This is a genomic window from Pseudoalteromonas sp. D15MCD-2 (genome assembly GCF_038562745.1).
Taxonomy (GTDB): Bacteria; Pseudomonadota; Gammaproteobacteria; order Enterobacterales; family Alteromonadaceae; genus Pseudoalteromonas.
The window spans coordinates 844,610-902,280 of record NZ_JBCFQE010000001.1; the positions used below are offsets into that span (position 1 = coordinate 844,610).

Below are 57,671 nucleotides of genomic sequence, written 5' to 3' on the forward strand. Positions count from 1 at the left end.
CTGAGGGTGAAATTCCACTGCCTGATTTTTGGGGAGGCTACTGTGTTGAGCCTACTAAAATCGAATTTTGGCAAGGCGGAGCACACCGCTTACACGACCGCTTTATGTATCAACGCCAAGCCGACGGTAGTTGGCAGTTTGGTCGTTTAAATCCGTAAATGCGTTTTATCGATTCCCACTGCCACCTTGATTTTGGCGAATTTGATGAGACTCGCACAGAGGTCATCAAGGCATGCAAGCAAGTAGGGATCGAGCATTTTATTGTGCCGGGTGTGAGCTTGGCACAATCTACAAAACTATTCTCTTTTGCTAAATCAGAGCCAAGTATTTCAGTTGCTTTAGGCTTACATCCTTATTTTTTATCTGACCACCAAGCTCATCACCTCGCTGAACTAGAGCAATTAGCGAAAACCCATACTGGGCAGTTTATTGCCATCGGTGAGTGCGGACTTGATCGCAGTATCGACAACCTCGATAAACAAACGCAGCTTTTTGAAGGGCAGATAGAGCTTGCCAACCAACTCGCTTTACCACTGATTGTACATCACAGACAAAGCCATGACTTAATTGTTCGCTCATTTAAGCGCTGCAAGCCAAAGTATGGAGGTGTTATTCATGCCTTTTCAGGTTCAGAGCAACAAGCTCATAGTTATATTAAACAAGGGTTTAAGCTTGGTGTTGGTGGCGTGATTAGTTACCCGCGCGCTGCTAAAACTCGTAAAGTTATAAGCACTATTGAACCGCAGTATTTAGTGCTTGAAACCGACTCGCCATCAATGCCGCTAGCTGGTTTTCAAGGGCAGATTAATACACCACTTAAGGTGCGCGATGTGTTTGCTCATCTATGTGAGCTTAAAGGCGTTACAGGCGATACAAAGCAGAAATTGGCTGCTGAACTTTATGATTCTTGCTCTGCACTTTTTTTGATGTAACGGTTGATTTGCCAGTGTTTTAAGCCGCGCCCTAGCTGCCAAGTAAAAATACAGGTGATCACTAACATTAATAACACTTGGCGACCTAAATCATGAAAACTACTGTGGCTGGTTGCAATAGAAGCCTGCGTTAAATAGGTTATCGACACAAAGCCAATTGGCCTTTCATCATCACTTATCACCGGCTCTACAAATGGGGTTTTAAGTTTGCTGATACCCGGCGTTGAATCAGGTAATAAACCAAAAGTGTGGTGACTTTGCCAATTATCGCTGGCCGCAATTTGAATACCTTGTTGATCGTAAATCGTTGCCGCTAAAACATACTCATCTTCAGCAATATGATTACACAAAGCATTTAACTCTGGTTTGTTTTTTTCTTGCAGTGGGGTTTTTGCATTTAATGCCATAAACTTGGTTAGGCTTATCGCGGTGCTGTCAGCACTATCATAAAGTAATTGGTGGCTTTGAAAGCTACTATTCATGGCAACCCAACTTAACAGCACAAAACAGGCTGCAGCCAAGCTCAAGCGCACAACACGTTGGCGATAAGTGGCTGAAAAGGGAATTTTAAGTTGGTTATTTTTCATAGTCACCGTATACGTTACTGACAGCTTTTAAATTTGATGGTACAACATGATAACTTTAACAGCCCCTTGAGTGCGAGTGCCAAATGCACGACCAAGGACAGACATAAGTCTAATGTGGAGCCACTATGTCACAGCTTAGCTTAGCTGCTACACCTTCAGCAAATTTAGCAGAACAAATCAGCCTAAATTGCTGGTATAAAATTGAAAACGAAAACCTTATTACAACAGACTTTACGCCAAAAGCAAATCAAGGCGTGTTCAGTGTTGCCTTTGGTAATGAGCTTAATGCTGAGCAATTACTTGCGATTAGCGATTTTTTAGCGGCGCAAGGGTTTAGCAATTTATCGCTTTGTTGTTATCAGCCAATCGCAGACATGCCAGTAGCGTGGAGCTTTCATAGCGATACAACAACAGCACTAAGCCCTTTGGTATTAGTTGAGTTTGCTAAGCAATTGGGTATTCAATTGGTGCAATTAACTAATCCACCAACAGTGAATGAACCAGGTTTATTGCTGATGGATATGGACTCAACAGCCATTACTATCGAGTGCATCGACGAAATAGCGCGCCTTGCCGATGTTTATGACGAAGTTGCCGCTGTAACCTCACAAGCAATGGCCGGTCAGCTGGATTTTGCAGAAAGCTTAAAGCAACGTGTCGCTAAGCTTGAAGGTATCGATGTAGACTTAATTGATGGCTTAAAAGCGCGTTTACCTCTAATGCCGGGCGTGAGTGAATTATGCCAATACCTAAAAGCGCATAACTGGCATTTAGCAATAGCATCAGGTGGTTTTGTGCCATTTGCTGAGCAAGTACAGTCACTGCTTGATTTAGATGAAGTGCATGCCAATACCCTTGAATTTAAAGATAACTGTTTAACAGGCAAGGTCATAGGCACGATTGTTGATGCTGAGGAAAAAGCCCGTGTACTTAAACGAATCGAACAAAAGCTTACCTTAAACAACCGCCAAACTGTTGCTATGGGTGATGGTGCGAACGATTTGAAAATGATGGCTGCGGCAGGGCTTGGTGTTGCTGTGCATGGTAAACCTAAAGTAGTTGAGCAAGCACAAACTGCAATTAATGAAGGCTCATTACTGCAAGTTGCTTACTTACTCTCTCTACCGTTAGATTACTCGCTTTAACCAAGTCGCTTTGCGTTTGCTCATTTCATTGATCAGCCTTTGGTCAATATCAAAATGGGTAAGCGCTTCTTCGGTTATATCAATTAAATCACCCACACCAGCTACTGCCCATAGTGCTTCTTCTAAGTCTTTTGCTTTATGTAATGCGTACTGACTAATATATTTGAGTTCATTCGCTAAGTAATCAATATCAGGGCGACCAGTTCGTGATACATATAAACGAAATACAAAGACTAAATCGTTTTTCAACGCTTTTTTCACAAACAAAGTTTGTGGTTTGTAATCATCTTCACTAATACAGCGGCTGGTAATTGCATCGCTTATTTCGGCTTGGCGCGGATCAAAGCGAACAAATAGGGTAAATGGCAGAGGTGGATCTTGGCGACTACGGTCTTTGATCAACGGGGTGATCACTTCTGTAATTTGATCCGTTGATAAGAATCCGTCGATGCTGGTTGTTTCGTTCAATAACGCAAAATTTTGTAGTAGTACATGAAGAGGGCTTGGATATAAGCCTTGGCCAATAGCGCCAGCTTTAAAGTGGGCAGCTTCTTTATGTAAATAAAACGGGAATTGGCATACGCTTTTGGTCACCATATTTCTGAGTGCAGTTGATAGCCCCGGAATTTTAGGGGTTTCTTCACAAACACGTAATTTGTCTTTGTTGTTATCGATTAATACGGTGAAAAACTTAATCGCCATATGCGGTAAGTCACCAACTTTATGCACTTTTAAATTTACTGTTGTCAGTGATTTACTTATAGCCATTACTTCATAAGCCAGATTTGTTAAATCGTGCTTTTTGGTAATTTTTTGCAAATCAGGCAAGTTTAGTTTGATGATATCGCCTTTTTTGAACTCAACCGGTTGGTCGCATTCAATTTGCAAGCCCATCACAGACAAATCACGAGTATGGCCTGTAATTGTTTGCTCATGATGTTCAATGCTGATAGCTGTTTTGTATAAATAGCGTTTATGAGCACGAAGGTTCACATACTCAAGCGCCACAGGCTCTAAATGAGGAGGCGTTTTATGCTTACTGTGACCAAACTGTTTAAGTTGGTTTACCGCATCTTTATTATAATCAAGCTGTTGGTATGTTTGTTGTTCAAACTTAGTACCCACCGAGGTCAAAATCAGTAGATATTTAACATCTTTAATCAACCCCTGCACCCGTGGTGTCGGTGGCTTATTTAGTTTTTCGATGTTTTTACCAGCACTGCTTGGTAGCGACAGCGGAATATACGAATCTTCCGGATGGCTTGGCATCAACTGAAGCTTAAAGCATTGCCAACTGTCTTTTTGGCTACCAAAGCCGAAAAATAAATCTCTCAGTTGTGGTTGGCTATCAAGCTCAGTTCGTGTAGCTGAGTAGTAATAAATTTTGCCAGCAACGGTATGAGTGAAGGTGTACAGGTATTCTTCTTTTACCGCATCTGGTGAACTGAGCAAGTGACCTAAACGTTGCTGATTTATAATGCTATATAAGCATGACAACTTACGCTCATCACAAAAATAGCGCTGAATAAAAATGTTATTTTCTGTGGTTAACGCAAGGCTAGGATAAAGCTTGTCGCCTTGTAAGCTCAAAAAAGTATAAAGCGAGGTAACACGTGGAATGTAGTATTGCTCGTAGCCTTTCGATACAACCGCATCTAAGGTATTGTCTAAGTTCACTTTATAGCGACGTTTATTACCGTGAATAAAGCTTTCTAAGAACTCATCAAACTTATCATTATTTTCAATAAAGGTGCGCTTTAAGCGTACATGGTTGTATTCACGGGATACTTTTTCTACCGCAACCACTTCGTATTGAATTCCGTTTTTTAAGCCCAGTTCAAAATCTTGCTCTAGGCCAACTAAGCGCAGACCAATTAATTGGCCTTTTTTAACTTTATACCGTGGTGCTAACTTGATTTTTGCGCCACTTAAAGAGATATCAGAGGTGGAAGCTGCAACCTTATTGTCTTTATCTAGTTCAACGGTAATTTTAATTGAGTAGTTCATCCGCTCTTCGCGGCGACTTTCATAGGATGCAAACTTAATGACCTTGGCTGACTGCTCTGTCGTGGTACTATCGTCAGTTAAAGCTTGTTCAGCGGCTTTTTTTTGCATTACGCGGTGATTGTTTTCGGTATTCATTACCGCTTCGTAAACGGCAAGGGTGTAACCACCGTGGCGCTTTATAGCATCTTCAAACACTTCAATGGCTGTATCGTCCATAAAGTGTTGCTTACCATCATATTCGTAGGGTTTGACTTGGCCGGTTACCTGGCCACGTAAATCAATAAAGCGTGCTACAGGCTGAGATAAGCGCGACATTTCCATTTTGATCAGAAACTGCTCTGGCTTAGTTAAGCTAGCTGTCTTTGATTTAAACAGTTTGTCGAACTGGGGAGTGCCTAAATGTGCCTTTAGTTCTTCAACTAGGCTTTCATATTTAAGCAGTATGTCTTCAGCCATTTATAAAACCATCACCGTCTATATAAAAAAGTAGGTATACTAGCGGGCTATTGAAAGCCAAAGCAGTGTAACTAGTTTTTTATTTTATTAGTTATTGTTATATGTATTCGCCAATTAAATGGCAAGCACTGTAAAGTTTTATTTGTAAGCAAAAACTGTGCCCTTAACCATTTCTTAATTAAGCACTTAGCATGATTAAGCGTTTTTCATGGGGCAAGTTACAGCATATTATCTTTTGTGACTACAAAAGTGACTCTAGTTTAATTACCTGAGTCATATGTTTTACTTTAGCTATTATATGCTTGAAAATACAGAAATAGTCACAAAACAGCGACCAAAATAGGTAAGGCCGAATGGCAAAATCAGCAAAAATCGAATTTGTCTGCACTGAGTGCGGCATGAACTATCAACGCTGGCAAGGTCAGTGTAAGTGTGGAGCGTGGAATACGCTGGCAGAATTTAAGCCTTCAGCGGGGCAATCGAAGCAAGCGGCAAGCCGTGCGGCAGTGGCAGGCTATGCCGGTATCGCTAGCGGTGGCTCAAAGAAAATCAATGAAGTTGCGACCACTGAGGCCGAAAAACGCCTCACGGAAATAGGTGAGCTAGACAGAGTACTAAGTGGTGGCGTAACCACTGGCTCTGTTAACATTATTTCTGGCGACCCAGGTGCCGGTAAAACCACCTTGCTGTCAGATTTAGTCGCACGTATGTCAAAGCTAATGCCTTCTTTATACTGCACAGCCGAAGAATCTTTATCGCAGTTTAAAAACCGTGTGAATCGCTTACGTTTAGATTACAACGAAGATGAGCTTTACTTGCTGTCTGAAACCAGTGTTGAAGCCATCATTGAAGAGCTTGATAAAAACAAAATTAAGTTCGCGGTGATTGACTCAATTCAGGCCGTGGTAACAGAAACGGCAAATGGTAGCCCTGGTTCACCCTCACAGGTAAAAAGTGCAGCTCAGGCACTAACACAATACTGTAAGCAAAATGATGTAACTATGTTCATCATTGCTCATGTAAACAAAAATAACGAAATTGCTGGGCCGCAAACACTTGTACACATAGTCGATGCTTTATTACATATCGATACTAACGATGGCCAAGTCAGAACACTGCGTGCTAATAAAAACCGTTTTGGCGATATCGATACCGTGGGTATTTTCAGAATGTGCGAGCGCGGAATGCTCAGCGTTGATAACCCAAGCGAAATCTTTTTATCTGGTTCTAGTACAGAGTCTCCGGGCTCTGCTATCACTTGTATCCGTAAAGGTAACCGTAACTTACTACTCGAAATACAATGTTTAACCACAGAAACCGAAGCCGAATTCCCGCAGCGGGTGTGTGTTGGCTTGAATATGAATCGTATCAAGATGCTAACAGGTATTTTACGTAAGCACACAAAAACAAAAATCTTCCACGATACTTTTTTCAACATTGTTGGTGGTTTAAAAATCGATGAGTCAGAGACTTGTATCGATTTAGCATTGGTAGCAGCACTTTTAAGCAGCTTGAACGAATTTGTTGTACCGCGTACCACTTGTATTATGGGTGAGCTAAGTTTAAATGGTGATGTAAGACCAATCGACAGCGGCGTACCTCGAGTTAAAGAAGCTGCGCAACACGGTTTTACTGAGATCTTTATTCCATATCGTAATTACCATAAATCAATGGAAGGCCTTGGTGCTAAGATCACCCCAGTAAAAACCGTGCATGAGCTATTGTCGTTAATAAACTAAATACAATTTGATACACTGATAAAAAATTTACACCAATTAAAGGAAATAAAATGAAGAAGTTAATTATTGCAGCGGTTGTTGCTGCGGCTGTCGGTGGCGTAGCTTACGCAAATTACGCAGCTACACAGGAAGTGAAAAAGGTAGTTGATAAGCAAATTAGTGCTCTATCAATCCAAAGCGGTGTAGAAATTAAATACAGCGATATCTCAGCCAGTATTTTTGATAGCAGCATGCAGTTATCTGATATCACTGTTTCTAATAGCATAAGCAATGAGCCTGTTGCAACAATCGATAGCATTGATGTGTCGGGTTACGAAGTAGATGCGGTGCCGCCTCACACTGGCTTTGTTATGAAAAACTTTCGTTTTAGCGATGAGTTTTTAACACAGCTGCCAGAAAACTCTAATAACAAGCTAGCATCAACAAGCTATAACGTTGACTCATCGCTTGATTATAATAAAGCTTCAGGCGACAGCGACTTTGCTCTTAAAGTGACTGCAAATGAGGTGGCTGACGTTAACTTTAATCTTGGTTTAGCTAAAACCACAGCGCTGATGGAAGCATCACTCGCTGTGAGCCAGATGCAAAATGAAGCAGCTGATGGTCAGCTTACTTTAGAGCAGCAGTTACAACAGCAATCAAAGATGATGGCAGCACTCACGCAGTTAGAGCCACGTAGCATCAATATGTCAATTGCTGATGAAGGTGAGCTTAAAGCGGTCGTTGATAGCTTCTTAACTGCGCAAGGCATGACTCATGAGCAATTTAAGCAAGTCGTTGCTATGCAATTACAGCAAGTGCCAGTAAGCGAAGAACTTGCAACAGCGATTAGTAACTTTGTGAATGGTTTATCGTCTTTTTCTGTGTCAGCTAAATTACCAGAAGGTAAGACTATGATGGAGATTAATCAGCAAATTCAAATGCTGATGGGTCAACCAGAAGAGCTTGCAAAATTTATCAACCTACAAGCAAGTGGCGAATAAGTTCAAGCCCCACCTGTAAACCTAGCCTTAAAGTGATGTGTGATTAAGCTTACTCACTTTAAGGTTGTTTTTTATCTGCATCACACCTTGGCTGTGCTCTAAAAACTTCTGTGCTAAAGCACGTTGAAAGCCCGTTTCTGCAATGCCTTTTAGTTCAACAGTCTCACCTTCAACAATCACTTGTAGGTTTTCAATTCGAAAGTTCGGATTACTAGTTAACTTCTGCAAAGCCATTTGCTGTAGGCGTGGTTGAGCCGATGTGCTAGTTGTTAGCACGCTGGTGTTAGCGCTTACGTTCGTTGCGCATGCAAGTAAAAAAATACAGCTTAATGATGTAAGTACTACGGTTAATTTGAAGCGGCTCATACAATTCCCTCGTTAATCTAGTCTGCTGTGAACTATTGCTGAACCAGTTACAATTATTATTCCAATATTTAAGTTTATGATTTTAATTGGTTTTATTTTTTTGACGGGATGGGTGAGTAATAAAGTGTGAACTAATTACACACTCGTTAGGTAAAATTGGGTAGGGTACAAAAATGCCGAGGCAAGCTCGGCATTTTCACAGTTATGATGTTAAAGTTAAAACTACTTTTTCTTCTTCGTTTTAGCTTTGGCTTTTTTCTTTGCCTTCATTTTTACTGGATCTTTTTTCTTCTTAGAGGGGATCTTCGCTTCTTTGTGCTGTGGCTCAAGCCCTTTAATTACTCGGCGTTTAAGTTTTTGCTCAATGTAGCGCTCAACCTTACCAACAATTGCCACGTCATGAGCTTCAATAAATGAAATCGCAATGCCTTTTTTACCTGCACGACCAGTACGTCCAATACGGTGTACGTATACGTCTGCGGTGCGTGGCATATCAAAGTTGATAACATGGCTGATATCAGCAACATCAATACCACGAGCAGCAACATCCGTTGCAACTAAGATATTGTTGCGACCAGAGTGAAAGTTCTCCATGGCTTTCATGCGCTTGTCTTGTGGCATTTCGCCGCGTAACCAAGCTACACGAAGACCTTCATTGTTTAATTCACCAACTAATGTCTCTAAGCGCTCACGGGTTTTAACAAACACAATTGCTTTATGAATGTCGTCACCATTTAACGTTTCAACCAACATTTTTAGTTTATGGTCGTAGTCATCCGCAAGGTGAACCCATTGGTGGATTTTGCCTTTCTCTTTACGTGAAGATTCGGCTTCAAGCAGTGCAGGGTCGTTTAAGATACGCTCTGCAAATAACTCAACGCTGTCACCTTCAAGGGTCGCTGAGAATAAGAAACATTGGCGACGGTTACGTGCTTCATCACAAATACGTAGCATTTCTTTACGAAAGCCCATGTCTAGCATGCGGTCAGCTTCATCAAGAATAAGCATTTCAACGTTTTCAGCATGGAAGTTCTCTGTTTCGAGATACTCCATTAAACGCCCTGGTGTGGCAATGAGAATATCGTTATTGCTTTCGAAAATTTCTCTGTGTGTCCCGTAGTTTATACCACCTGTTACAACCCCAATTTTAAGATGAGTTTGTGCGGCGAGTAATTCACATTGCTCATGAATTTGATAAGCAAGCTCACGGGTTGGTGTCATGATCAATACGCGCGCAAAGCCAGGATCGCGACGTGGGAAATCAAGCAAGTATTGAATTGCAGGGATCAAAAACGCGGCTGTTTTACCCGTACCAGTAGGGGCTGATGCCAAAATATCACGACCTTGAAGAGCTTCAGGGATCGCTTGTTGTTGAATACTGGTTGGCGTATCAAAACCCATTTTATTAATGGCATTTAACAGCTTGTTATCGATATCAAATTCAGAAAATTGCATAGAGTGACATAAATAGAGGACAATTGAGCCTAATTATACGCGTTAACGCGGCTGTGGTGAATGAAAAGGTGAAAAAATGTCAGGCTTTGTGTTTAAACAATTTACAGTAACGCAAACACGCACTGCGATGAAAGTGTCGACCGACGGTATTTTGTTAGGGGCGTGGGCTGATGTGAGTGGTGCTAAGGGCATTTTAGATATTGGCACAGGCACAGGGCTGTTGGCGCTAATGGCAAAACAAAGAGCGCCTGAAGCAAAAGTAAGTGCCATAGAAATTGACGCGGGTGCCTGTAATGATGCTCGAGAAAACTTTGCGGCTAGCCCATGGCCTGATATAAACCTTTTCGAAGGAGCTGTACAGTCGTTTAGCGCAGCAGAGCCTTTTGATGCGATCATCACCAACCCACCGTATTTTAATGCGAGCCTAAAAGGTGAAAATGATGCTCGAAATACTGCCCGCCATACTGACGGCCTTAGCTTCAGCGAATTGATAGAAGCGTGTACTAGGCTTAGCCACGGCAAAACGCTTTTGAATGTGATTTTGCCTTGCGTAGAAGCAAAACAATTCATTGCGGTAGCTGAGCAGGCAGGCTGGTACTTAAATCGCCATTGCTTGGTACGTACAACCGAGAAAAAACAACCAAGTCGCAGCTTGTTGTTACTCAGCCAAAACAACGGCGAATGTGATACATCATCGTTAACCATACATGCAGCTGATGGCAGCTATAGCCAAGATTATAAAGAGCTCTGTAAAGCTTTTTACCTAAAGATGTAATCGTTATTCAGCAATGCTTGCTTCAAGGCCATCTTCACTTAAAAGTAAAGTGTATGACTGCCCATATGATGCGTTGCAGATTGAGACAGGTTCATAAACTCGCTTATCTTCATCATTGAGCTTTGATACTTTTAAATCATCAGCGCAGTCATCAATGTGGTACCAGTAACTTAATTGATTTTGATATAAATTGACGATTTGATTTTCGATTTTTAAGCGAAGGTTTTCAGTTGCGAGAATACGTATAGCAAAAAAGTCATCTTTATCATCATTAGCTTTTTTTACTAGAGTTAAACGAAGCTTTTCTTCATTTTGCCAAGCCACAAAATGATAAGGTTGATTTTGCTCTACCTGATACATCTGTGTGGCTGAGTTACTTATGTCGCTGTGATCGACTACATAAAATGAAATACGGCTACGTTCATTGTGAGCATGTGTTACATCAACGGGAAGTGATTGCGATGCAAGCGTGTCAACATAGTATTGAGAGTCTTTAACTTCTTGAGCATCACCAAACAGGTCAGTGTTTGCCATGTAATAGTCCACTTCTAAATCAGTGGTATTTACGAGTGTGTAATTGTTCTCATACATTTCATCGCCAAAGTTATGAGTTTCTTCAACTTCTAATTCATCACAACCAGTTAGCAAAATACTTGCGGCAATCATTATAGGTAGCGCACTTTTCATTGTTATTCCTTTTACAAATGAAGGAGCTGATTAGCATACTTATAAGTTATTGTACCTTTATTGGTTTTTAAATTGTACCGGTGGCTGTAATTGCATTACTTCATCAAGCTGAATTTGTTGCACATATTCAAGCTCTAATAGGGCGTCTAACACGGCTTTACTGTGCGACTTTTCTATTTCGGCACTGCAAAAGTCAATAATGCTAAAGCGGCGTTTTATCAGCAGGCCGTTGATTTCAGGTAAAGGATGTGTGGTTTCAATTAGCACGCGGGTCGTAGGGCAAGGGTCGGCATAGCCTGAACGTAATAACTTTTTTAAATTAAACAAGTTATCATCAAGCCGACCCAGCTCAATGGCGGCTTTAGCGCTATCAGGAATAAATAATGGCTCAGCAAAGCGATTTATTTTTATTTCGCCCGTGGCGTTAATTGTAGCTACCTGATTACTGTCGTAACTGACAATGTCACCGGTAATTAATGTGAATTGACTCATTGTGTTCCCTCGCAATGTTGTGTCGATTTCGGAGCTTAGCAAAATGGTGTGTTTGGTTAAGCCCTGATATAGTGCCAAAGTCTTAAGTTTTATACGAGTTTTTTATGTTCCGTTTATCAATTGTTTTATCTGCCTTATTATTTTCTCAGTTGAGTTTTGCTGCATTGACGCCTGTGGGTCTTTGGAAAACTATTGACGAAGAAACGAATGAAGCGAAATCTTTAGTACGTATTAGTGAGCAAGATGGTGTATTGGTTGGTAGTGTTGAAAAAATCCTTAACCCAGCCAAGCAAGACGCAATCTGCGAAGAGTGTAAAGGTGATAAGAAAAATCAGCCTATTTTAGGGTTACAAATTATAGAAGGCGCTACAGATGCTGGCGATGGTAGCTGGCAAGAGGGTGAAATTCTAGACCCAAACAATGGTAAAACCTATACCCTTAAACTGACCCCACAAGAACAAGGTAAGGTGCTTGAAGTACGCGGATATATTGCATTCTTCTATCGTAATCAATATTGGCAACGTGTTGAATAACCATTAAAAAAGCCAAGCGATGCTTGGCTTTTTTATTCATGACTTACAAGCTTTCGCTGTACTCAGTCATGATTTGTTCAACCCAGCTTGCGATACGTTCATCACTAAGCTCGTATTGACTGTCTTCATCAAGGGCTAAGCCAACAAATTGTTTGCCATCTTCAGTGAGTGCTTTTGAAGCCTCAAATTCATAACTTGCATCGTTAGGCCATTTGCCTAACAAGGTAATGCTTTGATCACAAATTTCATCGTGTAACATGCCAAGCGCATCTTGGAACCACTGACCATAACCTTGTTGATCGCCCATACCAAACAGAGCCACGGTTTTGCCGTTTAGGTTAACATCTCTAATGTCGTCCCAGATTGATTCCCAATCTTCTTGCAACTCACCAAAATCCCAAGTTGAAATGCCGAAGATCACGAAATCAAATTGCTCTGCATTTTTTAATGGCTCATCTTTGATATTGTGAAGGCTCACTATGTCGTGACCAATAATATCGCGAATTTTCTCTGCCGCTATTTCTGTGTAGCAGGTTGTAGAACCATAAAATAAACCAATCTGCATCGTATTTATCACTGTGTATTTGCCTGATATGATAGGCGTAAGTTTACCGTAAGGTATAATCAATTGATACCTTGATAAGGATGAGAGTACGCGTGGCTGATAATAATTCACAAGCCCAAAAAGGTGTAATAACAGCAAATAACGCCGAACATTTAGAGTTATTTTTAGATACGCTGTATCTTGAGCAGGGGGTCAGCGAAAATACACTCGCTGCTTATCGCAGTGACCTTGAAAAGTTTTGCCAATTTTTAAAAGATAAAGACCTACTAGCTGTTCGCTCTGATGACATTGAAGCGTATTTAGCATACCGTGTTGATTTAGGGCTAAAGTCGCGCAGCACAGCGCGAAGCATCAGTGCGCTTAAGCGTTTTTATCAGTATTTTGTACGCGAAAAAGCCATTGCCGATTCGCCGATGGTCAATATTGCTCAACCAAAAGCTGGGCAGTCATTACCAAAAACGCTGTCAGAAGCCGAAGTCGAAGCTCTGCTTGCAGCCCCAGACATAGAAGATCCTATGGGGCTTCGTGATAAAGCTATGCTGGAGCTGTTATATGCCACAGGGCTTCGTGTTACAGAGCTGGTGGGACTCAGAATGGAGCAAATTAATTTGCGTCAGGCTGTGGTTTTTGTAAAAGGTAAGGGTAATAAAGAGCGTTTAGTTCCCCTAGGCGAAGAAGCAATGTATTGGCTTGAGCAGTTTTTAAAAGTGGGCCGTTCGCAAATGATTAAACATGCCACTGACTTTGTGTTCCCATCTAAGCGCGGGATTGGCATGACACGACAAACTTTTTGGCATCGCATCAAACACTATGCTATTTTGGCATCAGTTGAATCGCCGTTATCACCGCATACGCTCAGACACGCGTTTGCAACGCATTTGCTTAATCATGGGGCGGACCTTAGAGTCGTGCAAATGATGTTAGGTCACAGTGACTTATCAACAACACAAATATATACCCATGTAGCGAATGAAAGATTGAAGTCGGTACACGAGCAACATCATCCACGTGCTTAGTGCAAGATTTTTAAAGATGTACCGGTCTATATAAAAAATGATCAGGATATAGGATATTTATGAAAAAGTTAGTTTTAGCCACAGCACTACTAGGCACAAGCTTAAATGTGTTTGCCAATGGCGTATCAACAACAGACGCTGCTGATGCCCCTATTATTGCTAAGTTTGCTGAATTAGGCGTAACCGTTAAGCAAATTAACCCAAGCCCAGTGGCAGGCCTTAAAGAACTAATTACTGATAAGGGTGTACTTTACGCAAGCCCAGACGGTCAATTTCTAATGCAAGGAACACTGATTGACCTTAATAACCGAGTTAACCTAACAGAGCATGCACTGAGCGATGTACGTAAAGAAGGCATTGCTGAATACGAAGACTCAATGATCGTTTACAAAGCGAAAAACGAAAAGCATTCAATCACAGTCTTTACCGATATTACCTGTGGTTACTGCCGTAAGTTACACCGTGAACTTGATGATTTCTTAGATGCGGGTATCACGGTTAAATACCTTGCTTTCCCACGTGGTGGTTTACGTGGTAAAGGTTACCAAGATCTAATGAATGTATGGTGTGCTAAAGACCCTGCTGAAGCGTTAACAGAAGCAAAAGCGGGTGCAGAAGTTGCAGATGTGCCTGGTTGTAACGCACCAATTGCTGAGCATTACCAACTAGGTCAAAGCTTTGGTATGTCGGGTACTCCAGCAATTATTTTAGAAGATGGCACCATGATCCCAGGTTATCAATCAGCTGCGCAAATTAGCCAAGCGCTTGATGCCTTACCAAAAACATCTTCATAACTGATTTTTTAAACGAAAAGGCCTATTTGTCGTAGGCCTTTTTTATTTGTATTAAGCAAAGAAGTACCATTTCCGACATGGAAAAAATAATTCAAGCTCGTCCTCATGTTGATGATTCGCATCTACCACACCATTTACACCCTGTAATTAAGCAAATATATGCGACTCGACAGGTGCAAAGTGCCACCGAACTCGATAATAGCGCTGCGACATTACATGACTTTAAGTTGTTTAAAGATATCGACAAAGCTGTGGTGCTATTGCAACAAGCGCTCGCGGCTCAAAGTCGCGTGTTAATCGTCGGTGACTTTGATGCCGATGGTGCAACCAGCACAGCAACCTTAATGCAAGGTCTTGCGATGTTTGGCTTAAAGAATCTTGATTACTTGGTACCTGACAGATTCAGCCTAGGTTATGGCTTAAGTCCTGCGCTTGCTGAGCAAATAGTGACTATGCAACCCGAGCTTGTGATCACTGTTGATAACGGTATTTCATGTATTGATGGCATTGCCATTGTAAAGCAAGCAGGAATTAAGGTGCTGGTAACTGATCACCATTTACAAGGTGAAGCCCTGCCAGATGCCGATGCCATCGTGAATCCGAATCGCCATGATTGTCAGTTTCCATCGAAATCGATAGCAGGCGTTGGGGTTGCATTCTATCTGCTCATTGCTTTACGTAGCCACTTACGTGAACAAGGGTATTTTCAGCATAATCCAATGCCAAATTTGGCTGAGTTACTTGATATTGTAGCCCTTGGTACCGTTGCCGATGTGGTCGCTCTTGATGCCAATAACCGAACCTTAGTGCATCAAGGTTTAGCACGTATTCGCAGTGGTAAAACACGCCCAGGTATCAGTGCCCTAATCGAAGTGGCAAATCGTAATGCTGCCCGTTTAAGTGCCAGTGACTTTGGCTTTTCATTGGCACCACGCTTAAATGCAGCAGGGCGTCTTGATGATATGAGTTTAGGTATAGCCTGTTTGTTATCAAACGATATAAATCAAGCACGTCGAATTGCCGGTGAGCTCGACAGCCTCAATCACGAGCGCCGAGAAATAGAGCAGGGCATGCAAACTGAAGCACAGGCGGTGCTTGACCGTTTAGCATTTAAAACTGAGTCAGTGCCTGATGCCATTTGTTTATACCAAGCTGATTGGCACCAAGGTGTGATTGGTATTTTGGCTGGTCGCTTAAAAGAAAAGTATCACCGCCCGACGATTATTTTCGCAGCGGGCGATAACGGCGAAATAAAAGGCTCTTGCCGCTCTATTGAAGGGCTGCATATGCGTGATTTACTCGAGCGAGTAAATACACTCTATCCGCATTTGATCAGTAAATTTGGTGGCCATGCTATGGCGGCCGGGCTGAGTATCAATGAGCAAAGTTTTACTGAGTTTAAATCCGTGTTTGAGCAAATGGTGACAGACACACTCACTGAAGAGCATAAGCAAAGTATTTTACTTACCGACGGTGAATTACCTAATGAGTGCTTTTCGATGGAGTTTGCCAACTTACTAAAAAATGCCGGCCCCTGGGGACAGCAATTTCCAGAGCCAGTGTTTGAGCATGTGTTTGAGGTAATACAGCAGCGCATTGTCGGTGAAAAACACTTAAAACTGGTTTTAAAACATCAATCAGGACGATTAGTTGACGGTATTGCATTTGGTGTTGATGTGCGTGCATGGCCAGATACCGAAGTGCGTTATGTGAAAGCTGCTTATCAACTCGATATAAATGAATTCCGTGGTAAATTCTCGTTACAGCTGATTATTAGAGAGCTACAAAAAGCGACATAAAAATATCGTTATAATCGACATAAAAGGCTAATAAAACGCTCGGTTTTTTGTTAAAATCGGGCGTTTTTAATATTTGTAGATAATTTACCGTATTTATTGTCGATATCGGTGCGCGGTAAATCAGCCATTTTGGAGTAATGTACATGTTTGAAGTGAATCCTGTGATTAATCAAATCAAGGAAATTCGCGAACGTACTGAACTGCTTCGGGGGTACCTTTGACTACCCTCTTAAGAAAGAGCGGTTAGAAGAAGTTAACGCAGAACTTGAAGATTCAGCAGTGTGGAATGAGCCAGAGCGAGCTCAAGCACTTGGCCGTGAAAAGTCGGCACTCGAAGCTATCGTTGAGACCATCGATAATCTAGTGTCAGGTACCGAAGATGTTGAAGGTTTAGTCGAGCTTGCTGTTGAAGCAGAAGATGAAGAAACCTTTGCTGAAGCCGAAGCTGAATTAGGCGATTTAAACGCACAGCTTGAAAAGCTAGAGTTCCGTCGTATGTTCTCAGGCGATCATGACCAAAACGATGCTTACCTTGATTTACAATCAGGTTCTGGCGGTACCGAAGCCCAAGACTGGTGCAACATGCTACTGCGTATGTATTTACGTTGGGGTGAAGCAAAAGGCTTTAAAGTTGAACTGGTTGAAGCAACTGATGGTGATGTGGCTGGTATCAAAGGCGCAACAGTGCGCTTTGTTGGCGAATATGCTTACGGTTGGTTACGTACAGAAACAGGTGTTCACCGTTTAGTGCGTAAGAGCCCGTTCGACTCAAGTGGTCGTCGTCATACCTCGTTTGCATCGGCATTCGTTTACCCAGAAATCGACGATAATATCGAAATTGATATTAATCCGGCAGACTTACGTATTGACGTTTACCGCGCATCAGGCGCCGGTGGTCAGCACGTAAATACAACAGAATCTGCGGTTCGTATTACTCATATACCAACTAACACTGTTGTACAGTGCCAAAATGAGCGTTCACAGCACAAGAATAAAGACCAAGCAATGAAGCAGTTAAAAGCGAAATTGTTTGAGCTTGAAATTCAAAAGCAAAATGCTGAGAAACAAAGCCAAGAAGATGCTAAATCTGATATTGGCTGGGGTAGTCAAATTCGTTCATACGTACTTGATGACTCGCGCATTAAAGACTTACGTACAGGCGTTGAAAACCGTAATACACAAGCGGTTCTTGACGGCGACTTAGATAAATTTATTGAAGCCAGCCTTAAATCTGGCCTATAACCACCAAGCTAAAAAAGAGCTAAAAAATGACTGATCAAATCCAAGACGAAAATAAGTTAATCGCTGAGCGTCGTGGCAAATTAGACGCAATCCGCGAAAATTGCCCAGCCAACGGTCATCCAAACCAATTCCGTCGTGAACATTACACGGCTGATTTGCAAGCTGAGTTTGGTGATAAATCGAAAGAAGAATTAGTTGCTGAGCAACATGTTGTATCAGTTGCAGGTCGTATTCTTGCAAAACGTGGTCCTTTCCTTGCGTTACAAGACATGAAAGGTCAAATTCAAGCGTACGCATCAAAAGACGTACAAAAAGAATTAAAAGCAAAATATGGTCAACTTGATATCGGTGACATCATCGGTGTTAAAGGCGCACTTAATAAGTCAGGTAAAGGTGACCTATACGTAGAAATGACAGAGTACGAGTTACTGACAAAGTCATTACGTCCGTTACCTGAAAAATTCCATGGTTTATCTGATCAAGAAACTAAATATCGTCAACGTTATGTTGATTTAATTACTAATGAAGCGACACGTGAAACCTTCCGTATTCGCTCAAAAGTTGTTGAAGGTATCCGTCGTTTCTTAGCTGATCGTGACTTCATGGAAGTTGAAACGCCGATGCTACAAGTGATCCCGGGTGGTGCGTCTGCACGTCCATTCGTAACACACCACAATGCACTTGATATCGACATGTACTTACGTATTGCACCTGAGCTTTACCTAAAACGTTTAGTTGTGGGTGGCTTTGAGCGTGTATTCGAAATCAACCGTAACTTCCGTAACGAAGGTTTATCAACACGTCATAACCCTGAATTCACAATGATTGAATTCTACCAAGCATACGCTGATTACATTGACCTGATGAACATTACTGAAGACATGTTACGTACTGTTGCGACAGACGTACTTGGTTCACCTATTGTTGTAAACACAACGAAAGATGAAAATGGTGAAGTGGTTGATTCAGTAGAGTACGATTTTGGTCAACCGTTTACTCGTTTAACAATGAGCGAAGCAATCCTTAAGTACAACCCAGACTTTGATGCTGCGGTATTTAATGACCCTGAAAACCATTTTGAAGAACTTAAAGCGTACGCGAAGCAAGTACACGTTAAGATCCCAGAAAACTGCGTATGGGGCCCAGGTAAATTCTTATGTGAAATCTTCGAAGAGACGGCTGAGCATAAGCTAATTCAACCGACTTTCATCACCGCTTACCCGTGGGAAGTGTCACCCCTTGCACGTCGTAATGATGAAAACCCATTTGTAACTGACCGCTTCGAATTCTTCGTTGGCGGCCGTGAACTAGCAAATGGTTTCTCTGAGCTTAACGATGCACAAGACCAAGCAGAGCGCTTTACTCGTCAAGTTGAAGAGAAAGACGCAGGTGATGATGAAGCGATGCACTACGATGATGACTATATCCGTGCATTAGAATACGGCTTACCACCAACAGCGGGTGAGGGTATTGGTATCGATCGTCTAGTGATGTTATTTACTGACTCACCAACAATTAAAGACGTGATCCTATTTCCACACATGCGTCCTCAAGCTGATTAATCAGCTAAAAGTCTTGAAAGCGCCGCTTTTTAGCGGCGTTTTTGTTATCAGAAATTTCTGATTTTTATTGCTCTCAATTTTAATACTCAATTGTAATTAGCTGATCTAAAAAGAAATGCTGAATTAGTCTTCCAACAAAGTTACTAAGTTGTAAAATTTTTCTACAAATACAAAGGCCGATAGTATTATTTTTAGCCAAGATATGACATCATTGCGCAATTCTCGTTCAATGTATAAATGGACTTAATAATAATGACTAAAAAGCCTTCGCCGTTGCCTACAGATACGAACAAAAGCGAGCATCAACGTGAAGATTTTTATCGTGCTTGCATAGCCGAATTTCAACAATTGGGTTATCAAGATCAATACCTCGCAGAGTTAACTGATGAACTGATCCCATTGACGGGTCTTGAGCCGTTGAGTGATAAAGAAAAAACGGCGAAAGGATAAACAAAAACAAGCTGTTTTGGCTCGTTATGGACAATCTATAACCATCTATGCGATTTTCCTTGAAAAGTGTTTGACATATTTCCTGAAATCTTTATTATACGCCCCACAAGACGGAGAGGTGGCCGAGTGGCCGAAGGCGCTCCCCTGCTAAGGGAGTATAGGGTTTGTAGCTCTATCGAGGGTTCGAATCCCTCCTTCTCCACCATTTTTCCTAAAATGGCATGTCTTGAAAGTAATATGTGTGGACGCGTAGCTCAGCTGGATAGAGTACCTGGCTACGAACCAGGCGGTCGGAGGTTCGAATCCTCCCGCGTCCGCCACTTTTTACTTTGACTCTACATCGAGTATAAGATGTTAGTAAATTTGGTCGGAGGTTCACTCTTTCAAGAGACGTCCCGCAACCGCCCTTTTTACTTTAACTCTGCATCGAGTATAAACTTGAGTCTCTTGCTAAGAGAATAAATTAGTAATGTTCAAATGTGCGTGTGGACGCGTAGCTCAGCTGGATAGAGTACCTGGCTACGAACCAGGCGGTCGGAGGTTCGAATCCTCCCGCGTCCGCCATATTTGAAAAATCATCGCAAGATTATAAAATGCAACTGCGGACGCGTAGCTCAGCTGGATAGAGTACCTGGCTACGAACCAGGCGGTCGGAGGTTCGAATCCTCCCGCGTCCGCCACTTTCTCTTAGAAAGTGACATAAGCCGACAAGCTGTCGGTTTTTTTGTGTCTTTAAGATACAGTCAATGCAAGACTTAAACATGCAGAACATAATGCGGACGCGTAGCTCAGCTGGATAGAGTACCTGGCTACGAACCAGGCGGTCGGAGGTTCGAATCCTCCCGCGTCCGCCACTTTCTCTTTGAAAGTGACATAAACCGACGAAAGTCGGTTTTTTTGTGCCTGAAATTCGCGTAGGTGTGGTTGTAGGAGCGACTTCAGTCGTGAATAAACATACCGTTTTATTGCACCTCATTATTCTTTGGGCGACTTTGAACCACGCAGCCGGAGGTTCACTGTTTCAAAATACGTCCCGCGTCCGCCACTTTCTTCTTGAAAGTGGCATAAACCGACGAAAGTCGGTTTTTTTGTGCCTAAAATTCGCGAACCACACACTTTCTTCACCACAAATTAAACCCTCAACTCAAAATATAAAAAATGCTCCCGTAGGCGTGATACTTGTTTCGCGCGTATCAAGGTGCTGTTGCTCCAGACGATTAACGCCTCATCGAGACGATAGATTTTATACAGTAAATTAATTTATAAGCCTGCATCTTATTGGCAATAAAACAGAGTTAATTTGCATCGAGATAAATTTGTGTTAATTTTAATAAAATATTCCAAAAAATATAGCAGTGTGGAATTAATTTTATATATGTGAAAGATACAAACAAAAGGCTGGATGTACTTAATAGTCTGCCAGAGGAGGGGAAAGTTGCCCGCACACCGATCAATAACACTTTGAGCAGGTTAGGTTAGCATCCATTATTTTGCTATAGGGATTAACAAATTAAGGTTGTTTAGGATTTGATTACGAAAATAAGCAGCAAAGCTGTAAATCAACCATTGAGCTTAATTATCAATTTGTTAAAACTTACCTATGAGAAGGTACGTGATTGCAAGTCAGAAATATGCGTGGTTTGCGCATTATTAAATGTTATGAACACCTCTCACACCTTTGGAGGTTATATGAAACAGACTTTGATTTTTATTTTGACCCTATTTTATTCTATTGCTTCGATAGCTGAGGACGCCCAACTGGCAGCAATATTTGATCGATACGAAACTGAAGGGACGATATTGATTTCTTCAATTGGTGGTGAGAAAGAGTTTATATATAACGAAAGTCGTGCGGGTCAGCGTTTTGCTGTTGCTTCTACATTTAAAATACTAAATTCATTGATCGCCCTAGAGGAAAAAATAGTTTTAAAGAAAGAATCGATTATCAAGTGGGATGGAACGGAATATGGTATTCGCTCTTGGAATGGAGATCAGACGTTGGCCAGTGCATATAAAGTGTCATGCGTTTGGTGCTATCAACGAATAGCTGAAAGAATTGGCGCTGAAAAATATCGTTTTTATATTGATGCACTGGGTTATGGCCAAATTAGTGAAGTTTTTAATGAAACTACGTTCTGGTTAGATGGCAGTTTAAAGAATAGCGCTAATGAACAAGTGGACTTTTTAAAAGAAGTTTATAGGCGATCATTGCCATTCAGTTTGTCCTCTTATGAAACCTTGAAAGATATTATGACTGAAGAAGAGTCTAGTTTATATGTGATTAGGGCAAAGACAGGCTGGGCAAAGCGCGTTGAACCCCAGGTTGGTTGGTATGTTGGGTATATTGAAACTAAAAACGATACTTGGTTTTTTGCAACAAATATAACAATTAATAGCATAGCTGACTTATCCCTGCGGAAGAAAATCACTCTAGAGGCTTTGAGAACAAAGGGTATTATATAAAATTAGATAACAAGGTAAATCTGCCAGCTCGGACTTTAATCAGTGAAGCAACGGAGTCATCTATAGGTTTAAGGTGTAACTCCATTTTTTGAACTTCATTTAAGATTGAGTTGATGGGTATCTAAATATTTATTGGTATGACGATTTTATGTTAAAGACTAACAGGAGTGTACTGATGGGACATAGTTTAGAGACACGGATACTAAAAATTCTAAAAATACTTCCGGTTAGTCAAATCGTACTTTTTTTATGGCTACCCGCCAACTGTTTTGCTACAGATTTTCGATCACACCCTTTTCTTGAATTTGACATTGAGGGTCGACTTTCAGCGCACAGTGAACTAGTAGACATTGATAGAGATGGCGACTTGGACATTGTTGTTGCAAATGGTCGGCATTGGCCGCAGGCAAATATGATCTACTTGAATGATGGACGAGGTCGCATGATTGAGTCATTTCGTCTGGGTGCTAAAAACAAAGCCTCTTATATCGTGCGCTCAGGTGATCTAGATGGAGACGGTGATTCAGATTTAGTTGTTATTGGGGACAACTTGCCGATTGAAGTCTATACAAATAATGATGGCTCATTCGATGAACCTAAATACCTTCTTAAGAGCAGATCTTATGCCAGAGGAGCAGTACTAACTGACCTAAATGGTGATAAAAAAGTTGACTTGGTAGTGGTTCCTAGACGGGGAAAGAGTAGGCTGTATTTTGGCAATGGGATAGGTTCGTTTTCAGACTCTAATGAATTACCTATACCGGTAATTGGGGCTACTGGAGTTGTAGCGGGCGATATAGATTACGATGGTGATGTTGACCTAGTTGCGGCACTTAGGGATGATCAGTCAAGTGTTTTATTAATTAACGATGGAAAAGGTTCATTTGTTTGTAAGCCACTGCTTGGAAGCGAAGGAGATCATCGCCAGGCGTTGATAGGTGAGTTCACGAATGATGATTATCAAGATATAATTTTAGGCGATTTAAATGGCAACATAAAACTAATCGTAGGTATACCAAATGGTAGTTTCAAACAGCCTATTATAATTAATGATAAGGCTTTATTCGCACGCTCTTTGGCATCTGGCGATCTTGATGATGATGGTGACCTAGATGTCGTGGTAGGTGGTGATGAACAAACTAACTTCGCTCTTTATAATTTGGGAAATGGTAAATTTAGACTGGTTGAATTAACTACAGAGGCAAATGACACTTACGGTGTTAGTTTAGGTGATTTGAATAATGATGGACTATTAGATATCGTCTTTTCTAATTCAGAAAGTTCAAATGTTATTTTGCTTAACCGCAAGAATAAATAGTCAACTCAGTATTTTTTCGCCTTTAATTTATCGAATTAAATAATTCTGAATTTATATGTGTGGTACCTTAACAGTGCAAATATCATCTCAGCAATTACAAGAGCGACTTCTGTCGCGAGCATCATGCTTGCACTCCACAAATTAAAACCCAGCTCAAAATATAAAAAGTGCACCCCGTAGGCGTGAAACGTGTTTCACGCGTATCAAGATGCTGTCGCCATAAATGACGACCTACAGGGTAGGAGCGACTTCAGTCGCGAACATCATGCTTGCACTCCACAAATTAAATCCCAACTCAAAATATAAAAAATGCACCCCGTAGGCGTGAAACTTGTTTCGCGCGTATCACGATACTGTCGCCATGAATGATGATCTACACCTCTCACATCTTGCTATCTATCCCAGAATAAGCATTTCTCAATGTAAGGTTCATGCTCATGCATTATTTACATTTAACCGACAAAGGGTACAATCTCGCTAATATAATAATAATTAAACCAATATCCCTTGCGTCTATTTCATTTATTCTTTTTTTATTGCATTTTGCTTGGTTCGTTTGCTGCGCAAAGCGAGCCAGTTGTATCGCAATCAACACCATTAAACCAAAAGCAAATCCAAGCACTCAAATTTGAATCTCCTATTAAAGCAGATTGGTTGTTTAGTACTTACCAAGAGTCCGTATTTAATTCATCAATTTTGGTCTTAGAGGCCGGTGATAAAAAGTCGCCGCCTTTGCTGCTTGTGCATGGTTTAGGCGTATTAGGTATGCAAGATTGGTTTGGGGTTATTCCTGAACTCACTAAGCATTATCATGTTATTGCGATTGATTTACCTGGTTTTGCTCACTCAGAAAGCCCCGAAGGGCGTTACTCTCCTCGCAATTATGCTGCTGTACTGGCGGAAGTGGTCGATCACTATATTGCTGAACCAACCACGGTTGTGGGTCATTCGATGGGGGGCGCGGTCAGCCTGTATTTTGCTGGCAAATACCCGGAGAAACTCAATAAACTGGTGCTAGTCGACGCAGCGGGTATCTTACATAAAGTGGCATTTATAAAGCCTATCTCCAACGTACCTAAGCCTAATACTAAGCTACCTAAATTTCTCTCAACTAAGTTAGCTCAGCTCAATGATTTTACAACCGGACTCATTGAAGAAGGGGCGATTGATTCATACCTGACAGAGTTATTGCAGCGTAGTGATGGTGCGTGGAAGCTAGTAATGGGTGAAACACCAAATATGAATGCAGCGCTGAGTTTAGTTGAAGAAGACTTTAGCGAGATTGTCAGCAATCTGAAAATAGAAACACATATTATTTGGGGTGAAGAAGATGCAGTAGCTCCATTACGAACTGCAAAAGTATTGAACAGCCAGCTAATCAACAGTGATTTAGCTACTTTGCCTGATGTGGGCCATGTGCCAATGAAGCAACAGCCCAGCCAGTTTTTAGCTTTATTAAATCGTGCATTTACTGGGGAAGTTAAAAAAGCAGCCAGTGCAGAAGTTTCTGATAAACAAATCGAAACATTTCATTGTGAAGAACAGCACAGCCGCGAGTTTTCAGGCCATTACCGTCATATGATCATTGAAGACTGTAATAATGTGTTACTTAAAAATGTGGTTGCTGAATCTATCCGTATTAAAGATTCTTTAGTGAGATTAGAAAATGTAAGCTTATCAGGGGCTAAACTCGCTTTAAATATTAAGCGTTCTGTGGTTGAACTAACCAATGTCACTATTACGGCACAACAAGGTGTAAAACTGAATGAAAGCCGATTTGATGGTGCTGGTGTGCAAATCAATGCATCAGAGCATGCAATAAGCGTTGTCGATGACAGTAATATTATATTCTCGTTAAGTAGAATCCATAGCCCGATATACCAAGGTTTGGCACATGATGCCATAGAAGTAGAAAAAGGAATTATTGATGACCGCTTTAAATAGCATCCCTTTTGTTAAATTAGCAGCGTGCTCGCTGTTTTGTGTCGCTTTACTAAGTGGTTGCAAATCAACAAAGACTGAGCAACAACAATATGCTGATCTACAAGATAGTTTTAGTTATGAAACGTACAGGGGAGTGTCGAATACCAGTGTCGATACCATTGCTTATGGTTATAACAAACTGCAAAAAGAACAGTTAGAGCAAATAGGTGCAATTGAGCCAACACTGACTCATGCCATGATGAGCTACATTTTGAGCCTTGGTGTAAGTAAAGATTTTGCAATTGCAGAAAGCGACTTAGCGCTTGCTAAAGCGACTGATATGCGGGGTAAATATTTAGCATACAGTGCTCAGTCTTTAGCTTTTTATAACAAAGGCTGGCGTAAAATGGCTAAACAAAAAGCTGACTTCATTCGCACCGATCCTTTGTTTGCGACAGTGAGCCAGAGCTATCCAAAAGAGCAGCTTATTTCTTATCTTATTATTGGCAGTGTTGCAGTACGTGATGGTGACCTAGCGACAGCACAAAACATGTTTTATGTGATTGGTGAGCAGATTGAAAAACCCTGGTTACCAAGCTTAGCAAAAGCGTTAACGGTAACCCTAAATGGCTCAACAATAGACTCATTAATCATGCTAAAAGATATCAGCACAGATCCCTCTTTAAACGGCTATGAACGTGAGAAAATAGCCGAGCTGATGGATGTTGCGCAAAGCAAATTAAGCGATAAAAAGAAGCGTCAAAAAATCACCCGTATTGCTGACGATTTCTTTCTCGACCGCATTAAGGATAAAAGCTCAACGCTATATCGTGATTTGATCACTGACTTACAAAAATACACTGAGCAAGTTCTGTAATCTCTTTATAAGTTGAGTGTAGTTTCACACTCAACTTTGCCTAAATCCTCACTGTTTCAAATCCTTTACGCAATAAAACCGAGTTAATTTGCTTCACGGTCAATTTGTGTTAGATTTAATAAAATATTCCAAAAATAATAACAAGTGGGAATTTTATTTTATGTATGCGAAAGGTGCATATCAAAACAGGCTGGCTATAAGTTGCGGCTTGATGCTCTTGGCTGGTTGTCAAACTAGCACAGAAACAGCCCCGTTAACCGACCAACAATACTTTGAGCAGGTGATGTTAGCGCCTGCTATTTTGCCAGACGATTTAACCAATACCGGTTGTTTATCGCTTGAGAGTGAAACTAAGCTGCAAAGCTATAAATCAGCGGCTGAGGTTAATTACCAGCAAACAGGTTGGCAAAACAGAGTTGCGGCCGATTGGCAGTATTTTTTAGCCCCAGAGCAACCGGGCAAGCTACTCCTAATTGATTATCAAGTTCAAGCAGGGCAATTAGCTTACCGGTATTTAAGTGACGGCAGCCACAATGAGTTGTATGAACCTTGGAGTTCATCAAAAATTCAAGCGTTTAGCGGTGCGCTGTCAAAAGTAAGGCAAACCCACCCTGAGCTTGGTGCAGCTTCATTTGCCGGTGATACAGCACTGGCTGATTTGATCAGCAGTATTAATAGTTACGAAGCATTTGGTAAAGCCGATGGTAATTCAAATGCGATAGCCAGTTATTTTGTCAATGTCGCAGGGCGCGAATATTTGCGTGGGCTTTTTAATGAAGGCTGGCTAAAACTACAGGATCAGCGTTTGTTATTTAACGGCGCATATGGCTCAGAGCAGTTTATGCCATCAGACGAATACTGGCATAACCCTGCCAATAAAGAACTTGATGCAAAGATAGCTCGGTTCAAAGCAAGCAGTGATGATCCTGGCTATTTAGGGTATCGTTGTGAGAGTTGTGGTTTAACGGGCAACAAAGCAATGACCACACTTGCTCAAGCGGAATGGTTAAAACGTCTGGTTAGTCATCAGCGTGAACCAAGTACGCAAATGCCTTATTTACAAGCAACTGATGTTGATGTGCTACTTAATGGCACAGGCCATACAGATGAACATGCTCAAGTTGGCGGTATGATGGTAGGTATCAGTCATATCGTTACAAATGCATTGGCAAATGTTATTGCGCCAAATGATAGTCGTTCTGCAAAAGAAGTGCTCGATAGCGCGACGAATGGGCAGTGGCGTGTTTGGCAAAAAATTGGTTGGGGGCCAAGTGAAACGCGCTCCACCACAGAAACGGTTATGTTGGCACATGTGTGTTTAGGCAATTACCAAGGTGGCCGTGAGTTTACGTTTAGTGTACAGCAGTCAACTTCGGGGGCCGACGAAGCCAATTTGCCAATAGTCGGTAAGCAAATGCAGCAAAAGTTGCAGCATGCTTTTACAAAATTATTAGATTAACGCGTTCAATAAGAATTAAGGTACAGCTATGCGTCGTTCAATTATCGCTTTATCAATTACTTTAGGTGTTGCTTTTAGTGCACCTATGCATGCTGAGGGTTGGCAATCAGATGTAATCGGGGTCACGCAGTCACAGCTTTCGCCTAGCTACTGGCTAGCACAAGGTGCATCTGCAAAAGTGATCATGACTGAGGCGCAAATTGCGGCCTTCAACGAGAAATTAATTAAAGAAAATAAATACATTGTTGATCCTCTTTCATTTCAAAAATCGCTCACTAAAGACGAGCTAACAAGCGCCATTCATTCAGCAAGTTCAATTCCAAAAAGCCCGCGCTTTTTTACCGATGGCCGACAACTCACCGCGAAAGACTTTGCTAAATATCAGGCTAATTTAAACCTTAACAAGGTCGTAGAGAACAATGAGGTACGCTTTGCTGTGGTCGTTAAGCGCACCGCATTACGTACTTTTCCAACTTGGGATCGGGTTTTAAATAGCGGCCTTGATCAAGACTTAGATCGCTTTCAAGAAAGCGGTATGTTTCCGGGCGAAGCGGTTGCTGTATTACATCAAAGCGCAGATAAGAAATGGTTGTTAGTACGTGCTTACAACTATCTTGCGTGGACGCCTGCCGAAGATCTTGCCTTTGCTGATGCAGATAAAATAAAAGCTTATCGCGAACAAGATAACTTTTTGCTGGTAACCGGTGCAAAGGTCAATACTGCTTATGTGCCAAACGATGAAACCCTCTCAGAAGTTCAGCTCGATATGGGAGTACGCTTACCATTAGTTGATAGTGAGCAAGTACCGTATTTGCTCAACGGCCAAAACAGCTATGCTAGCCATGTTGTACAGTTACCTACCCGCGATGAGCAAGGCAAACTTGTTATTAAACCTGCAATGATAAGTAAAACTGCCGATGTAAATTTAGGCTACCTAGACTACAACGAGCAGAATCTCATTAAACAAGGCTTTAAGTTTTTAGGCGAGCGCTATGGTTGGGGCCATGATTACAATGGTCGCGACTGTACTGGCTTTGTTGGTGAAATTTATAAGAGCTTTGGCCTACTAATGCCGCGTAATTCAGGCCAGCAAGGCAGTAGTGAATACGGGCAAAATAATCGCTTTGATAAAAATACTGCGGCAGATGATAAGTTACCGACGCTTAAAAATATGGCGATTGGCGATCTAATTTATATTCCGGGTCATGTAATGATGTACTTAGGAGAGCATCATGGTGAGCCTTATGTTATTCATGACGTTAAAGGCTTAGGTTATAACAAAGGCGATGGCAGTTTTTATAATAGTGCCTTGAATGGGGTGTCGGTCACACCATTATTGCCACTTAGATTATCTCAAGAAACCAGCTACTTAGATCGTGTTTATAACATTAAGCGTATTCGCTAGAGGCCATTATGAAAATTAAAGCTGTTCGCTTTGCAAAGCTCAAAGTGCCATTAGTTACCCCATTTAAAACAGCACTGAGAGAAGTGAGTTATATTGAGGATTTAGTGGTTTTAATCGACACCGAATGTGGCCAAATTGGCTATGGCTCTGCGGCTTCAACACCGGTTATTACAGGTGATACCCACCAAGGGATGATAGCGGTCATTCAGCAGTTTATTGCCCCTAAATTAGTGGGGCAAGAAATCGAAAACATTAATCAGCTTACCCACATTATTCAATCAACGGTGGTTGGTAACAGTAGTGCAAAAGCGGCGTTAGAGCTGGCGGTTTATGACTTGTGGGGCAAGCTCTATCAAGCGCCTTTATATAAGTTACTTGGCGGTGGTAAGTCAGCGCTGAAAACCGATATCACCATTAGTGTCGATAACATAGATAAAATGCTCAGTGATTGTCAGCGAGCGGTTGAGCAAGGTTTTGATGTATTAAAAATAAAAATCGGTAATAACCTTAATCAAGATATTGAACGAGTAAAAGCAATCCATGCAGGGTTTGCCGCTAAGGCGCAGCTGCGTTTAGATGTAAACCAAGGCTGGAATGCCAAACAAACTGTGTATGCACTGCAGCAACTTGAGCAAGCCGGCGTGGTATTAGAGTTGGTTGAGCAGCCAGTAAAAAGCAGTGATATTCAAGGTCTCAAATATATTACTGAGCGAGTGAATACCCCGATTATGGCCGATGAAAGCGCCTTTTCACCTAAGCAAGTGATCCAACTTTTAGAGCTTGGCGCAGTTGATATTATCAATATTAAATTAATGAAAACGGGCGGTTTAAGCCGAGCAATTGAGATTGCTAATATCACAGCCCAATACCAAGCAGAGTGTATGATAGGTTGTATGCTAGAGGGCAGTATTGCCGTTGCAGGGGCTGCACATCTAGCCTCTGCCAAAGCGCAGCAAATCAGTAAAATCGATTTAGATGGCCCAGCCCTTGGTCAATATGACCCTGTGCAAGGGGGCGTTGAATTTAGCGGTCCACAAATACGCTTATCGGATGCCCCGGGTCTTGGCATTGAATCAATAACGGGGCTTGAACTAATTACAAACGGAGTATGGCCAGCATGAAAAAACTAGTCAGTCTTATTGCAGTTATGAGTTTATCGGCTTGTGCCAGCAAAGAGTTACCTAAACCTGTTATTGATAACAGTCATCAACAGCTCGTGGTGGTGGTGGCCAATGATAGTGATGCCATTGATGCCACCTTGTATCGCTTTGAAAAAACCGCTGGCAGCTGGCAACAACAAGGTCAGCAACACGCGGTGGTACTAGGTCGAACTGGCCTTGCGTGGGGAGTGGGGCTGCATCCTGCACAACCTGGTCAGCAAAAACAAGAAGGCGATGGTAAAGCACCTGCGGGTATTTTTGAGCTTGGTACTGCATTTGGTTATTTAGATTCATTACAAACGAACCTCAGTTATCAAGCAATGACAGCAAATGATTATTGTATTGATGTGAAAGGCTCACCGTTTTACAACCAGTTGGTTGATAAAGCACAAGTAGGTGAAGACGCCGTAAAAGACTCTTCAGAATGGATGCGTCGTGATATTTACAGTCAAGATAACCTTTATAAAAAAGGCATTGTTGTTAAGCATAACCCAAGCAATATCAATGGTGCGGGCAGTTGTATCTTTATGCATTTATGGCGGGCACCAAGTAAGCCAACAGCAGGTTGTACAGCAATGACAGAAAGCGATATGGATGCGTTACTTGCTTGGTTAGATGAGCGTAAAAAACCGTTATTAGTCAGCTTGACCAAAGCGCAATATCAACAAAAGCAAAGTCAGTGGCAATTACCTAACTTAGCTAAATAAAAATAATAAAATAAAAGTATTTTAATTTTGTCATAATGATGGAATAATATATTCCAACAAGGTTTGGGTTAGGATAATAAATGAGTGCAAATTACGCTTTTCTCGATTGGCTAGTATTCGCAAGTTACGGTGCAATTTTATTGCTAAGTGGCTGGTGGTTTAATCGCAAACGCGCTAACTCAAGCCAAGATTTTTTTCTAGGCGGAAATAGCATGCCAACTTGGATGGTGGCTATTTCTGTTTTAGCGACTTCGCAATCTGCGGCAACGTTTATTGGTGGGCCTGATCAAGGCTATCAAGGTGATTTTTCATATATTGCGACCAATATCGGTGCGTTTATTGCGGCATTTATTGTATCGGCGTTTTTAATTCCAAAGTTTTACCAGCAAAAAGTGTATACCGTTTACGAACTGCTTGAAAAACGTATCGGGCCAAAGGCCAAGCGCCGTAGCGGCATGATGTATTTATTTGGCCGTGTGTTTGCCAGTGGCGCCCGTTTGTATATGGCAGCGATTGCTGTGGCGATGATTCTGTATGGCAATATCGATGCCGATAGTGTGGTTATCGCGACTTTAGTGCTGGCGCTGGCGGGTCTGCTTTATACCTTTTTGGGTGGCATTCGCAGCGTTATTTATTCTGATGTACTGCAAAGTATCGTTTATGTCAGTGCGGCTATTGCGGTTATTTGGTGCTTGTTGAATGTTATTCCGGCTGACTTCTCAACCATTATTGCAACGCTGAATGAACCAAGTCCTGGTGCAGATTCAAAACTTGCGCTGTTTAAATTTGATTTAGACTTTGGCCCGTCAGGGGTATTTAACATGGCCTCTGTGTTAACGGGGTTTGTGCTATTAAACATCGCCGCATTTGGTTTAGACCAAGATATGACGCAGCGTTTATTAACCTGTAAAAGTCCAAAAGAAGGCAGTAAAGCGTTATTACTATCGGTGGTGATGGTGATCCCGGTTATGGCTATTTTTATCTTTATTGGTTTGCTGCTTTATATTGTTTATCAGCAACCTGCACTAATGAATAACGAAGCTGGGCAAACGGTCGTACAAGAATTTAACGGCGAAAAAATCACTATCTTTATGTACTACGTATTAAACGAAGTACCAGCCGGGGTTAAAGGTTTAGTCAGCGTGGGTATTATTGCAGCTGCTATTTCTACTTTGAACTCTGGGCTTAGTTCGATGTCTTCAGTCATCGTACAAGATATCTATCGCCCGTATTTAGAAAAACATAACAAGCAAGTAAGCGATCATCACTTTGTAAAAGCGGGTCGTGTGGGTATGGCACTAGTGAGCCTTGCCTTAGCGCTGATGGCTATTCTTTGTTATTTCTGGCAGCAATACAGTGATATGCCATTATTAAAATTTGCGCTAAGTGTAATGGTATTTTCGTACAGCGGTTTGTTAGGTGTGTATTTTACTACCTTGTTCACCAAACGAGGCAGTGAAGGCTCAGTGTTAGCAGCACTAATAGCGGGCTTTGTGGTGACCTTATTAATGCAGCCGTACATGATTGACTGGTTACTACCCGAATCAATGCGCTTTTACTTAGGATTTACTTGGCAGCTATGCATAGGTACATTGCTCGCAACACTGGTGTGTTGCCTTGGTAAAGCGGCGCACGAGAAGAGTGCGTAAATGGCTGTACGCTATGTTTTAGCCATCGATGGTGGCGGCACCAAAGTGTTAGCAGAGCTAAAAGAGCAGGCAAGTGGCGCGACTTTTCGTGCCCAGGCGGGTTCGGCATCAATTTCGAATGATCTTGATTTAGCGTTAGAAAACATTGTTAAAGTGACCCGTGATGTATGCCAGCAAAGTGGCGCTGAGCCTAGTGAAATCGTCACCGTTATGGGGGTTGCTGGTGGCTCATCGCAGAGCCTTGCTGAACAATTAACAGTGATGCTCAAGCTGGTTTACGAAATAGAATTTACCAGTTTGCAAATTACCAGTGATGCAATTACGTCATTATATGGTGCTAATCTTGGTGAACCATGTGTGGTTATTGCACTTGGCACCGGTGCCGTCGGCGCAAGATTAAACGCTCAAAAGCAAACTAAGCTGGTGAGTGGCTGGGGTTTTACCGTTGATGATTTTGGCGGTGGTGCGCGTATCGGCCTGATGGCTGTGCAGCAATTATTAAACGATATAGATATTTACGATTTACCAAAAAGCCGATTAACGATTCGTTTGAGTGAGCAGCTAGGATGCACTCGTCAAACAATTAGTCGTTGGCTTAAACAAGCAAAACCCGCGGATTATGCAGCATTTAGCCCGTTGGTGTTTAGCTTACAAAACGACTGTGAGGCGGCAAAAGCGGTATTAACAGAGCACACCCAATCGGTGGTTAGGTTAATAAATAAAAGCCGAGGTAACTCGCCGTTACCGGTGATTTTAATTGGTGGTTTGGCGAAAGTTAGCCAACCGTTATTGCCACTTGCCTTACAAAACGAATTATCTCCTTGTAAGGGAGATTCATTAACTGGTGCCGCTATTTTAGCGGCAAAGCATTACCATGACATTATTGAAAAAGGACAACCCAATGAGCCCTGAGCACGTCTTTAAGCAACAACGTGAGTTACTCGAAGAGTTAAACGGTATTGTCTCTGAAGGACAAAACCCTGACACTTTGGATATCGATCTGCTCAGCTCCACTGAGATCCTCACTAAAATCAATAATGAAGATCACAAAGTAGCGGGTGCCGTGAAACTTGTGATCCCACAAATTAGTGAAGCTGTCGATCATGTCGTTGAAGCATTTCAACAAGGTGGCAGGTTAATATACATTGGTGCTGGCACCAGTGGTCGTTTGGGTATTTTGGATGCGGTTGAATGTGCACCTACTTATAGCGTAAGCGATCAGCAAGTGCTCGGTATTATTGCTGGTGGTGACACCGCGGTTAAAAAAGCCGTAGAAGGCGCTGAAGATAGCACCACGTTTGCTATTGAAGACTTAAAAAATGCTAATTTAACCAGTAAAGATGTCGTGGTTGGCATTGCCGCCAGCGGTCGAACTCCTTATGTTTGCTCGGCAATTGAATACGCTAAATCACTTGGTTGTGTCACTGTGGGTGTCACTTGCAATCCTGATTCAGCGGTGATGCGTTTACCACAAATCGGCATTTGCCCCGTGGTGGGTGCAGAAGCTGTAACTGGCTCTACACGTATGAAATCGGGCACGGCACAGAAGCTGGTGTTGAATATGCTAAGCACAGCTAGCATGATCCGCACAGGCAAGGTGTATAAAAACCTGATGGTTGATGTGAATGCCAGTAACGAAAAACTGCACGCTCGTGCTATTCGTATTGTGATGCAAGCAACAGAGTGTTCTCAGCAGCAAGCTGTGGATGCATTAAAGCAAGCTGAGCAAAGTGCCAAACTAGCAATTTTAATTGTGTTAACTGGAAAACCAGCCCCTGAAGCAAAACAGTTATTGTCAAAAGCGGGTGGCTTTTTACGTAAGGCGGTTGAAGAATAATGCGTTTTTTAGCTGTTTTAGTTCTTAGTTGTTTTGCGCTTTTAGGTTGCCAAGAAACACCTGCACAAGCGCCTAAAAATGCACAGCCTTTACAGGTGGGCGCGGCCAATTTTCAAGCTTATTTACCTGCATTAACAGGGAAAAGTGTTGGCTTGGTAGTTAATCAAACATCTGTGGTTAATGGTCAACATTTGGTTGATGCATTACTTGAGAAAGGCGTTGTCGTTAGCAAAATATTTGCCCCAGAGCATGGCTTTCGCGGCGACCATGACGCCGGTGCTCACGTTAAAAGCACAGTAGATGCTAAAACCGGCATTGATGTTGTGTCGATATATGGCAGTAATAAAAAGCCAAGCCCTGAGATGCTTGCAGATCTAGACGTCATTATTTTTGATATTCAAGATGTCGGTGTGCGTTTTTACACTTATATCAGTTCAATGCACTATGTGATGGAAGCCGCCGCTGAAAATGGTAAAGAGGTTGTAGTACTCGATAGACCTAACCCGAATATAGCCTATGTAGATGGACCTATCCTTGATCCGCAATTTCGCTCATTTGTTGGCATGCACGAAATTCCTGTTTTACACGGTATGACAGTGGCTGAGCTTGCTCAGATGATCAAAGGCGAAGGTTGGATAAATGACGCTGATAAGCTTAAGCTGAGTGTAGTGCCTGTTGAGAATTATGACCGCACTATGGCTTATGAGCTACCAATAAAGCCAAGTCCTAACTTACCAAATGCCCAATCAATTGCGCTGTATCCGTCATTGTGTTTCTTTGAAGCTACGCCTGTGACTATTGGCCGGGGCACTGATTTTCCGTTTCAAGTTGTTGGTTACTCGCCAGTTAAACTCGGCGAATTTAGCTTTACGCCAAGGGCGATTAAAGGCGCTTCAATGCACCCTAAATTCAAAGGGGTCGAAGTATTTGGTCAAGACTTACGAGATGCTGATATTCACGGCCTAGATTTAAGCTTGTTTATTTCGGCTTATCAAAAGCTAACTGCGAATGAGCAAACTTTTTTTGAACGTGCTGATTTTATGGATAAACTTGCAGGGACTGATAAATTGCGTTTAGCCATTGAAGCAGGCCAAACTGAGCAGCAAATAAAGCAAAGCTGGCAAGCCGACTTAAGTGCTTTTAAGCGAAAGCGCTCCCCATATTTGCTGTATCAATAATAACTAGATAACTAGATAAATAAGAACGAGGCGCTTGCCTCGTTTTTTTATGCCTATAAAAAGCTATGTTATATTCATGAACTTGATTTACAAGGATATAGCATGAAAGTTCATTTAATTGCTGCATTTACATTACTTGCTGGCTGCTCACAACTCCCAAACACTACAACAACTAACTCAACCGATGTACTCGATCTTCGTGATGATAAAAACGCAGCAGAACAGCTGTGGACACTTAAACATGCAACAAAGCCCAGTTACCCTAAAGCAGCTTTAATATCTAAGCAGACGGGCTGTGCGCGCTTTATTATTACTATTGATAAACAAGGTAATACCACCGATATCCGTTTTGTAGAGAGCTTCCCTGAAGGGCTATTTGTCGATGTGTCGCGAGAGTCGCTTAAAACTTGGCACTGGCAGGCAAGGGAAAGTAACAGCGAATCGAGAGCGATTATTCGAACTGTGCAACTCGACTACTTTATGAAAGAAGCGAGTAATATGGATGCCGCAAAAGCATTTTGTACAATTTAAGTTTTTACTGTTTTTAAGGCATAAAAAAGGGCCGCTATAGCGGCCCCCAACAGGATTGATAAACTTAGAACTTGAAGTTAAACGACAGCTGCACGCGACGTGGGCTGTAGTAGTTACGATATTCACCAAAGGTTTCTGACGAGACATAAGGGTTATTGTTGTAACCTGTTTGACGGTCAAATACGTTGAAGATATCAGCACGGAATTGTAGTTCCATGTCACCTGAGAATTTAAAGTCTTGGGTGTAGTTTAAGTCAAGTTGCCAGTGGCTTGGGCTACGGCGACTACCTGCAGGCTCGCTGTAACGCGTTGTACCACTTGAGTAACCGTAGATCGAACCATCCCATGCTTCCCAAGGTTTACCCGACTGGAAGACAAAGTATGCACCGATGTTCGCATCCCATGGCACAGTGTAGTAACCATACACTTTTACTTTATGCGGTTTATCACCTGATAGTGTGCCGTATTTGTAATCCCAAGGGTAACGGCCGCGGCCATCACCATAGTTCGATGAACCAATGAAGGTATTAGCATCTGTTGTTGCTGTAGTGTTATCTTGGTCGAAGTTACCGTAGTAATGACTCCAAACATAAGAAGCATTGATGTAGCTGTTTTCACCTAGGTATTCAGCTTCGATGCTGGCTTCCCAATATTTAGTCTCACCACCATCTACTTCGGCAATAACATAAGATGAACCACCAATTTCATCACGGATTTCATCTAGGTTATCTACATATAAACCTTTATCTGCAATATGCTGCGGTACACCATCGGCATCAACGCCAGAGTAGTCAGTTAAGCGCGCATTGTTTGGCATATCTTCCCAGAAATGCGATGCCTTACGGTGACGAACATGAGCACGTAATACTAAATCAGAACCTACATATTTAGTGGTACCAAGTGTAAACTCTTTGATTTGACGAGGTGTTAAATCATCAGCAAATACTTTACCTGATGAGCCTTGACGTGGCTCTGCGTAAATTACGTTACCCGCTTCATCAAATTCAACTTCGATTTCGGCACGGGTATTACGGTCCCAAGATGCAGCTCGCGCTAATGAGCTTGCTTCAGGGTTATACATTGAGAAGTTTGCAAATACTGAGTCTTGGTCTGCATAATTCCAATTCACACCTAAACGCGGTTGGATCATATCTGACCAATCTGTTTGGTACATTTTGTATTTTTCGCCTGGTGCTAACTCATAACCAGAGAGCGTGCCAGATGCCGATTTAAGACCTTGGCCATACCAAGTATCGCGGCTTACGAGTACACCCACATTGTAAGTCCAATCACCTACTTCAATGGTATCGTTGATTTCGAAATTCAGTGTTTTCATTTCTGAGTTGATAGCAGAAACGGCGTCTTCACCAGCAACCAAGCTCATTTGTTGTACGCGAGCACGGTAAATAACCGGGGCAGAGCTGCCTTCTTCTAAGCTTTCATCGAGGCCGCCAACATAAGAGATTCTACCCCAACCGTTTGAAAGGCGAGACAGTACTTCTTTGCTTTCTTTCCATTCACCACCTACATGTAACGTATGGTAAGTATCGCCCCAGCTAAATTCATGTTCTAGGTTTAACTCGAAGCTATCACGGTAAAAGTCGATATTATCGTATTGGTAATACGCACCAACACCGCCGCCGCCAAGCATTTCGCCGTTTTCAGTATAACCGTATTGTGCAATTAAAGGTGCGGCGCCTGCATTAAACGCAGCTATTTGCTCTGCAGTGTAGTTATCATCAGCATCTAATAAGCTTGGTACACTGAAGTAACCCATTTCAGTTAGGTTACTTAAGTCAAGTTGACCCGTTAACGATGGTACTACAGATAGTTCTGTATCAGGTGTGGTACCAGACTCTATTTCTAATTTACTGTACTGGAATGAAAGGGTTGTTGCATCACCTAAAAGCCATGAACCATCTAAGGTAAAGATATCTTGGTCGGCTACATCTCCTGCAGATACACTGTCAGTTTCGTAAGCGCCAACTGAGCGACCTTCAATGGTCTTTTCTGAGGTACGCTGTGAAATATTAAGTAAAATATCATCAGTAGGCGCCCAAGTTAACTTACCAAAGTATTCATCACGCACACTCTTATAGTCTTTTACTTCACCATAAGCAGTATCTTTATTAGTACGAGTTTCCTCAGGACGATAATAAGAAGTGTAGAAGTATAAAGAGTCTTCAATAAGCGGGCCGCCTAAACTTGCTGTAAGCCAGCTTTTATCTAGCTCATAGCTTTCTTGACCTGTTGGAGTCGCAACTAAACTTTTAGGTTGAACCTTGTATTCAACATTACCGTGGAATTCGTCAGTACCTGATTTTGATACCGTATTGATTGAGAAGCCGCCTGAGCGGTTAAAACCAACGGCTTTTGCACCACCGCGGTCCATAGTTACGTAAGCAACGTCATGAGTTGATGGCTCTGATGCTAAGTTACCAAACATAGGTAGAGATACATCAACACCATCAAAACCATACGAGTTATCAACACCAGAACCACCGGCTGATGGGCCTAGCGTTGAGTTTTCAGATAGTTCAACACCCGGTACTAGTTTTAATAGGTCACGGTAATCTTGACCAACTGGCACGCTATTGATTGCTTCTTCACCAAGTGAGTTAGTCAGTGCAGACTTACCTTGGCGGAATAATTTACTGCCGGTAACCGTGATGACTTCAACGTTTTCGTTAGCACCACCCATAGTGACGTTTAGGCTCGAAGTTTGTTCAAGTAAAACATCCACAGTCATGGTTTGAGTTACACCGTTTTTATCGGTGAAAGTCAGTTCATAAGTACCTGGTTTTAATTGTGGTAAGTCGTAGCTGCCGTCTTCTCGCGTAACAACGGTACGTGGTTTTGGCATCACATTACTTTTTGCTGTAACAGTGATCCCTGCCAGTGACTGCTGTGCTTCTGGTGATGAAACCTTACCTTTGATCCCCCCGGTTAGATTTGCAAAGGCTGGCGCGCTGGCGAGTGCCGCGGCCATAACAACACCTGTAAAGGCTGTTTTCTTTGCGCGAAGTGCATTGCTAGTCGCTTTTGCTATATAGCTCATTGCGAGTGTGGATGCATGTTGTTTCATTGTTTCCCGTCCTTATATTTATATGCTTTGCTGGACTACTTACCCAATTGAGACTTATGAACTTTAAAATTATGTTGCCCATATATTAAACAGGTGTTATTTAAGTTGGTCAAGAATATTTTTTCATTTAAAGGTTGGTTTTTAGGAATAAAATATATAACCGATTTTAGGTAAAGATCAGTAATGACTTGCTTTAACGGGGTGCTAATTTATTCTTAGTACAATTTTGTAAGAAATTATGATTTTAAAGTCAGTCGCTTATCGCAATTGTTTGGTAGTTTAGAGGAGGAAGGGGATTGTTAAACTGCATCCTAAATTAGGTATAAAAAAAGCAGCCTGAGCTGCTTTAAAGTATTTATATAACCTTATTGAAGAAATTAGTTATTCTTAAATTCGCCAACAACTTCATTAGAATGTTCTAGTAACTTACGACCTTGGCGGCTTGACTGTGTTAGAGCAATAAACAAAATATCAATGACAAAATCTTGTGCCGTACGCGCTAAAATTGACGATAAACGAACAGATTCGCCTTCAGCAACTGAATAAAGTTTTACATCAGCTGAGTCAGCAACAAGGCTACTACCAAATTTAGTCACTGAGATCACCGAGCTTGAGTTTTTCTTAGCTTGTTTAACAACTTCGGCAATTTCGCGAGTCATACCTGACTCACTTATCGCGATAACCAAATCACCTTTTGAAAACGTCGCAACATATGCAAGTTGTGCATGGCCATCTGGCTCTGCAATTGCAGGCATACCGAGTTTTTGTAACTTATAAGAAAAATCTTTTGCAACCAGCGCTGAGCCACCTAATCCACAAATCAGAATACGTTTTGCTGATTTTAATAGCTCTACCGCTTTTTCGACTGCCGGCGCTTCGTTGAGGTTTTTGGTTTCGGTTAACACCGCCAATTTACTGCTTAATAGTTTTTCGGCGATTTGCTCTAGCGAGTCATTCAGAGTGATCTTGCCATGTAGCTTAGGTTCGCTGCTTTCATCGTTAAGTGCATCAATTACCGCAAGTTTAAAAGCAGGGAAGCCTTTATAACCTAACTTTTGCGAAAACTTCACCACACTTGATTGGCTTACACCAACCACTTTTGCTAGTTCAACCGATGATAAATTACGAATCGCATTCGCTGAATTTAACGTAAAGTCAGCAAGCTTAGCTTCGCTGCTCGATAGTGATTGGCGTAAGGCTTTAATTTTTACAAAAGTAGACATAGGGCTCACTTTGTTTGCTTAACTTAGTCAAAGCGCAAAGCGATGGTTCTATTATAAACACAGGGCTTGGGCGCATTGTTTGCTTAACACGACGACTTATTTTTGTTTTAGCAGACCTAAGTTTGGAATATTTTTCTTAATTTAGATGGAATAATATAGTTTTATTCCATAATAGATACAACTCTAATTATTGAGATAGCTCTATTTTTAGTAACTTAGCGATAATGTATGCTTTTTATTCTTTAATTGTGAAATAAAATATTTTACATGTTAAGTGGGTGTTGCTACTGTATTGCTGAGAATCGTCAACGCTTAAATCATCAGGTATGAATCTGTTATGAGTTTTACCCCTTTGAAAACATTACTTAAACAGCTGTGTTATCTAAGTAGTGCGGCATTATTAGTAAGCTGTGCCAGTAATCCATATACCTACACACAATCAGCTAATTACAGCCACCGTGTTAAGTTTTTAGTGATGCATTACACCGCCATTGATTACGAAAAATCAATGCGTGCGCTCGTGGATGAAGGGGGCTTAAGTTCACATTATTTATTACCTGAATCAGGCGACCCGAGTTATCCAAAAGATGAATTAGAAATTACTCAGCTGGTTGATGAGAAAGATAGGGCATGGCACGCCGGACGCAGTTTTTGGCAAGGCCGAGAAGATTTAAATGATCATTCTATTGGTATTGAAATAGTGAATGTACCAACCTGTCATATTCCTGAGCAAGCAAACCTTGCGATGGAAAATGACGCAAGTAAGTTATGTATTTTTCCTGACTATGATGCTAAACAAATAGAGCTACTAATAAAGCTTAGTAAAGATATTCTTGCTCGTAACCCAGATATCGGGCCAACTCAAGTTGTTGGCCATTCTGATATTGCCCCAAGCCGTAAGAACGACCCAGGCCCGCGTTTTCCTTGGTATCAACTTTATAAAGCAGGTATCGGTGCGTGGTACGACAGCGACACCGTTGATAAATATTGGCAGTTATTTAGCGCATCAAAACCTTCAGTTGAATTAATGCAAAAAGCACTACGCAGTTACGGCTATGAGGTGATTGCAACGGGTCAGCTTGATTCGCAAACGCTAGATGCTCTAAGTGCCTTTCAAATGCACTTTTTACCTTGGCATGTAAGCGGTAATAGTGATGCCAGAAGTGCGGCTGTGCTATTTGCATTACTAGATAAGTACTTCCCTAAAAAGCTAGAGCGATTATTTAAAGAATATCAGCAGCAACAGCAAGCGGTTGAGCCTGCGCCAAAAACACTGGCTAATGCACAAGTGATAGCGCGTATTCCGGCTCTTGATCCAAGCAGTCGCGCGCTTGTTAACGACCGAGGCACATTTACTGCCTATAAAGGTCGCGGTGAGATCATCATTGACAACCAAGATGCAACCAGTGCTGATATTTTCATTAATGGTGAAAAAATTAATATTGCCTCACCATTAACAGCCGAAAAAATATATCAATACAGTTTGGCTAAACGCACCCGCGATGGCATAAACACGTATAAAGTAGAAAGTGTATTGCCTGAAGGGGCAAGCTTAACCTTACGTTTTCCTTACCCAACGCTTGATAAAAACAGCACTCAAAAGCGTTTTAGTGCTGTTGATGAATTAATTAATCAAGAGGTTAAAGAGGGCTTTCCGGGCGCGGTACTCGCCGTTGTTAAAGATGGCAAGTTGATTAAACTAAGCCATTATGGCGCGGCTAAAAAGTACCATGCTGATGGCAGTGAACTTGCAAGCCCACAAGCTATGCAAAACGATACCTTGTTTGATATAGCTTCAAACTCAAAAATGTTTGCCACTAATTTTGCGCTGATGAAGCTTGCCAGCGAAGGTAAACTCGACGTAGAAAAACCACTGTTTTATTACCTACCAGAATTTAGAGGCAGCGGCCGTGAACAGCGTTTAGTAAAAGATTTACTCACCCACAGTGCGGGTTACCCTGCGGTGGTTGATTTTCATCGTAAAGACAATAAATTTGGTGAGCGCTTTTTTTCTCAAAACAGCCTGCGTACTAAAAACCTACTGTTAACAGGTGTCCCTTTCGTGGCTGGTCGTAACGTAAAACACCTATATTCTGATATCGATTATATGTTGCTTGGTGTACTGGTAGAGCGTATTAGTGGTATGGCGCTCGATACCTATGTAGAAAGCCAAATTTATCAGCCGCTTGGTTTAACGCATACGGTTTATAACCCATTGCAAAAGGGTTTTTTATCTTCGCAAATTGCCGCCACTGAAATTAACGGCAACACCCGAGGTGGTCGCATCGAGTTTGAAAATATTCGAACCGATGTACTGCAAGGTGAAGTACATGATGAAAAAGCATTTTATGCTTTAGGTGGTGTAGCGGGGCATGCTGGGCTTTTTAGTACCGCCGGTGATTTGTCTGTGCTTATGCAGGTACTACTCAATGGTGGCGGCTACGACAACAAGCAAATTTTTACGCCACAAGTACTTGAGCAATTCACAAACTCCCAAGCAAGTGATGAGACTTATGGTTTAGGATGGCGTAGAGCGGGGCATCAAGCGCGTAAATGGCATTTTGGCCCTTATGCTAGCCCGCGGGCTTTTGGTCATACCGGCTGGACAGGGACTGTGACCGTTATTGACCCAGAGTATGACCTTGCTATTGTGCTATTAACCAATGCCCGTCATTCACCGATTGAAGGTTCGCGAGAAAATTACCAGTTTGTCGGCAAGCGTTTCGAAACAGGTAAGTATGGCTCTATTATCTCACTGATTTATGAGAGTATATTAAATCACTAGTCGAATTAAGTTGAGTTTGGTGGCAAAGCCATTAAGCTTAGCGAGTTTTCGCATAATAAAAATAAAATGTTGTTCTTAATTTAAAAGGGTTTTTATGTCTTGGTATTCAATTTTACCACCCTTGATTGCTATCTTAATTGTGTTTTGGCGCAAAGAAGTGATCATGGCGTTATTGGTCGCGGTTGCGTCGTCTGAGTTTTTGCTTGCTCTGAATGGTGAAGGTAATACCTTGTTTTTCACCTTTATCAACACTATTGAGCGAGTCATTGAGGTTGCCAGCTCCCCTGGTAATAGCCGCATCCTTATTTTTAGTATCTTAATTGGTGCTTTACTTGCCTATATTCGTGAATCTGGCGGTGTAGCCGCTACCGTTAATTTACTGATGAACAAAGGGGTTGCTAAAAGTAAGCGCCAAGTGGGCTACTTAACCATGTTCTCTGGTATTGCGGTATTCATTGAATCGAACTTAAGCGTATTAACCTCGGGAATTTTATCGCGTGGTTTATTCGATAAATTTAAAATGAGCCGAGCACGCCTTGCTTACATTATCGATAGTACCAGCGCACCTGTGTGTATCTTAATCTTGCTAAATGGATGGGGCGCATACGTACTGGGCCTTCTTGGCAACTACGAAATGGAAGAGTCTGCGGTTTCGGTATTGTGGGGCAGTATTGGTTATAACTTCTATGCTATTATCACCTTACTTATCGTGTTCTACACCATTACCTTTGACAAGGTACATGGCCCATTAAAGCAAGCAGAAGAAAGCCTAGAGCAACAAGAAACCGAACTAACAGAAGAAGTAAAAGGCTCAAAAGCACGTTACATGCTTGTGCCTCTTATTACCCTAATTGGTAGTATGGTTGGCTTTATGTTCTGGACCGGCGATGGCGATATTGCCAGCGGTAGTGGTTCTAAATCAGTGCTGTATGCAACTATTTTAGCCTGTGTTGTAGCTTACTTTTTAATGATTAGCTCGCGTGAATTTACACACCATAAGCTGGTAGATATTGGCTTTAAAGGAATGGGCGAGTTACTGCCATTAGTGTCTATTGTATTGCTATCACTCACGTTAGGTGCAAGCTTGAAAGACCTTGGTACCGGTGTGTTTGTTGCAGGCCTAGTCGGTGATTTCTTGCCTATTTACTTGGTTGTGCCAGTGCTATTTATTACAGGTGCGGTTATTTCATTTACCACAGGTACCTCATGGGGCACATTCGCAATACTTATTCCAATTGGTGTACCGCTCATTCAAGCTTTAGGTTTACCACCTTCATTGGTTATTGCCGCTATTTTAGGTGGTGGTGTGTTTGGCGACCACTGCTCGCCAATCTCAGATACCAGCGCGGTATCGGCTATTGCATCAGGGTGCGATTTATTAACTCACGTAAAAACCCAAATGCCATACGCCTTATTCGGCGGCGCATTAACCTTTATCGCTTACCTAGTGACGAGTATTATTGTTTTATAAGTAAAAGCTTTAAGTTGTAAGTTATAAGTAAAAAAACCACAGAGAAGTCTGTGGTTTTTTATTGCTTGAATTTCGATAACTCGCATATTCAAGTTTGATAGCCGTCAGCCGTCAGCCGTCAGCCGTCAGCCGTCAGCCGTCAGTTTGAAAGCTGATGGCTCGTCGAAACTTTCGCGCGAAATAAATTTCACGCCTACGGTACTCCTTTACTCTTTCCCCTTGTAACTCGCTAACTTGTTTTAAATCTGCTAGCTTAGCAAGTTCTTATTCTTAAAAGGATTTAACCAGTCGTATGAAGTCAGAAAAGTTTTTTAAATGGGTGTGGAATGTTAACGGCCTAATTTTACTCATAGGTTTAATCATTGGAGCAGCAGCAATAGGGTATAACTTTGTTGCTTACTTACTTAAGTCCGATAACCATGTACAGCAACAAACACTAAACTTAGCTGAAGATGAAAAGCAGCAAGAAAAGTGGAAACTAGGTTACCCTCGTAAGGTCGAGGGGAGTGATTTTTACTTTATCCCGTTGGAATCAGAAAAACTGGATATCGAGGTGAAAGCTGACGTAACAGTTTACAATAATTTTAGCGGTGGTTATAAATACAGACCTACGCGCTCAAAGAACATCTTGTTTCTTAATGACAAAACCAATCACGCCAAGTGGCTATTTAAAACAACGGATCAGTTGATCATAGAGTTTGGTGCTTTAAGCCATTACAAAGAGTTTGATACTCGTCCTTACAAGGAGCAAAAAGTCTATGCTCCTAAGGCAGTTTCGTATGAAGTTATCAAAAACGATACCAACAACGACAAACTGCTCGATGGCAAAGATAAGCGCACCTTCGCGCTAAGCAAGATTGATGGCTCAAACTACAGCGAAGTTATTTCAGGTTACAACCGCATTGTAGAGTCTAACCTCAATGCTGAAGGCAATTTATTCGTTGTATTTATCAACAACGATGAAGTTTACTCTATGCTGATAGACCTAGATACATTTGAAGTGATTAGTAAAAGCATGCTACCGAAGGTAGGGGAGTGAAATTGATGTTAGGTATCAGATGTCAGAAGAATGATCTGACATCTGAAAACTAACTACGCGGGGTAAACCCGCTGCTATCTAAAAACTTGCAACTTTACTCTTGTAGCCCTCTAAATTTTTTTAAATCAGATAGCTGACGGCTTCGAGTGTGTTGGGTTTCACTCCGTTCTACCCAACGTCACGTAGGTCGTCATTTATGGCGACAAATTATCTTTTCATTAACGGGCTAAAGCCCGACCTACAAGAGTATGAATTGAGGCCATCGCGCGAAATAAATTTAACGCCTACGCGGGGTAAACCCGCTGCTATCTAAAAACTTGCGACTTTACTCTTGTAGCCCGCTAACTTGTTTTAAATCTGATAGCTGATGGCTCGTTGAACCATCGCGCGAAATAAATTTCACGCCTACGGTACTCCTTTACTCTTTCCCCTTGTAACTCGCTAACTTGTTTTAAATCTGATAGCTGACGGCTGAGAGCTGACCGCTGCTTTCAAGCTTTACACTTTTTCGCCTCATGAGTCAGCTGTTTGAGTGCAATGATTTGGCCTTGCTTGTTTTGGTCTAGGGCGAGTAGGTCACCTTGGTGAATATGAGTATCTAGGGTGCCGTGTTTTTGTAGTTCTTCAAGGAGTGATTGTTTAATTTGTACTATGACATTTTGCTCGCAGTCGGCGATATACCAGTCGTTATCAACACTGACTAGACGGCCGGTGAAGCTGGTGCGGGCTTGGTGATTGGCTAATGCTTGTTGATAGTTAGCATCTAGGTTTTGTTTTTGTTGTTTAAGATTACTCACATAGCTGCCTTTGGCGTCGAGTTCGTGTACCTCAAGCCATTGATAATCCGATAAATCCACGGCATAAACATGGGTTAACTCGCGGTTGTTGTATTGCAGCATGACAAAACCAAGAATCGCTAAAGCAGCAAATACTCCGGTCATTTGCAGGCCTAAAAAGCGCTGTGGCCTTGGCGTTGCCGACTGTGGCTTTTGCATGTGTGAAAGCTCGTCGCTGCTTAAGCTGTGCTCTGCCTTACGTTTTTGAAAATGTGCTTTTAAATCAGCATCGAATTGCTCGTCGTTACGCTTCATGATGGCCTCCTAGTTGTTGTTTCAGGTTTTGACGGGCATATCGCAGCCGAGTTTTAATGGTCTCTGGGTTACTTTGTGTGATAGCAACAATATCTTCGAGACTAAAGCCTTCTTGTTGTAAGGTCAGCGCTTCACGTTGAACAAAGCTAAGCCCCATAAGTGCTTTATCAAAGGCTTCATAGTCGTAGTGATAACTTGCATCCTGAGATTCAGTAAATAGTTGGTTGTCTTCTAATTCAACGAACTTTTGCTGCTTACGAAATTCATCAATTAATAAATTACGTGCTAACCGAAAAAGCCACGCTTTTGGGTTGTTTTGAGCATTGTAAAAGTCGCGTTTATCAATGACTTTTAACCAGGTTTGCTGGCATATATCAAGGGCCAGATCTTTATCACTTTGGGTGACTAGGTAGTGATAAAGATCGTTCCCGTATTGAGCAACGAGTTGGTTAAGGTAACGGTTGTCGCCCGTTTTGGCATACTGCGCCAAACAATCTGTGTTTGGCTTGTCAAATAACCATGTCTTGATGCTCATTAGCATAGGCAGTTATCCATCTATTTTAAAATCAAGTTGAACGCTTTGGTTTGTTTGTAATTGTGCCACACCTTCAACAACTTTAGGGCGATATTTCCAACGTTTAATGGCGCGAATTGCTTCACGGTTAAATACCCGTTTGGGCTCGGCATCAATAATAACAGGGTCAATCACTTCGCCAGTCGGAGAAATGCTAAAGCTAATTTGTACCCAACCTTCAATGCCATCACGAGCTGCTACCGGAGGGTACTTAGGGTTTATACGCACAATTGGTGTCGCATCTCCTGTTGGTTGGTTAATGCTTTTGCTAAGCGTGTCGCCAATGTTATCGAAAGTCATACTTGGTGTTAAATCCGCTACTACAACGGTATCGGTCGAATCAATTGTTGGGCGTGGCGGTACTTTTGGTGGCATTTTAGCAACTGGCGGTGGCGGCAGTGTTTGCTTTACTTGCACTTTTGAGTCTTCCGGTACTTCATAAATTTCAACCGTGATATCTGGGCCTGTTTTTACATCGGCTCTTTGCTCAGCAGAAATTAAGTACTGCATAAATGCAAATGCTGCAAAGGTCATGACACCGCCGCCAATAATTGCTGCGGTTGTCTTTAAAGCAGCATTGCTGTTATTCAAGCTTGCTGAGTTTAGTGGTAAAGTATGCATAGCCGTTCCTCTTTGGATAATTGCTTTCATAGCTAAAACGGCTGGCAAATAAAAAAGGGGTGAAATTTTTTTCACTTTTTATTTTTCACAAGTTTTTTAGGTTGTTATGAAACTTATTCAAATAGATAAAGCCCGTTACCGTAAACATTTAAACCAAGTAATTATTGCTTGTGTAATTGCTTTAGCCGTTGGCAGTTTAGCCATTTCACAAACGTTAATAGCGTTATTTCCTGACCCAAGCGGTAGCCATTTTCATTGGAACCTATTAGGTGTTGTTGTGTGTAGTTTGCTGGTGGGTTTTGTGCTTAATAAATACCGCAATCATGATTACATGACTGAAATAGTCTATGTGTGGGAGCTTAAAAAAGCGCTGAATAAAATCACCCGTAAAATGCCAAAGTTAAAAGCAGCAGGGCGTGAGGGCAATGCAGATGCTTTATTAGCAATTCAATACAGCTATGCGGGATCACGTTTGTTATGGCAGCTTGATGACAACACTATTACCATGGATGAGTTGGCAATTAAGCAGGCAGAGCTTGATAGTGTTGCAGATAAATACAACCTCTCGCTTGATGCAGAACGTTATGATGAGTCAATCTTAAAGCAATTTTAAGGACGAATAATGAAAAAGGTTTTGATTGTTTGCTTAGGCAATATTTGTCGTTCACCTACTGCAGAAGCGGTACTTCGTAGTCGTGCCATGGCGCTGGGTGTCAATGTTATAGTTGATTCTGCTGGCACCATTGGTTACCACCAAGGTAATCCACCTGATTCACGTTCAAAAGCAGCAGCCGAAAAGCGCGGTTATAGTTTTAAAGGCATCTATTCACGACCTGTGACTCAAGCTGATTTTCATGAGTTTGACTTAATTCTCGCAGCCGACAAGCAAAATCTTGCTGATTTACAAGCCCAGTGTCCAGAGCACTTACAATATAAGCTGTCGCTGTTTTTAAGTCATGGTGATGCAGGGGAGAGTGAGATCCCAGATCCCTATTATGGTGGCGATCAAGGCTTTGAAAAAGTACTCGATTTAATTGAGGACGCAGCCGATAACCTGCTTAAAAAGCTATAAAAAGGGTCGCATTGCGACCCTGTTATTTATCTTTTTATTTTAAAGTCTAATTGCACCCGAGAAGTTGCAGCAATGGCTTGACCATTTTCAAACTTAGGCGCATAACGCCATTTTTTCATTGCTTTTACTGCTTCTCTTTCAAATGCAGTACCACCTTCAGAGTCAACCACAGTTATATTGTCTACAAAGCCTGACGGGGTTACTTCAAATTCCATCACGACAATGCCGTCTTCCATACGTTGTGCTTTTGACATTGGATATTTCGGTGGCACACGGTACAACGGCTCTTGTTCTTGGCTTTCTTTCCAAGGCACCATTTTCGCAATCGCTAAGCAATGTTTGGTTGCTTCGTCGCTTTTACCTGTTTTTTCGTATAAGTGAACCAACTTCGAATGGGCGTTTAATTCGGTTTGATGATCAAAGTCTAGCTCTTGATCAAATACGCTAACTACGTGATTCAATCGCTCAATGGCGGTGCTGTATTTACGTTGGTTTTCTGCGAATGCGGCAACTAAAAAGTCAGCGCTAATACGATCGACAGCGTTATTTGGTAAGTTTTCTTGGTAGTACTTATCGGCTTCTTCAAGATATTCCTTCGCTGTGTAATAGCGCTCGCCAGTGCCTTTATAAGCAAGGATACGAGCGGCGGTCATTTTTGCATCAGCAACAAGCTTGTCTGAGTTTTGTTTTTCAGCAATAGCAATGACATCATCAAGATATGTATCAGCGCGCTTTGCTGAGGGAGTTGATTCTGCCATGCCGATTAATGAGTCATACACTTGCACACTTAGCTTGCCGTGGTTTTTTTCAAGTATTTCGTAGGCTGTGCGATATAACTCAAAGCGTTGTTCTTGTTCGCTTTTAGCAAGGCTGTTTGCATAGTTAATAGCAAGATTGGCGGTGTTGTCGGCACTTTCACCATAAATTTCTTTGCCAAGCTCAAACGCTTTTTTGGCAAGCTCACTACTGTCTTGCTTATTTTCTACAGCAGCGACATAAGCGCGGTAGGTGTCGTTAAATTCTTGGGTGGTCGTTTCATTGGCAATGCCTTGCTGACTAAATAGTAATGCAACACATAAGGCAAGTGAGCTCTTTTTCATAATATTCCTTATTATTTTGCCCAGATAAGAGGGGATTAACACTTGTTGATGATAATCATTATCATCATGAGGTACAAGGTATCTAGTAATTTTTAATGTATCACTGTTTTTAATTTAAGCAAAAACAGTGATTAAGCTTAACAGGTCGCAGGTACTTATGAAAAAGCGCTCACATTGAGCGCTTTTTTGTTAGATTATAAACTCAGGCAAATTCTGTTCATCAAACCAACCCGGTATGTAATGCGATTCGTAAAGTCGCCAACAGTTATCTGACTCTAATCTTGCTGCTAACTGATAGTGAGCTGCATAGGTTTTTTGATTGCTATCATTCACGGGGTTTTCGGGAATGATTCGGGCAATGATAAATCGAGCTGCTTTTTTATCTTGGCTAACCTCCATTTTGACCAACTCTGCAAAGTGCTGCCAAAATGGCGCAAGCAGTCTAAAGTTTTTTAAATTCCCTATAACACTTTCTCTACCAGATAAATCACCTAAAGGAGGAAAGCTGCCATGTATATCTTGGCTGTAGCAATCAATAAGTAAATTAATATCACAATTATCAACAGCAAATGCATACTTGTTATAGAGATCAATGAGAGCTTGCTTTGGCTCTGCAGCTTTAAACTTACGAATTAATGCCCATGGAGAGTGTAATTCACTCACAATTGTTGGTTCGCCATCAACTAGCTGCCACCCCTGAACTCCAGGAAGCATGTTCCAGTTAGGAAGCAAGGATTGCTGTCCTTTATTCCAGTTAACCTGAAATTTAATGTGGTTAATAAGCCATTGCTGGTCTTCATAAACGAAATGAAAAATAAATGTACAACCACATAAAAAGCGTTTTTGCCCATGATTTATATCTACATAAGCGTAGCTGCTTGCTGCAGCAAAATCCTTTTGGTGTGCAGTAAACGTATTTGTAAATTCAGCATTCGTTGCATAGTTTTTGAAATCTTCACTCAAGGTTGTTGATACATGCTTTTGCCCATTTATAGAGCCATGGTGCTGACTTATGAAAACGATATCAGAGCTAAACAGCTTTGCTAACGAGTGCTTATCCGAGCGTAACCAGCTATCTTTAAACTGAGATATTAAGTTTTCGAGCTGTTCTTGAGTACTCATACAGCAGGCTCTCTTTGCTCTTTTTCAAGAGCAGGAATAACAAAGCTACCCAATTCATCAATTACATCTTGGGCAGCCCTTCGAGAAGGTTTTAAGTTTAGTGCAATGTGTTTTACGCCAAGCTCTCTGTGTTTTAACAGTCGCTCAATAAGGGCATTTCGGCCAATTCGTACAACGTTATAAAAACGCTGATACGGGGCATCTGGGTTTTTATCTAAGTCAAAAAATGTCGCATAGCCGTAATGTGGGCTTGTGTTGCTATTGCTTGCAATTGATAGGTTGTTAATGATTTCACTGATGGCTTGTTCATTATCAACAGCCCAAATCCAAGCATTAACATTATTAGCCAACCACTCAAATGATTGCCTAGAACGACCAACGGCCATAACGGGTATCTGTTGGTTTACTGGTTTTGGATAAAGGTCAAGTGAACCATCAAGCTCGCCGTAATGTTGGCTAATGTGTTTAGGAAAGCTTTGTTGGTGTAATGTTTTGATAATTTCAACTGACTCTCTGTAGCGCTCAGCACGCGCGTTAAAATCGACACCAAAAGCCGGGTATTCAACTGGCCTATCTCCGGTTGAAACTCCTAACACAAAACGACCATTACTTAGATGATCTACTGAAGCTGCTTGTTTGGCAACCATGATAGGATCGCGTAATGGTAAAACAGCCCCTGCGGTGCCTAAAGTAATTGTATTTGTATGCGCAGCAATGAAACCTGCGTAAGTGAATGGATCAAGCATCTGTGCAGCATCACCAAAATTAGGATCATAAAAAGGCACATCCCTAAACCAAATACTGGCAATACCTGCTTGTTCAGCCTGCTTAGCCGTTGCTATATCAGCATTGAGGGTAGGGAAAGGGCTGCTAGGGTAAGCTTCAAGGGGAGTGAGCAATCCCAGCGTTAATTTGTTGTCGGCAAATACATTTGTAAAGCTAGTTGGTAGATTATTCATGTTACTGAACTCCCGAATTCGCTGGCCAGACAACATCAAGTTTAGAGTGGCTAATGCGCCATTGACCGTCGATTTTTTCATAGCGATCTAAGTATCGGCCCACTAATAAAAGGGGAGATTCGCTTTGCTCCCTACTTGTAACAAAGTCAATTAGATAGCACTCACCCTGTGCTGTCGTTTTATCTGTCAGTACTATTTGATGGTTCATTACGGCATGAACAAAAGGGAAGTGCTTTCTATTGTGGGTATCGAATTCATCATAAGCATTTTTTAATCCTTGCTTTATCTGTTCAATTCCATTCATTTCTCCCACTGTTACTTCGACTCGTGCGTTGCTAGTAAATACTTCTTCCATTTTATGAATTTGGCCAGAGTCTAAAAGTTGGCTGTAGTTTAAGCGAAGAGTTCGGATCTCTTCTTTTTCGAGTAAATCGAGAAGTTTGCGTTCGCTCATCATGTTTCTCTATTGCTGAATAAGTGAATACTATTTTATTATCTTCTTTTTAAATGATAACCTAGCTAATATTCCATTTATTCTGTCCTGAGATTCCACAATGAAACCAGAAGGTAGCCCTTTCTTTGGTATTCGAGAGTTTGTTGAAACACTACGCATGGGTACATTCACAGCAGCTGGTAATCGGTTAGGTTTAACAGGCTCCGCTGTTGGCAAAACTGTTACTAGGCTTGAAAGTAAGTTAGGTACAAAGCTACTGCATCGAACAACTCGTAAAATTATGGCAACCCCAGAAGGGCAGCATTATTTTGAAGGCTGGGTAAAAATACTGGCTGAAATAGATAGCCTAGAGCAAGCTGTCACTGCCGGTAGCCATAATGTTTCAGGGCAAGTAAAGCTTCACTTACCTGCGGCATTCGGCCGTAAGTATGTAATGCCAATACTTTCTAAACTAGCAAATAAGTATCCTAAACTAGAGCTTGCGGTTCACTTTAGTGAAAGTCGTATAAATTTAATAAATGAAAATGTTGATTTGGTGGTACGTATCGGCACATTAGAAGATGATGCCGATCTGGTAGCAAAATTGTTGGGTTATCAAAAACTAACAGTGTGTGGTAGTCAAGATTATTTTGACCAGCATGGTGTGCCAGACACTCCAGCGGATTTGCTCACTCATGATTGTATTATTGGCAGTAAGCGCTCTTCGCAGCCAACATGGTTGTTCAAAGATAGTAAAAAGCAGTCATTTAACCAGCTAATCAATGCCAGATATATGCTCAGTGATGGAGATGCGATGCTTGATGCCGCACTTAATGGTTTAGGTGTTGCACAATTACCTACATGGCTTATTCAAGAGCAGCTAGATAGTAATAGACTAACTAGTGTTTTAGATACCTTTTCAGGTGCGGTTATGCCAATTAATGTTGTTTGGCCACGCTCAAGATATTTAAAGCTTAGTCAAAGGGTTATAATTGATGAGTTAGCAGAGCAGTTTAAGCTTCAAGCATCACTTTTTGGTTATTCTTCATAATTGTTTATCTAGCGCTTTTAGTGCGTTATTAATCAGCGCTGAGACTCATCATAACACTGTTATTTTTATTATTTTGATAGGTGGTTGATAAAGGCTTAGCGGTTTATTGAGATTAAACTAATCTATTTTTTCGAATATCTACAAAGGTTTATTTATTAATTTATTTTATTTCAAAGGCCTAACTCTAAAAAGTAGAGCTTTTAAGGTGTTTTTTTAGCGCCACTAAAGCGAGGCGCAAAGCTCGTATCTTGGGGTGGTTTGAGTGTATAATACTTGAATTGCTGGTAACTGCCTCAATATTAGTTATCACTCGTCGTATGTTGCATCCTTACAACCTTCAAGCTGTTGTAATCACATTTGCAGTATCGCATTTATTTTTTAATTTGGATTTGTCGTGGCGCAAGTAAGAGCAAGAGTCCAGCTGAATGTTGGCAAAAACAGTGATATCCCTGCAGAAATCGTATCTTTCAGTGGCTTAAATGATGGCCAAGAACATGTTGCTTTAGTGTTTAATCAAGCTGACACAGAGCAAGATGTCCCTTTAATTCGTATGCATTCAGAGTGTTTAACGGGCGATGTATTCCATTCATCACGTTGTGATTGTGGTGAGCAATTAAATGAGTGTATCGAGATGATGCACCAACAAGGCGGTATTTTACTGTATTTACGCCAAGAGGGCCGTGGCATTGGTTTATACAATAAAATTGATGCTTACGTATTACAGTCGCAAGGCATGAATACGTACGAAGCGAATAACCACTTGGGTTTTGCTGATGATTTACGTGACTTTTCAGACGCGGTATTAATGCTTGAAGCACTCAATCAAAAGCACGTTAAGCTAATGACTAATAACCCAAATAAGCTTAAAGCACTGCGTGATGCAGGGATTGAAGTTGATTCAGTGGTTGGCACTCATGCGCACATTAAGGCGGGTGTGGTAGGTAACCGAGCTTACCTCGAAACGAAAATCAAACATGGTTCGCACATGCTTGATATTAAAAAAATTAAAAAGCCTGAGTAAATTTCACTACAGGTGACTATAAACAAGTAGCGCACCCAGTTATACTCGGTGCGTTTTGTCGTTATTGAATGAGAAACTATGTCGATCGAAGTACGTATTTTTAAAGCTGATGCGGGCGTTAAATGGTTTAAAGCTGGATGGGAAATCTTTAAGCTGCAACCTTTGACTTTTATTTTAATGCATCTGCTAATCGTGATAATTAGCTTTTTGGCATTGCTACTACCTTTACTGCAAGTTGTTGGTGCGTTTGTGACGCCATTTTTGATGGCGGGTTTTTATCAAGCTGTGTTAACAAAGCAGCAAGGCGGGACTGTCAGCCAAGCTGATATTTTTAAACCCTTTAGTAATAAGGGGAACCGTATAGGTTTAGTGCGTGTGGCTGTGTATCAGATGGCGGCAGGTATTTTATTGGCCTTACTGTCTAATTTCATTTTTGCAGATGCCTACGCAGTTATTTCGAGTCAGACTTTTGATCCACAAAACCAATCACATATTGCAGATTTATTGGCAACCATTTCAATGGGACAAGTTGCGGTATTCTTAGTGGCGATCTGTGTGTATTTAACCGCTTTTGCCTATGCAGTGCCTTTGGTTTATTTTCAAAAACAAAGCAATATGTTTCAGGTTTTAAAAACCTCATTCATGGTGTTTTACCATAATATGGCACCATTGAGTGTTTATGGCCTAATTTGCGCCGTTTTAATGGTGATCTGTATTCCTTTATCGTTTATTCCACTATTGGTTTTAATGCCAATTTGTTACATTAGCTTCTTCGTGTCTTTTCAGGCCATTTTTATGCCAGTTGTACCAAAAGGTGATGACCAAACAAAAGCACCTGAAGCGCCCTCACAATCAGGACGCTTTGACGCGTAATGGATGATAAAGAACAAAAGTTAAAAAATTACGTACTTTGGTTATTGTCTCGACAAGATTATTCGCGTCGGGATTTAACGCGAAAGTTACAGCAAAAAGAGGCGATGCCCGAGTTCACAGAGCGCTTGTTAGATTGGTGTGAATCACACAACTTTATTAACGAACAGCGCTATTGCGAAGGGTTTGTACGCCGCCATTTAGCTAAGTATCATGGTGTAAAACGCATTCAGAGCGAAGCAATGGCAAAAGGGATAGACCGAGCACTATTAGATAAGACGCTCGAGGAGTTCGAAGTCGATTGGTTCGAACTCGCAAAGGACGCATATTTAAAGAAGTTTTCAAATTCAGGTAAAGAACTCGACCAGAAAGAAAGAGCGAAACGTGTACGCTACTTGATGTATCGAGGCTTTAATTACGAACAAATTGATTTTGCAATGCAAGCACAGCAATAAACGGGTGAGATTTTCACATGCAGCATATGACTACCGCACAGATCAGGCAACAGTTCTTAGACTTTTTTGCCTCTAAACAACACCAAATTGTTCCTTCAAGCTCGCTGATCCCGGGTAACGATGCCACGTTATTATTCAATAACGCCGGTATGGTGCAATTTAAAGATGTATTTTTAGGTGCGGAAAGCCGCCCTTATTCACGTGCAACCAGCTCACAACGTTGTGTGCGTGCCGGTGGTAAACATAACGACCTTGAAAACGTAGGTTACACTGCACGTCACCATACATTCTTCGAAATGTTAGGTAACTTCAGCTTTGGTGATTACTTCAAGCAAGACGCAATCAAGTTTGCTTGGGAGTTTTTAACTGATGTTGTAAAACTACCGCAAGAAAAGCTACTTGTTACCATTTACCACGATGATGAAGAAGCCTTCAACATTTGGCATAAAGAAGTGGGTCTTAGTGAAGACCGTATTATTCGCATTGCAACCAGCGATAACTTCTGGTCAATGGGTGATACAGGTCCTTGTGGTCCATGTTCTGAAATCTTTTACGATCACGGTGAAGAAATTTGGGGTGGTCCTCCAGGTTCACCTGAAGAAGACGGTGACCGTTTCATCGAGATCTGGAACCTAGTATTTATGCAGTATAACCGCCATGCCGACGGTACAATGGAACCGCTTCCTAAGCAGTCTGTTGATACAGGTATGGGTCTTGAGCGTATCTCTGCAATTTTACAAGGCGTGCACTCAAACTACGAAATCGATTTATTCCAAGCTCTAATTGCAGCAGCGGCTAAAGTGACAAACGCACAAGATTTAGATGATAAATCGTTACGCGTTGTGGCTGACCACATTCGTTCGTGTGCGTTCTTAGTATCTGACGGCGTTATGCCATCAAATGAAGGCCGTGGTTATGTACTTCGTCGTATTATTCGTCGTGCCGTTCGTCATGGTAACAAGCTAGGCGCGAAAGGTGCATTCTTCTATAAGCTAGTTGCTGCACTAATTGAGCAAATGGGTCAAGCGTACCCAGAGCTTGCTAAGCAACAAGAAATTATTGAAAAAGTACTGCGTATCGAAGAAGAGCAGTTTGGTAAAACACTTGAGCGTGGTCTGGCTATTTTAGAAGAAAGCCTAACTGACATCGAAGGTGATGTGATCCCAGGTGACTTAGTATTCAAACTTTACGATACTTACGGTTTCCCAGCAGACTTAACGGCAGACGTGGCGCGTGAGCGTTTTATGACGATTGATGAGCACGGCTTCCAAGAGTGTATGGCTGTTCAGCGTAAGCAAGCACAGCAAGCTGGTAAGTTTGGTGCTGATTACAACCAACAACTTAAGTCTGAAAAACACACAGACTTTAAAGGTTACGATGCAGAACATTACACAGGTACTGTGGTTGAGCTTTTCTTAGAAGGTCAATCGGTTTCTGTACTTGAAGATGGTCAAGAAGGTATCGCAATCTTAGACCGCACACCGTTTTATGCTGAATCAGGTGGTCAGGTTGGTGACACGGGTGTGTTAAAAGTTGCTGGCGGTGAGTTTGTAGTGACTAACACCACGAAACTTGGTAATGCATTTGCACACCATGGTCGTGTACAA

At 41.7% G+C, this 57,671-nt stretch carries 52 protein-coding genes and 5 tRNA genes (2 of these 57 running past the window's edge); 41 read left to right on the forward strand and 16 right to left on the reverse strand.

What is annotated here, in order from left to right; translation table 11 throughout:
* On the forward strand, positions 1-158 hold the final stretch of the coding sequence (gene pdxH, locus AADY36_RS03825) for a pyridoxamine 5'-phosphate oxidase (RefSeq protein WP_055020972.1). The gene continues 481 nt to the left of window position 1, outside the view; only the last 158 of its 639 coding nucleotides appear in the window; its start codon lies off the left edge, out of view; the stop codon is at positions 156-158.
* Complete coding sequence (locus AADY36_RS03830; protein WP_342408514.1) at positions 159-932, forward strand: TatD family hydrolase; 774 nt, start codon at positions 159-161, stop codon at positions 930-932.
* Here AADY36_RS03830 and AADY36_RS03835 read toward each other — a convergent pair.
* On the reverse strand, positions 899-1,519 hold the full coding sequence (locus AADY36_RS03835) for an AhpA/YtjB family protein (protein ID WP_054560826.1): 621 nt from the start codon (positions 1,517-1,519) through the stop codon (positions 899-901). The two genes, AADY36_RS03830 and AADY36_RS03835, sit on opposite strands and share 34 nt — an antisense overlap.
* A gap of 125 nt (positions 1,520-1,644) precedes the next feature.
* Here AADY36_RS03835 and serB point away from each other — a divergent pair, with 125 nt between their 5' ends.
* On the forward strand, positions 1,645-2,664 hold the full coding sequence (serB, locus tag AADY36_RS03840) for a phosphoserine phosphatase SerB (protein ID WP_342408515.1): 1,020 nt from the start codon (positions 1,645-1,647) through the stop codon (positions 2,662-2,664).
* Here serB and AADY36_RS03845 read toward each other — a convergent pair.
* The gene (locus tag AADY36_RS03845) at positions 2,647-5,127 is read right to left on the reverse strand and encodes a PilZ domain-containing protein (protein WP_055020969.1); all 2,481 of its coding nucleotides are present in this window, start codon (positions 5,125-5,127) and stop codon (positions 2,647-2,649) included. The genes serB and AADY36_RS03845 overlap by 18 nt on opposite strands.
* 353 nt (positions 5,128-5,480) lie before the next feature.
* Between AADY36_RS03845 and radA the strand changes: the two genes are divergently transcribed.
* Positions 5,481-6,866 carry a DNA repair protein RadA gene (radA, locus tag AADY36_RS03850; protein WP_054560823.1) on the forward strand — a complete coding sequence of 462 codons (1,386 nt, stop codon included), beginning with the start codon at positions 5,481-5,483 and terminating at the stop codon, positions 6,864-6,866.
* 50 nt (positions 6,867-6,916) lie between these two features.
* Positions 6,917-7,849, forward strand: coding sequence for a hypothetical protein (locus tag AADY36_RS03855; RefSeq protein ID WP_055020968.1), 933 nt, complete (start codon positions 6,917-6,919; stop codon positions 7,847-7,849).
* A 27-nt stretch (positions 7,850-7,876) separates the two neighbouring features.
* On the opposite strand, the gene AADY36_RS03860 is transcribed toward AADY36_RS03855, so the two are convergent.
* Positions 7,877-8,215: a BON domain-containing protein gene (locus AADY36_RS03860; protein ID WP_054560821.1), complete on the reverse strand. Its 339-nt coding sequence runs from the start codon at positions 8,213-8,215 to the stop codon at positions 7,877-7,879.
* A gap of 222 nt (positions 8,216-8,437) precedes the next feature.
* The gene (gene srmB / locus AADY36_RS03865; protein WP_055198154.1) at positions 8,438-9,670 is read right to left on the reverse strand and encodes an ATP-dependent RNA helicase SrmB; all 1,233 of its coding nucleotides are present in this window, start codon (positions 9,668-9,670) and stop codon (positions 8,438-8,440) included.
* Positions 9,671-9,746: 76 nt separating this feature from the next.
* On the opposite strand from srmB, the gene AADY36_RS03870 reads away from it, so the two are divergent.
* Positions 9,747-10,445, forward strand: a complete 699-nt coding sequence (locus tag AADY36_RS03870; protein WP_055198151.1) for a tRNA1(Val) (adenine(37)-N6)-methyltransferase — start codon at positions 9,747-9,749, stop codon at positions 10,443-10,445.
* 3 nt (positions 10,446-10,448) lie between these two features.
* On the opposite strand, the gene AADY36_RS03875 is transcribed toward AADY36_RS03870, so the two are convergent.
* Positions 10,449-11,132: a hypothetical protein gene (locus AADY36_RS03875; protein WP_054560818.1), complete on the reverse strand. Its 684-nt coding sequence runs from the start codon at positions 11,130-11,132 to the stop codon at positions 10,449-10,451.
* 57 nt (positions 11,133-11,189) lie between these two features.
* Positions 11,190-11,624 carry a hypothetical protein gene (locus AADY36_RS03880; protein WP_054560817.1) on the reverse strand — a complete coding sequence of 145 codons (435 nt, stop codon included), beginning with the start codon at positions 11,622-11,624 and terminating at the stop codon, positions 11,190-11,192.
* Positions 11,625-11,728: 104 nt separating this feature from the next.
* Here AADY36_RS03880 and AADY36_RS03885 point away from each other — a divergent pair, with 104 nt between their 5' ends.
* Entirely contained in the window at positions 11,729-12,157 is a 429-nt protein-coding gene (locus AADY36_RS03885) for a DUF2147 domain-containing protein (protein ID WP_054560816.1), read from the forward strand.
* 43 nt (positions 12,158-12,200) lie between these two features.
* Here the strand turns inward: AADY36_RS03885 and fldB are convergent, their stop codons facing one another.
* The gene (gene fldB, locus AADY36_RS03890) at positions 12,201-12,722 is read right to left on the reverse strand and encodes a flavodoxin FldB (protein WP_054560815.1); all 522 of its coding nucleotides are present in this window, start codon (positions 12,720-12,722) and stop codon (positions 12,201-12,203) included.
* A gap of 128 nt (positions 12,723-12,850) precedes the next feature.
* On the opposite strand from fldB, the gene xerD reads away from it, so the two are divergent.
* The 24 genes from xerD (at position 12,851) to AADY36_RS04010 (ending at position 36,092) form a co-directional block, all read left to right on the forward strand.
* Complete coding sequence (gene xerD / locus AADY36_RS03895) at positions 12,851-13,738, forward strand: site-specific tyrosine recombinase XerD (protein ID WP_408002930.1); 888 nt, start codon at positions 12,851-12,853, stop codon at positions 13,736-13,738.
* A gap of 59 nt (positions 13,739-13,797) precedes the next feature.
* The gene (gene dsbC / locus AADY36_RS03900) at positions 13,798-14,532 is read left to right on the forward strand and encodes a bifunctional protein-disulfide isomerase/oxidoreductase DsbC (RefSeq protein ID WP_054560813.1); all 735 of its coding nucleotides are present in this window, start codon (positions 13,798-13,800) and stop codon (positions 14,530-14,532) included.
* 77 nt (positions 14,533-14,609) lie between these two features.
* On the forward strand, positions 14,610-16,331 hold the full coding sequence (gene recJ, locus AADY36_RS03905) for a single-stranded-DNA-specific exonuclease RecJ (RefSeq protein ID WP_342408516.1): 1,722 nt from the start codon (positions 14,610-14,612) through the stop codon (positions 16,329-16,331).
* A 143-nt stretch (positions 16,332-16,474) separates the two neighbouring features.
* Positions 16,475-17,573, forward strand: a protein-coding gene (prfB, locus tag AADY36_RS03910; RefSeq protein ID WP_105181232.1) for a peptide chain release factor 2 whose coding sequence is annotated in 2 segments (ribosomal slippage) — positions 16,475-16,549 and positions 16,551-17,573 — 1,098 coding nt in all. Because the reading frame shifts where the segments join, the coding sequence is not laid out codon by codon here.
* A gap of 26 nt (positions 17,574-17,599) precedes the next feature.
* A complete protein-coding gene (lysS, locus tag AADY36_RS03915; RefSeq protein WP_054560811.1) occupies positions 17,600-19,135 on the forward strand; it encodes a lysine--tRNA ligase in 1,536 nt (511 codons plus the stop codon).
* 252 nt (positions 19,136-19,387) lie between these two features.
* Positions 19,388-19,585, forward strand: coding sequence for a hypothetical protein (locus tag AADY36_RS03920; protein WP_055020963.1), 198 nt, complete (start codon positions 19,388-19,390; stop codon positions 19,583-19,585).
* A 112-nt stretch (positions 19,586-19,697) separates the two neighbouring features.
* A tRNA-Ser gene (locus AADY36_RS03925) sits at positions 19,698-19,790 on the forward strand.
* 38 nt (positions 19,791-19,828) lie between these two features.
* Positions 19,829-19,905, forward strand: a tRNA-Arg gene (locus tag AADY36_RS03930).
* 167 nt (positions 19,906-20,072) lie between these two features.
* Positions 20,073-20,149: transfer RNA gene (locus AADY36_RS03935), tRNA-Arg, on the forward strand.
* A gap of 39 nt (positions 20,150-20,188) precedes the next feature.
* A tRNA-Arg gene (locus AADY36_RS03940) sits at positions 20,189-20,265 on the forward strand.
* Positions 20,266-20,362: 97 nt separating this feature from the next.
* Positions 20,363-20,439, forward strand: a tRNA-Arg gene (locus tag AADY36_RS03945).
* A gap of 835 nt (positions 20,440-21,274) precedes the next feature.
* Positions 21,275-22,048: a class D beta-lactamase gene (blaOXA, locus tag AADY36_RS03950; RefSeq protein ID WP_342408517.1), complete on the forward strand. Its 774-nt coding sequence runs from the start codon at positions 21,275-21,277 to the stop codon at positions 22,046-22,048.
* A 175-nt stretch (positions 22,049-22,223) separates the two neighbouring features.
* On the forward strand, positions 22,224-23,366 hold the full coding sequence (locus AADY36_RS03955) for an FG-GAP repeat domain-containing protein (protein WP_342408518.1): 1,143 nt from the start codon (positions 22,224-22,226) through the stop codon (positions 23,364-23,366).
* A gap of 507 nt (positions 23,367-23,873) precedes the next feature.
* Entirely contained in the window at positions 23,874-25,310 is a 1,437-nt protein-coding gene (locus AADY36_RS03960) for an alpha/beta fold hydrolase (RefSeq protein ID WP_342408519.1), read from the forward strand.
* Complete coding sequence (locus AADY36_RS03965) at positions 25,294-26,166, forward strand: hypothetical protein (protein ID WP_054560808.1); 873 nt, start codon at positions 25,294-25,296, stop codon at positions 26,164-26,166. The genes AADY36_RS03960 and AADY36_RS03965 overlap by 17 nt, the downstream gene beginning before the upstream one ends.
* A 217-nt stretch (positions 26,167-26,383) precedes the next feature.
* The gene (locus tag AADY36_RS03970; RefSeq protein ID WP_342408520.1) at positions 26,384-27,625 is read left to right on the forward strand and encodes a hypothetical protein; all 1,242 of its coding nucleotides are present in this window, start codon (positions 26,384-26,386) and stop codon (positions 27,623-27,625) included.
* Positions 27,626-27,653: 28 nt separating this feature from the next.
* Positions 27,654-29,030 (forward strand): SH3 domain-containing protein, encoded by a 1,377-nt coding sequence (locus AADY36_RS03975; protein WP_342408521.1) that lies wholly within the window; start codon positions 27,654-27,656, stop codon positions 29,028-29,030.
* A gap of 8 nt (positions 29,031-29,038) precedes the next feature.
* Complete coding sequence (locus AADY36_RS03980) at positions 29,039-30,151, forward strand: dipeptide epimerase (RefSeq protein ID WP_342408522.1); 1,113 nt, start codon at positions 29,039-29,041, stop codon at positions 30,149-30,151.
* Positions 30,148-30,897, forward strand: a complete 750-nt coding sequence (locus tag AADY36_RS03985) for a L,D-transpeptidase family protein (protein WP_166338091.1) — start codon at positions 30,148-30,150, stop codon at positions 30,895-30,897. Before AADY36_RS03980 ends, AADY36_RS03985 begins: the two co-directional genes overlap by 4 nt.
* A gap of 80 nt (positions 30,898-30,977) precedes the next feature.
* Positions 30,978-32,546 carry a sodium:solute symporter gene (locus tag AADY36_RS03990; protein WP_342408523.1) on the forward strand — a complete coding sequence of 523 codons (1,569 nt, stop codon included), beginning with the start codon at positions 30,978-30,980 and terminating at the stop codon, positions 32,544-32,546.
* On the forward strand, positions 32,547-33,458 hold the full coding sequence (locus AADY36_RS03995; protein WP_342408524.1) for a BadF/BadG/BcrA/BcrD ATPase family protein: 912 nt from the start codon (positions 32,547-32,549) through the stop codon (positions 33,456-33,458). It begins immediately after the preceding gene.
* Positions 33,421-34,383, forward strand: a complete 963-nt coding sequence (gene murQ / locus AADY36_RS04000; protein WP_375185674.1) for an N-acetylmuramic acid 6-phosphate etherase — start codon at positions 33,421-33,423, stop codon at positions 34,381-34,383. The genes AADY36_RS03995 and murQ overlap by 38 nt, the downstream gene beginning before the upstream one ends.
* Positions 34,383-35,561, forward strand: coding sequence for an exo-beta-N-acetylmuramidase NamZ family protein (locus AADY36_RS04005; RefSeq protein WP_342408525.1), 1,179 nt, complete (start codon positions 34,383-34,385; stop codon positions 35,559-35,561). The genes murQ and AADY36_RS04005 overlap by 1 nt, the downstream gene beginning before the upstream one ends.
* 102 nt (positions 35,562-35,663) lie before the next feature.
* The gene (locus AADY36_RS04010; protein WP_342408526.1) at positions 35,664-36,092 is read left to right on the forward strand and encodes an energy transducer TonB; all 429 of its coding nucleotides are present in this window, start codon (positions 35,664-35,666) and stop codon (positions 36,090-36,092) included.
* A 64-nt stretch (positions 36,093-36,156) separates the two neighbouring features.
* Here the strand turns inward: AADY36_RS04010 and AADY36_RS04015 are convergent, their stop codons facing one another.
* Together AADY36_RS04015 and AADY36_RS04020 are read right to left on the reverse strand one after the other, a co-directional pair.
* Positions 36,157-39,177: a carboxypeptidase regulatory-like domain-containing protein gene (locus AADY36_RS04015; protein ID WP_342408527.1), complete on the reverse strand. Its 3,021-nt coding sequence runs from the start codon at positions 39,175-39,177 to the stop codon at positions 36,157-36,159.
* 377 nt (positions 39,178-39,554) lie between these two features.
* A complete protein-coding gene (locus AADY36_RS04020) occupies positions 39,555-40,400 on the reverse strand; it encodes a MurR/RpiR family transcriptional regulator (protein WP_054560797.1) in 846 nt (281 codons plus the stop codon).
* Positions 40,401-40,737: 337 nt separating this feature from the next.
* Between AADY36_RS04020 and pbp4b the strand changes: the two genes are divergently transcribed.
* The 3 genes from pbp4b to AADY36_RS04035 all read left to right on the forward strand — a co-directional run bounded on the left by pbp4b (position 40,738) and on the right by AADY36_RS04035 (position 45,695).
* Complete coding sequence (gene pbp4b, locus AADY36_RS04025; RefSeq protein ID WP_342408528.1) at positions 40,738-43,185, forward strand: penicillin binding protein PBP4B; 2,448 nt, start codon at positions 40,738-40,740, stop codon at positions 43,183-43,185.
* Positions 43,186-43,279: 94 nt separating this feature from the next.
* Complete coding sequence (locus AADY36_RS04030; protein WP_342408529.1) at positions 43,280-44,656, forward strand: Na+/H+ antiporter NhaC family protein; 1,377 nt, start codon at positions 43,280-43,282, stop codon at positions 44,654-44,656.
* 292 nt (positions 44,657-44,948) lie between these two features.
* Positions 44,949-45,695, forward strand: a complete 747-nt coding sequence (locus AADY36_RS04035) for a hypothetical protein (RefSeq protein WP_342408530.1) — start codon at positions 44,949-44,951, stop codon at positions 45,693-45,695.
* Between the two features lie 491 nt (positions 45,696-46,186).
* On the opposite strand, the gene AADY36_RS04040 is transcribed toward AADY36_RS04035, so the two are convergent.
* The 3 genes from AADY36_RS04040 to AADY36_RS04050 are packed head-to-tail and all read right to left on the reverse strand — an operon-like array spanning position 46,187 to position 47,981.
* A complete protein-coding gene (locus AADY36_RS04040; protein ID WP_342408531.1) occupies positions 46,187-46,786 on the reverse strand; it encodes a hypothetical protein in 600 nt (199 codons plus the stop codon).
* Positions 46,776-47,327, reverse strand: coding sequence for an RNA polymerase sigma factor (locus AADY36_RS04045; RefSeq protein WP_342408532.1), 552 nt, complete (start codon positions 47,325-47,327; stop codon positions 46,776-46,778). Before AADY36_RS04045 ends, AADY36_RS04040 begins: the two co-directional genes overlap by 11 nt.
* Positions 47,328-47,333: 6 nt before the next feature.
* On the reverse strand, positions 47,334-47,981 hold the full coding sequence (locus AADY36_RS04050; RefSeq protein WP_342408533.1) for an energy transducer TonB: 648 nt from the start codon (positions 47,979-47,981) through the stop codon (positions 47,334-47,336).
* Positions 47,982-48,087: 106 nt separating this feature from the next.
* Here AADY36_RS04050 and AADY36_RS04055 point away from each other — a divergent pair, with 106 nt between their 5' ends.
* Both AADY36_RS04055 and AADY36_RS04060 read left to right on the forward strand, forming a co-directional pair.
* Entirely contained in the window at positions 48,088-48,594 is a 507-nt protein-coding gene (locus AADY36_RS04055; protein ID WP_055022027.1) for a DUF3087 domain-containing protein, read from the forward strand.
* Between the two features lie 9 nt (positions 48,595-48,603).
* Entirely contained in the window at positions 48,604-49,053 is a 450-nt protein-coding gene (locus AADY36_RS04060; protein WP_342408534.1) for a low molecular weight protein-tyrosine-phosphatase, read from the forward strand.
* Between the two features lie 26 nt (positions 49,054-49,079).
* On the opposite strand, the gene AADY36_RS04065 is transcribed toward AADY36_RS04060, so the two are convergent.
* From AADY36_RS04065 to AADY36_RS04080, 4 genes are all read right to left on the reverse strand, one after another.
* Positions 49,080-50,153, reverse strand: coding sequence for an energy transducer TonB (locus AADY36_RS04065; RefSeq protein ID WP_342408535.1), 1,074 nt, complete (start codon positions 50,151-50,153; stop codon positions 49,080-49,082).
* A gap of 189 nt (positions 50,154-50,342) precedes the next feature.
* A complete protein-coding gene (locus AADY36_RS04070; protein WP_342408536.1) occupies positions 50,343-51,275 on the reverse strand; it encodes a nuclear transport factor 2 family protein in 933 nt (310 codons plus the stop codon).
* A complete protein-coding gene (locus tag AADY36_RS04075; protein ID WP_285220748.1) occupies positions 51,272-52,234 on the reverse strand; it encodes a TIGR03571 family LLM class oxidoreductase in 963 nt (320 codons plus the stop codon). Before AADY36_RS04075 ends, AADY36_RS04070 begins: the two co-directional genes overlap by 4 nt.
* Before the next feature lies 1 nt (position 52,235).
* Positions 52,236-52,691: a nuclear transport factor 2 family protein gene (locus AADY36_RS04080; RefSeq protein ID WP_055022022.1), complete on the reverse strand. Its 456-nt coding sequence runs from the start codon at positions 52,689-52,691 to the stop codon at positions 52,236-52,238.
* A gap of 97 nt (positions 52,692-52,788) precedes the next feature.
* Between AADY36_RS04080 and AADY36_RS04085 the strand changes: the two genes are divergently transcribed.
* From AADY36_RS04085 to alaS, 5 genes are all read left to right on the forward strand, one after another.
* On the forward strand, positions 52,789-53,718 hold the full coding sequence (locus tag AADY36_RS04085; protein ID WP_342408537.1) for a LysR family transcriptional regulator: 930 nt from the start codon (positions 52,789-52,791) through the stop codon (positions 53,716-53,718).
* A 394-nt stretch (positions 53,719-54,112) separates the two neighbouring features.
* A complete protein-coding gene (locus AADY36_RS04090) occupies positions 54,113-54,739 on the forward strand; it encodes a GTP cyclohydrolase II (protein WP_054551277.1) in 627 nt (208 codons plus the stop codon).
* A 78-nt stretch (positions 54,740-54,817) separates the two neighbouring features.
* Positions 54,818-55,612, forward strand: coding sequence for a BPSS1780 family membrane protein (locus tag AADY36_RS04095; protein WP_054560784.1), 795 nt, complete (start codon positions 54,818-54,820; stop codon positions 55,610-55,612).
* Entirely contained in the window at positions 55,612-56,064 is a 453-nt protein-coding gene (locus tag AADY36_RS04100; RefSeq protein ID WP_342408538.1) for a regulatory protein RecX, read from the forward strand. The genes AADY36_RS04095 and AADY36_RS04100 overlap by 1 nt, the downstream gene beginning before the upstream one ends.
* A 17-nt stretch (positions 56,065-56,081) precedes the next feature.
* A protein-coding gene (gene alaS, locus AADY36_RS04105) for an alanine--tRNA ligase (protein ID WP_342408539.1) crosses the window boundary here: on the forward strand, positions 56,082-57,671 show its 5' portion. 1,011 nt of this gene lie beyond the right edge of the window; only the first 1,590 of its 2,601 coding nucleotides appear in the window; it begins with the start codon at positions 56,082-56,084; its stop codon lies off the right edge, out of view.

Excerpts from the sequence above, each read along its gene's own strand:
- AADY36_RS03990 (WP_342408523.1), top strand. The coding sequence starts at position 30,978 with ATGAGTGCAAATTACGCTTTTCTCGATTGGCTAGTATTCGCAAGTTAC.
- AADY36_RS03885 (WP_054560816.1), top strand. The coding sequence starts at position 11,729 with ATGTTCCGTTTATCAATTGTTTTATCTGCCTTATTATTTTCTCAGTTG.
- AADY36_RS04070 (WP_342408536.1), bottom strand. The coding sequence starts at position 51,275 with ATGAGTACTCAAGAACAGCTCGAAAACTTAATATCTCAGTTTAAAGAT.
- AADY36_RS04040 (WP_342408531.1), bottom strand. The coding sequence starts at position 46,786 with ATGAAGCGTAACGACGAGCAATTCGATGCTGATTTAAAAGCACATTTT.
- AADY36_RS03880 (WP_054560817.1), bottom strand. The coding sequence starts at position 11,624 with ATGAGTCAATTCACATTAATTACCGGTGACATTGTCAGTTACGACAGT.
- AADY36_RS03860 (WP_054560821.1), bottom strand. The coding sequence starts at position 8,215 with ATGAGCCGCTTCAAATTAACCGTAGTACTTACATCATTAAGCTGTATT.
- dsbC (WP_054560813.1), top strand. The coding sequence starts at position 13,798 with ATGAAAAAGTTAGTTTTAGCCACAGCACTACTAGGCACAAGCTTAAAT.
- AADY36_RS03835 (WP_054560826.1), bottom strand. The coding sequence starts at position 1,519 with ATGAAAAATAACCAACTTAAAATTCCCTTTTCAGCCACTTATCGCCAA.
- AADY36_RS03870 (WP_055198151.1), top strand. The coding sequence starts at position 9,747 with ATGTCAGGCTTTGTGTTTAAACAATTTACAGTAACGCAAACACGCACT.
- AADY36_RS03995 (WP_342408524.1), top strand. The coding sequence starts at position 32,547 with ATGGCTGTACGCTATGTTTTAGCCATCGATGGTGGCGGCACCAAAGTG.
- AADY36_RS03845 (WP_055020969.1), bottom strand. The coding sequence starts at position 5,127 with ATGGCTGAAGACATACTGCTTAAATATGAAAGCCTAGTTGAAGAACTA.
- AADY36_RS04060 (WP_342408534.1), top strand. The coding sequence starts at position 48,604 with ATGAAAAAGGTTTTGATTGTTTGCTTAGGCAATATTTGTCGTTCACCT.
- AADY36_RS04005 (WP_342408525.1), top strand. The coding sequence starts at position 34,383 with ATGCGTTTTTTAGCTGTTTTAGTTCTTAGTTGTTTTGCGCTTTTAGGT.
- AADY36_RS03965 (WP_054560808.1), top strand. The coding sequence starts at position 25,294 with ATGACCGCTTTAAATAGCATCCCTTTTGTTAAATTAGCAGCGTGCTCG.
- AADY36_RS04015 (WP_342408527.1), bottom strand. The coding sequence starts at position 39,177 with ATGAAACAACATGCATCCACACTCGCAATGAGCTATATAGCAAAAGCG.
- AADY36_RS04085 (WP_342408537.1), top strand. The coding sequence starts at position 52,789 with ATGAAACCAGAAGGTAGCCCTTTCTTTGGTATTCGAGAGTTTGTTGAA.
- AADY36_RS03875 (WP_054560818.1), bottom strand. The coding sequence starts at position 11,132 with ATGAAAAGTGCGCTACCTATAATGATTGCCGCAAGTATTTTGCTAACT.
- AADY36_RS04095 (WP_054560784.1), top strand. The coding sequence starts at position 54,818 with ATGTCGATCGAAGTACGTATTTTTAAAGCTGATGCGGGCGTTAAATGG.
- pbp4b (WP_342408528.1), top strand. The coding sequence starts at position 40,738 with ATGAGTTTTACCCCTTTGAAAACATTACTTAAACAGCTGTGTTATCTA.
- lysS (WP_054560811.1), top strand. The coding sequence starts at position 17,600 with ATGACTGATCAAATCCAAGACGAAAATAAGTTAATCGCTGAGCGTCGT.
- AADY36_RS03830 (WP_342408514.1), top strand. The coding sequence starts at position 159 with ATGCGTTTTATCGATTCCCACTGCCACCTTGATTTTGGCGAATTTGAT.
- AADY36_RS03975 (WP_342408521.1), top strand. The coding sequence starts at position 27,654 with ATGCGTCGTTCAATTATCGCTTTATCAATTACTTTAGGTGTTGCTTTT.
- AADY36_RS04020 (WP_054560797.1), bottom strand. The coding sequence starts at position 40,400 with ATGTCTACTTTTGTAAAAATTAAAGCCTTACGCCAATCACTATCGAGC.
- AADY36_RS04010 (WP_342408526.1), top strand. The coding sequence starts at position 35,664 with ATGAAAGTTCATTTAATTGCTGCATTTACATTACTTGCTGGCTGCTCA.
- AADY36_RS03920 (WP_055020963.1), top strand. The coding sequence starts at position 19,388 with ATGACTAAAAAGCCTTCGCCGTTGCCTACAGATACGAACAAAAGCGAG.
- AADY36_RS04045 (WP_342408532.1), bottom strand. The coding sequence starts at position 47,327 with ATGCTAATGAGCATCAAGACATGGTTATTTGACAAGCCAAACACAGAT.
- blaOXA (WP_342408517.1), top strand. The coding sequence starts at position 21,275 with ATGAAACAGACTTTGATTTTTATTTTGACCCTATTTTATTCTATTGCT.
- fldB (WP_054560815.1), bottom strand. The coding sequence starts at position 12,722 with ATGCAGATTGGTTTATTTTATGGTTCTACAACCTGCTACACAGAAATA.
- AADY36_RS04075 (WP_285220748.1), bottom strand. The coding sequence starts at position 52,234 with ATGAATAATCTACCAACTAGCTTTACAAATGTATTTGCCGACAACAAA.
- srmB (WP_055198154.1), bottom strand. The coding sequence starts at position 9,670 with ATGCAATTTTCTGAATTTGATATCGATAACAAGCTGTTAAATGCCATT.
- AADY36_RS04035 (WP_342408530.1), top strand. The coding sequence starts at position 44,949 with ATGAAGTCAGAAAAGTTTTTTAAATGGGTGTGGAATGTTAACGGCCTA.
- AADY36_RS03855 (WP_055020968.1), top strand. The coding sequence starts at position 6,917 with ATGAAGAAGTTAATTATTGCAGCGGTTGTTGCTGCGGCTGTCGGTGGC.
- AADY36_RS03985 (WP_166338091.1), top strand. The coding sequence starts at position 30,148 with ATGAAAAAACTAGTCAGTCTTATTGCAGTTATGAGTTTATCGGCTTGT.
- AADY36_RS04100 (WP_342408538.1), top strand. The coding sequence starts at position 55,612 with ATGGATGATAAAGAACAAAAGTTAAAAAATTACGTACTTTGGTTATTG.
- serB (WP_342408515.1), top strand. The coding sequence starts at position 1,645 with ATGTCACAGCTTAGCTTAGCTGCTACACCTTCAGCAAATTTAGCAGAA.
- recJ (WP_342408516.1), top strand. The coding sequence starts at position 14,610 with ATGGAAAAAATAATTCAAGCTCGTCCTCATGTTGATGATTCGCATCTA.
- murQ (WP_375185674.1), top strand. The coding sequence starts at position 33,421 with ATGACATTATTGAAAAAGGACAACCCAATGAGCCCTGAGCACGTCTTT.
- AADY36_RS04050 (WP_342408533.1), bottom strand. The coding sequence starts at position 47,981 with ATGCATACTTTACCACTAAACTCAGCAAGCTTGAATAACAGCAATGCT.
- AADY36_RS04030 (WP_342408529.1), top strand. The coding sequence starts at position 43,280 with ATGTCTTGGTATTCAATTTTACCACCCTTGATTGCTATCTTAATTGTG.
- AADY36_RS04080 (WP_055022022.1), bottom strand. The coding sequence starts at position 52,691 with ATGATGAGCGAACGCAAACTTCTCGATTTACTCGAAAAAGAAGAGATC.
- AADY36_RS03955 (WP_342408518.1), top strand. The coding sequence starts at position 22,224 with ATGGGACATAGTTTAGAGACACGGATACTAAAAATTCTAAAAATACTT.
- AADY36_RS04055 (WP_055022027.1), top strand. The coding sequence starts at position 48,088 with ATGAAACTTATTCAAATAGATAAAGCCCGTTACCGTAAACATTTAAAC.
- AADY36_RS03980 (WP_342408522.1), top strand. The coding sequence starts at position 29,039 with ATGAAAATTAAAGCTGTTCGCTTTGCAAAGCTCAAAGTGCCATTAGTT.
- AADY36_RS04065 (WP_342408535.1), bottom strand. The coding sequence starts at position 50,153 with ATGAAAAAGAGCTCACTTGCCTTATGTGTTGCATTACTATTTAGTCAG.
- radA (WP_054560823.1), top strand. The coding sequence starts at position 5,481 with ATGGCAAAATCAGCAAAAATCGAATTTGTCTGCACTGAGTGCGGCATG.